Source organism: Bacillus zhangzhouensis (assembly GCF_000715205.1).
Taxonomy (GTDB): Bacteria; Bacillota; Bacilli; order Bacillales; family Bacillaceae; genus Bacillus; species Bacillus zhangzhouensis.
The window spans coordinates 56,710-114,380 of record NZ_JOTP01000008.1 but is presented as its reverse complement, the minus strand read 5'-3'; the positions used below and the strand labels follow the sequence as shown (position 1 = coordinate 114,380).

Annotated in this window: 54 protein-coding genes and 1 other annotated feature (2 of these 55 only partly in view); of the genes, 42 read left to right on the top strand and 12 right to left on the bottom strand. The window is 41.8% G+C overall.

What is annotated here, in order from left to right; genetic code table 11:
* From BA70_RS09115 to BA70_RS09085, 7 genes are all read right to left on the bottom strand, one after another.
* Positions 1-627, bottom strand: the 5' portion of a protein-coding gene (locus BA70_RS09115) for a response regulator transcription factor (protein ID WP_034321113.1). The gene continues 63 nt to the left of window position 1, outside the view; the window shows 627 of its 690 coding nt (coding positions 1-627); its start codon is at positions 625-627; its stop codon lies off the left edge, out of view.
* A 110-nt stretch (positions 628-737) separates the two neighbouring features.
* Positions 738-1,658, bottom strand: a complete 921-nt coding sequence (locus BA70_RS09110; RefSeq protein WP_034321026.1) for an iron-hydroxamate ABC transporter substrate-binding protein — start codon at positions 1,656-1,658, stop codon at positions 738-740.
* A 199-nt stretch (positions 1,659-1,857) separates the two neighbouring features.
* The gene (locus tag BA70_RS09105; protein WP_034321025.1) at positions 1,858-2,457 is read right to left on the bottom strand and encodes a response regulator transcription factor; all 600 of its coding nucleotides are present in this window, start codon (positions 2,455-2,457) and stop codon (positions 1,858-1,860) included.
* A complete protein-coding gene (locus BA70_RS09100) occupies positions 2,454-3,590 on the bottom strand; it encodes a sensor histidine kinase (RefSeq protein ID WP_034321022.1) in 1,137 nt (378 codons plus the stop codon). The genes BA70_RS09105 and BA70_RS09100 overlap by 4 nt, the downstream gene beginning before the upstream one ends.
* A 118-nt stretch (positions 3,591-3,708) precedes the next feature.
* Positions 3,709-4,758 carry a Delta(5) desaturase DesA gene (desA, locus tag BA70_RS09095; RefSeq protein WP_034321020.1) on the bottom strand — a complete coding sequence of 350 codons (1,050 nt, stop codon included), beginning with the start codon at positions 4,756-4,758 and terminating at the stop codon, positions 3,709-3,711.
* A gap of 189 nt (positions 4,759-4,947) precedes the next feature.
* On the bottom strand, positions 4,948-6,390 hold the full coding sequence (locus BA70_RS09090; protein ID WP_034321017.1) for a DEAD/DEAH box helicase: 1,443 nt from the start codon (positions 6,388-6,390) through the stop codon (positions 4,948-4,950).
* Positions 6,391-6,503: 113 nt separating this feature from the next.
* Entirely contained in the window at positions 6,504-7,307 is an 804-nt protein-coding gene (locus BA70_RS09085; RefSeq protein WP_034321014.1) for an NAD kinase, read from the bottom strand.
* A gap of 447 nt (positions 7,308-7,754) precedes the next feature.
* Here BA70_RS09085 and sppA point away from each other — a divergent pair, with 447 nt between their 5' ends.
* The 14 genes from sppA to BA70_RS09015 all read left to right on the top strand — a co-directional run bounded on the left by sppA (position 7,755) and on the right by BA70_RS09015 (position 21,344).
* Positions 7,755-8,756: a signal peptide peptidase SppA gene (gene sppA / locus BA70_RS09080; RefSeq protein WP_034321012.1), complete on the top strand. Its 1,002-nt coding sequence runs from the start codon at positions 7,755-7,757 to the stop codon at positions 8,754-8,756.
* A 14-nt stretch (positions 8,757-8,770) separates the two neighbouring features.
* A complete protein-coding gene (locus tag BA70_RS09075; RefSeq protein ID WP_034321009.1) occupies positions 8,771-9,295 on the top strand; it encodes an RDD family protein in 525 nt (174 codons plus the stop codon).
* Between the two features lie 64 nt (positions 9,296-9,359).
* Positions 9,360-10,103: a DUF2953 domain-containing protein gene (locus BA70_RS09070; RefSeq protein WP_051691133.1), complete on the top strand. Its 744-nt coding sequence runs from the start codon at positions 9,360-9,362 to the stop codon at positions 10,101-10,103.
* Between the two features lie 14 nt (positions 10,104-10,117).
* On the top strand, positions 10,118-10,570 hold the full coding sequence (gene ytfJ / locus BA70_RS09065) for a GerW family sporulation protein (protein ID WP_007501733.1): 453 nt from the start codon (positions 10,118-10,120) through the stop codon (positions 10,568-10,570).
* Between the two features lie 312 nt (positions 10,571-10,882).
* Positions 10,883-11,383 (top strand): thiol peroxidase, encoded by a 501-nt coding sequence (gene tpx, locus BA70_RS09060; protein ID WP_034321005.1) that lies wholly within the window; start codon positions 10,883-10,885, stop codon positions 11,381-11,383.
* An 88-nt stretch (positions 11,384-11,471) separates the two neighbouring features.
* Entirely contained in the window at positions 11,472-12,446 is a 975-nt protein-coding gene (locus tag BA70_RS09055; RefSeq protein ID WP_034321002.1) for a class I SAM-dependent methyltransferase, read from the top strand.
* Positions 12,447-12,676: 230 nt separating this feature from the next.
* A complete protein-coding gene (locus BA70_RS09050) occupies positions 12,677-13,861 on the top strand; it encodes an acetate kinase (RefSeq protein WP_034320999.1) in 1,185 nt (394 codons plus the stop codon).
* Positions 13,862-13,962: 101 nt separating this feature from the next.
* On the top strand, positions 13,963-14,478 hold the full coding sequence (locus BA70_RS09045) for a MogA/MoaB family molybdenum cofactor biosynthesis protein (RefSeq protein ID WP_034320996.1): 516 nt from the start codon (positions 13,963-13,965) through the stop codon (positions 14,476-14,478).
* A 173-nt stretch (positions 14,479-14,651) separates the two neighbouring features.
* On the top strand, positions 14,652-15,863 hold the full coding sequence (locus BA70_RS09040; protein ID WP_034320993.1) for an argininosuccinate synthase: 1,212 nt from the start codon (positions 14,652-14,654) through the stop codon (positions 15,861-15,863).
* A complete protein-coding gene (gene argH, locus BA70_RS09035) occupies positions 15,860-17,233 on the top strand; it encodes an argininosuccinate lyase (RefSeq protein WP_034320990.1) in 1,374 nt (457 codons plus the stop codon). The genes BA70_RS09040 and argH overlap by 4 nt, the downstream gene beginning before the upstream one ends.
* Before the next feature lie 126 nt (positions 17,234-17,359).
* Entirely contained in the window at positions 17,360-18,268 is a 909-nt protein-coding gene (locus tag BA70_RS09030; RefSeq protein WP_034321110.1) for a phosphotransferase, read from the top strand.
* A gap of 102 nt (positions 18,269-18,370) precedes the next feature.
* The gene (locus BA70_RS09025; protein ID WP_034320987.1) at positions 18,371-19,126 is read left to right on the top strand and encodes an SDR family oxidoreductase; all 756 of its coding nucleotides are present in this window, start codon (positions 18,371-18,373) and stop codon (positions 19,124-19,126) included.
* Positions 19,127-19,190: 64 nt separating this feature from the next.
* Entirely contained in the window at positions 19,191-19,874 is a 684-nt protein-coding gene (locus BA70_RS09020; RefSeq protein WP_034320985.1) for a metal-dependent hydrolase, read from the top strand.
* Between the two features lie 147 nt (positions 19,875-20,021).
* Positions 20,022-21,344 (top strand): CBS domain-containing protein, encoded by a 1,323-nt coding sequence (locus BA70_RS09015; RefSeq protein WP_034320983.1) that lies wholly within the window; start codon positions 20,022-20,024, stop codon positions 21,342-21,344.
* Between the two features lie 124 nt (positions 21,345-21,468).
* Here the strand turns inward: BA70_RS09015 and BA70_RS09010 are convergent, their stop codons facing one another.
* The gene (locus tag BA70_RS09010; RefSeq protein WP_003216665.1) at positions 21,469-21,771 is read right to left on the bottom strand and encodes a YtpI family protein; all 303 of its coding nucleotides are present in this window, start codon (positions 21,769-21,771) and stop codon (positions 21,469-21,471) included.
* 147 nt (positions 21,772-21,918) lie between these two features.
* Between BA70_RS09010 and BA70_RS09005 the strand changes: the two genes are divergently transcribed.
* On the top strand, positions 21,919-22,860 hold the full coding sequence (locus BA70_RS09005; protein WP_034320981.1) for a DHH family phosphoesterase: 942 nt from the start codon (positions 21,919-21,921) through the stop codon (positions 22,858-22,860).
* A gap of 51 nt (positions 22,861-22,911) precedes the next feature.
* Here BA70_RS09005 and BA70_RS09000 read toward each other — a convergent pair whose 3' ends face one another.
* The 3 genes from BA70_RS09000 to ytrH form a co-directional block, all read right to left on the bottom strand.
* The gene (locus tag BA70_RS09000; protein ID WP_008346082.1) at positions 22,912-23,097 is read right to left on the bottom strand and encodes a YtzJ family protein; all 186 of its coding nucleotides are present in this window, start codon (positions 23,095-23,097) and stop codon (positions 22,912-22,914) included.
* A gap of 109 nt (positions 23,098-23,206) precedes the next feature.
* Positions 23,207-23,710: a sporulation membrane protein YtrI gene (gene ytrI / locus BA70_RS08995; protein WP_034320978.1), complete on the bottom strand. Its 504-nt coding sequence runs from the start codon at positions 23,708-23,710 to the stop codon at positions 23,207-23,209.
* Positions 23,707-24,048, bottom strand: a complete 342-nt coding sequence (gene ytrH, locus BA70_RS08990; RefSeq protein ID WP_034320977.1) for a sporulation membrane protein YtrH — start codon at positions 24,046-24,048, stop codon at positions 23,707-23,709. The genes ytrI and ytrH overlap by 4 nt, the downstream gene beginning before the upstream one ends.
* A gap of 137 nt (positions 24,049-24,185) precedes the next feature.
* Here ytrH and dnaE point away from each other — a divergent pair, with 137 nt between their 5' ends.
* The 7 genes from dnaE (at position 24,186) to BA70_RS08955 (ending at position 34,612) form a co-directional block, all read left to right on the top strand.
* Entirely contained in the window at positions 24,186-27,521 is a 3,336-nt protein-coding gene (dnaE, locus tag BA70_RS08985; RefSeq protein WP_034320974.1) for a DNA polymerase III subunit alpha, read from the top strand.
* Positions 27,522-27,662: 141 nt separating this feature from the next.
* Positions 27,663-28,895 carry an NADP-dependent malic enzyme gene (gene ystJ, locus BA70_RS08980; RefSeq protein ID WP_034320971.1) on the top strand — a complete coding sequence of 411 codons (1,233 nt, stop codon included), beginning with the start codon at positions 27,663-27,665 and terminating at the stop codon, positions 28,893-28,895.
* 304 nt (positions 28,896-29,199) lie between these two features.
* Positions 29,200-30,075: an acetyl-CoA carboxylase, carboxyltransferase subunit beta gene (accD, locus tag BA70_RS08975; protein ID WP_034320969.1), complete on the top strand. Its 876-nt coding sequence runs from the start codon at positions 29,200-29,202 to the stop codon at positions 30,073-30,075.
* Complete coding sequence (gene accA / locus BA70_RS08970) at positions 30,060-31,037, top strand: acetyl-CoA carboxylase carboxyl transferase subunit alpha (RefSeq protein WP_034320966.1); 978 nt, start codon at positions 30,060-30,062, stop codon at positions 31,035-31,037. The genes accD and accA overlap by 16 nt, the downstream gene beginning before the upstream one ends.
* A gap of 341 nt (positions 31,038-31,378) precedes the next feature.
* On the top strand, positions 31,379-32,338 hold the full coding sequence (pfkA, locus tag BA70_RS08965; RefSeq protein WP_017358271.1) for a 6-phosphofructokinase: 960 nt from the start codon (positions 31,379-31,381) through the stop codon (positions 32,336-32,338).
* A 27-nt stretch (positions 32,339-32,365) separates the two neighbouring features.
* Positions 32,366-34,126, top strand: a complete 1,761-nt coding sequence (gene pyk, locus BA70_RS08960) for a pyruvate kinase (protein ID WP_034320963.1) — start codon at positions 32,366-32,368, stop codon at positions 34,124-34,126.
* A 99-nt stretch (positions 34,127-34,225) separates the two neighbouring features.
* The gene (locus tag BA70_RS08955; RefSeq protein WP_034320960.1) at positions 34,226-34,612 is read left to right on the top strand and encodes an FxsA family protein; all 387 of its coding nucleotides are present in this window, start codon (positions 34,226-34,228) and stop codon (positions 34,610-34,612) included.
* A gap of 24 nt (positions 34,613-34,636) precedes the next feature.
* On the opposite strand, the gene ytvI is transcribed toward BA70_RS08955, so the two are convergent.
* Positions 34,637-35,755: a sporulation integral membrane protein YtvI gene (ytvI, locus tag BA70_RS08950; protein WP_034320958.1), complete on the bottom strand. Its 1,119-nt coding sequence runs from the start codon at positions 35,753-35,755 to the stop codon at positions 34,637-34,639.
* A gap of 100 nt (positions 35,756-35,855) precedes the next feature.
* Between ytvI and BA70_RS08945 the strand changes: the two genes are divergently transcribed.
* The 20 genes from BA70_RS08945 to BA70_RS08850 all read left to right on the top strand — a co-directional run.
* A complete protein-coding gene (locus BA70_RS08945) occupies positions 35,856-36,320 on the top strand; it encodes a DUF441 domain-containing protein (RefSeq protein ID WP_034320955.1) in 465 nt (154 codons plus the stop codon).
* 375 nt (positions 36,321-36,695) lie between these two features.
* Positions 36,696-37,814 carry a citrate synthase gene (gene citZ, locus BA70_RS08940; RefSeq protein ID WP_008346063.1) on the top strand — a complete coding sequence of 373 codons (1,119 nt, stop codon included), beginning with the start codon at positions 36,696-36,698 and terminating at the stop codon, positions 37,812-37,814.
* A gap of 147 nt (positions 37,815-37,961) precedes the next feature.
* Entirely contained in the window at positions 37,962-39,233 is a 1,272-nt protein-coding gene (icd, locus tag BA70_RS08935) for an NADP-dependent isocitrate dehydrogenase (protein WP_034320952.1), read from the top strand.
* A gap of 34 nt (positions 39,234-39,267) precedes the next feature.
* A complete protein-coding gene (mdh, locus tag BA70_RS08930) occupies positions 39,268-40,206 on the top strand; it encodes a malate dehydrogenase (protein ID WP_034320949.1) in 939 nt (312 codons plus the stop codon).
* A gap of 188 nt (positions 40,207-40,394) precedes the next feature.
* Entirely contained in the window at positions 40,395-41,123 is a 729-nt protein-coding gene (locus BA70_RS08925; RefSeq protein WP_034320946.1) for a response regulator transcription factor, read from the top strand.
* A complete protein-coding gene (gene pnpS, locus BA70_RS08920) occupies positions 41,116-42,858 on the top strand; it encodes a two-component system histidine kinase PnpS (protein WP_034320943.1) in 1,743 nt (580 codons plus the stop codon). The genes BA70_RS08925 and pnpS overlap by 8 nt, the downstream gene beginning before the upstream one ends.
* Before the next feature lie 255 nt (positions 42,859-43,113).
* Positions 43,114-45,750, top strand: coding sequence for a DNA polymerase I (gene polA / locus BA70_RS08915; RefSeq protein WP_034320940.1), 2,637 nt, complete (start codon positions 43,114-43,116; stop codon positions 45,748-45,750).
* Positions 45,751-45,776: 26 nt separating this feature from the next.
* On the top strand, positions 45,777-46,610 hold the full coding sequence (mutM, locus tag BA70_RS08910) for a DNA-formamidopyrimidine glycosylase (RefSeq protein ID WP_034320937.1): 834 nt from the start codon (positions 45,777-45,779) through the stop codon (positions 46,608-46,610).
* 178 nt (positions 46,611-46,788) lie between these two features.
* Complete coding sequence (gene ytaF / locus BA70_RS08905; RefSeq protein ID WP_034320935.1) at positions 46,789-47,421, top strand: sporulation membrane protein YtaF; 633 nt, start codon at positions 46,789-46,791, stop codon at positions 47,419-47,421.
* A 13-nt stretch (positions 47,422-47,434) separates the two neighbouring features.
* On the top strand, positions 47,435-48,040 hold the full coding sequence (gene coaE / locus BA70_RS08900; RefSeq protein WP_034320932.1) for a dephospho-CoA kinase: 606 nt from the start codon (positions 47,435-47,437) through the stop codon (positions 48,038-48,040).
* A gap of 172 nt (positions 48,041-48,212) precedes the next feature.
* Positions 48,213-49,235 carry a glyceraldehyde-3-phosphate dehydrogenase gene (locus BA70_RS08895; protein WP_034320930.1) on the top strand — a complete coding sequence of 341 codons (1,023 nt, stop codon included), beginning with the start codon at positions 48,213-48,215 and terminating at the stop codon, positions 49,233-49,235.
* A gap of 235 nt (positions 49,236-49,470) precedes the next feature.
* Positions 49,471-49,851: an adenosylmethionine decarboxylase gene (speD, locus tag BA70_RS08890; protein ID WP_003216492.1), complete on the top strand. Its 381-nt coding sequence runs from the start codon at positions 49,471-49,473 to the stop codon at positions 49,849-49,851.
* 184 nt (positions 49,852-50,035) lie between these two features.
* The gene (locus BA70_RS08885; protein ID WP_034320928.1) at positions 50,036-50,419 is read left to right on the top strand and encodes a hypothetical protein; all 384 of its coding nucleotides are present in this window, start codon (positions 50,036-50,038) and stop codon (positions 50,417-50,419) included.
* A 4-nt stretch (positions 50,420-50,423) separates the two neighbouring features.
* Positions 50,424-50,882 carry a transcriptional regulator NrdR gene (gene nrdR / locus BA70_RS08880; RefSeq protein ID WP_034320926.1) on the top strand — a complete coding sequence of 153 codons (459 nt, stop codon included), beginning with the start codon at positions 50,424-50,426 and terminating at the stop codon, positions 50,880-50,882.
* Positions 50,883-50,982: 100 nt separating this feature from the next.
* Entirely contained in the window at positions 50,983-52,407 is a 1,425-nt protein-coding gene (dnaB, locus tag BA70_RS08875) for a replicative helicase loading/DNA remodeling protein DnaB (RefSeq protein WP_034320925.1), read from the top strand.
* Positions 52,408-52,424: 17 nt separating this feature from the next.
* Positions 52,425-53,354 carry a primosomal protein DnaI gene (gene dnaI / locus BA70_RS08870; protein ID WP_034320922.1) on the top strand — a complete coding sequence of 310 codons (930 nt, stop codon included), beginning with the start codon at positions 52,425-52,427 and terminating at the stop codon, positions 53,352-53,354.
* 33 nt (positions 53,355-53,387) lie between these two features.
* Positions 53,388-54,026, top strand: coding sequence for a TVP38/TMEM64 family protein (locus BA70_RS08865; RefSeq protein ID WP_034320919.1), 639 nt, complete (start codon positions 53,388-53,390; stop codon positions 54,024-54,026).
* 60 nt (positions 54,027-54,086) lie between these two features.
* Entirely contained in the window at positions 54,087-54,956 is an 870-nt protein-coding gene (gene ytxC, locus BA70_RS08860; protein WP_034320916.1) for a putative sporulation protein YtxC, read from the top strand.
* A 43-nt stretch (positions 54,957-54,999) separates the two neighbouring features.
* Positions 55,000-55,248 (top strand) — a binding site (T-box leader).
* A 45-nt stretch (positions 55,249-55,293) separates the two neighbouring features.
* Entirely contained in the window at positions 55,294-57,234 is a 1,941-nt protein-coding gene (thrS, locus tag BA70_RS08855) for a threonine--tRNA ligase (protein ID WP_034320913.1), read from the top strand.
* Between the two features lie 169 nt (positions 57,235-57,403).
* On the top strand, positions 57,404-57,671 hold the 5' portion of the coding sequence (locus tag BA70_RS08850) for a methyl-accepting chemotaxis protein (RefSeq protein ID WP_034320910.1). 653 nt of this gene lie beyond the right edge of the window; only the first 268 of its 921 coding nucleotides appear in the window; it begins with the start codon at positions 57,404-57,406; the stop codon falls past the right edge of the window.

Here is a 57,671-nt window from a genome sequence, read left to right as displayed (position 1 = left end):
AAGGGAGATCTCGTCTAGTTTTTTTCTTAGGCGATTGACGTTGACAGTCAGCGTATTATCACTCACAAACCGTTCGTCCTCCCATAACGCTTGTATGAGTGATTCCCGGCTGACGATATGATGTTTATGCTGAACCAATTCCTTGAGAATAAATAATTCATTTTTCGTTAATTCAACCTCACCATGTTCATTTGTCACGGTGTTTTTTTCTAGGTCAATGGTAGCGCCGCACCAAACCTTTAAGTTGACCGGCTCCGCATTATAATCATGTACGCGCCGAAGAACAGCACTGACTTTGGCGATAAGCACGTCAAAGTGAAAGGGCTTTTGCACAAAATCATCAGCACCGAGCTGCATCGACATGACCATATCAGCAGGGTGGTCTCGAGATGAGAGGAAGATGATCGGAACATTTGAATGATGGCGAATCATCCGGCACCAATGAAAGCCATCGTATTTCGGCAGCTGAATATCAATGATGACTAGATCAGGCTGAATGGAGGTGAATTCCTGCATGACCTGATGAAAATCGTGAATCCCATAGACCTCATAGGACCAGTTGACTAAACGTTCTTTGATTTCTTGGAAGAGGGTTGTATCGTCCTCAATCAGCAAAATTTTAAACAAAACCAGCACCACACTTTTTGAATTAGCTTGTATGTAATTGTAGCGGAAAAAAGGCGCTGCCGCTAGAAGTAGACAAGAAAAAAGCAAGGGAAGAGGTCCCTTGCTTCAGCTTATTTACCTAAAAAATGCTTTTTAAAGAATGATAGTTGATATTCAAGTGTGAGTGGATCATTAAAGTAAAATTCTTCAGCATTTGCTTCGAACACACGATGTTTTTTCACGGCAGGAATGGACTTGTAGATTTCACTGTTTTGATAGGAATTGTCCATTTCGCTGTTTTTGCTAATGATGATATAGTCTCCAGCAAATTCAGGGATGACCTCTTGCGAAACTGCATAGTAGCCAGCTTTTAATGCTTTTTCTTTCACTTTCTCAGGCATTTTCAGTTTCATTTCTTGATAGAGGATTTCTGTACCGCGACCCCATGCATCTCCAAACACATAAAGATCTTTTGTGCCGCTTTCAAACACAGAAACCGTCGCATCTTGACCGATTTTTGCTTTGATTTCTTTTCCAGCTTCAGCTGCGCGTTCTTTGAAATCTTTCACCCATGCTTTGGCTTCTTTTTCTTTGTTTAATACTTTTCCAATTTCAATGTGCTGTTGAAGGTAATCGACTTTGTTATACGTGAACAAGACTGTTGGTGCGATTTTTTTCAGTTTCTCTACATTTTTTGTATTGTTTAAGCCTATGATGACATCAGGCTTTAGCTTCATGATTTTTTCCACATTCTCATCCGATACTTCTTCCACATTTTTTAATTCCTTTTGGAAGCGTGGATTCTTTTTTGACCAAGAGTCAACGCCAACAAGGTTCACACCAAGTGACATGACATTGCCCGTGTAAGATCCGAGAACAACGACACGTTTTGGATGGGCTGGCAGCTTCACAGGGCCATTTTCAGATTGATATGTAATCTTGTCTGATGACGTTGATTGATTTCCTTTATTTGAGGAAGAGTTGCTGCTATTGCCACATGCGCTCAATACAAGTACAAAGATGAGCATCAGAGGGAACAATATTTTCTTCATGAATGTAGACTCCTTTGAAATCGGCACATATGCCGGATATTTGTTTGTATTAGTGATAATGATAATTATTATCACTCGGATATCATATCATAAGACTGCGGTCTGTTGTCAATTACATTTTGTCAGTTGCTGATAAAAAACAGAGGGAATTTTTTAGAAAGAAAAAAAGATCAAGGCACCGTATGACCTGATCTTTTTTTTATTTAAACCAGCCTTTTTCTTTAGAGCGTGTGATGGCCTCAATACGGTTTTTGACTTCTAGTTTATCTAAAATAATGGAAATGTAGTTACGGACAGTGCCGCTTTTAATGCTGAGTTCCTTTGCGATCTCTTTCGTGTTTTTGCCGTCTGCGACGAGTTCAAGGACGGATTTTTCTCGTTGGGTTAAAGGATTTTCGTCGCTATATAAGTCTTCCATCAATTCAGGGGCGTATACCTTTTTTCCTTTCATCACGCTGCGAATGGCACTTGCCAGATCTTCGCTTGGGCTGTCTTTCAGCATATAGCCGCTAACGCCAGCTTTCAACGCCCTTTGGAAATATCCAGAACGGGCAAAGGTCGTTAAAATGATGATTTTCACATCTGATTCCTTGAGTTCTTCGGCTGCATCCAGTCCAGATTTCCCTGGCATTTCAATATCCATTAAACAAATATCAACGGGGTGTTTTTTAGCAAAATCAATGGCGTCCTGGCCGTTTGTGCCTTTTCCAACAACCGTCATATCCTCTTCTAAATCAAGTAGTGAACCGAGTGCACCAAGCAGCATTTGCTGATCCTCTGCGATAAAAATGTTGATCATTTCATTCCCTCCTGTTCTTTTGCTGCTGAATCATTTGGAATGCTCATGATCAGCTTCGTCCCATCTTTTGTCTCAAGGTGAAGGCGTCCATTTGCAAATTCCAATCGTTCTCTAATCCCTAAAAGGCCATGTCCCTTCGTTTGAGAGGAGGGGGGATCTCCTTTAAATGTCCCATCATCTTCAACCGTGATGACTGCTTCTTTTGACTTTTGATGAATGGTTATTTTACAGACTGTGGCATCACTATGTTTGACGATATTGGTGACTGCTTCTTTGATACACATGCTCACAATGTTTTCGTTGAGAAGAGAGATGTGTTTCGGTGCTTCCTTTTCATCATAGATCAATTCTATCCCGGCCGCTTCGAGAATTTGCTCTATGTTCAACATTTCATCCTTGATCCGAATACCTTTCATGGAGGAAACAATTTTCCGCACTTCATTGAGAGACGTTCTGGCTGTTTGCTGGACGCTTTTCAGTTCGGCACGTGCCTGCTCTGGGTCTTTATAAACTAGTTTTCGGGCAAGATCACTCTTTAAACCGATGAGGGAAAGCTTTTGTCCAAGGGTATCATGCAGATCACGTGCAATGCGCTGCCTTTCTTCAATTTTTACAAGGTCAGCGATACGTTCATTGGCATCTTCTAATTTCTCTTCGAGCCGTTCACGTTCCTTCCTGCTTCGAATGCTGAGAGGGAGGAGAATGGCACTAATGAGTGTAATAAGAACCAAGGGAATTTGCGTGAGAAACCAGCCCTTTTTTAAGATCAGACTGAAGTTTACCGCAATGGCGGCGCTCCCGACATGAATATAGTATAAGATATAGAAAGGTACTTTTCTTTTAATATGCCCATTGAAATAGGCGATGCAAAAAGCGAAATAAATGTAGCTGTAGAGTATGACATAGCCAGTAGAAATCGCAATCAAGAGAAGGCCTAATACATATAAAGACCAGCCTTTTGCGATAAAGGCAAAACGATAGACAGCGAAAAAGACAACGTTCAAAATAATGCCGATCACAATGCCTAAAGTCGAAGGAGCCTTAATGATAAAATAAAAGGGAAGGATGAAAAAAATGGCCCATATATACGGGGATATCCCATGCAATTTTTGAATTTTAAGTTGTTTTTTCATCCGTGAATCACCTTTTCCATTTTTTCTTTCTTTTTCACTACTTTATCAAATTGAACACGTTATCGCATCCTGTAAATACCAACAAGCTCCTTCTATTGTAAGAAAGAGCTTGCGTCGTTTATGCATTCTTCTTGAGAATGTCTCCTTTGATGACAGGTGTACTTTTCGTCTGACGTGCTTCTTTAAAGGTAACGAATGCTTTCGTTTCTTCATCCCAAAGTCTAAATTTCATTGACTCGATGCTTGTTTTTAAAGTGATGGTTGGAACATTTTGAAGCGGCTCACTATGCTCATGAGCATGCTCCAAATGATAATTCGGTACCCTCGGACTTAAATGATGGACATGGTGATAACCGATATTGCCTGTTAACCATTGAAGGAGCTTTGGCAATTTGTAAAAAGAACTGCCTTCTACAGCTGCTTGCACATAATTCCAATTCTCATCTGCTTCAAAGTAAGAATCCTCAAACGTATGCTGCACATAAAACAGCCATACACCGATTGATCCAGAAATCAGAAAGATTGGACCTTGGACAAGTAACAAACCTTGCCAGCCAAAAAGGAGATAGGTCGCCCCTGCGAGCAAAACAATCGATATGTTTGTGAAATAGGTATTCCAGCGCTCTTTTTTACGAGCGTTTTTGACGTTGAAACGGTTTTGAAACAGGAAAACAAAGATCGGTCCTAAAATAAACATGACAAAAGGATTGCGATAAAATCTGTAGCGAAATTTCGTCCATGCAGATGCTTCTTGATATTCTTTGACTGTCAGGAGCCAAATGTCACCAGTACCTCGTTTGTCTAAATTACTGCTTGTGGCATGGTGAATCGAATGATCTCTTTGCCATTGAAGATAAGGGAAAAGGGTGAGTACACCTGTTATGAAACCAAACAGGTGATTCAGCGGTTTCTGTTTAAAAAAGGATTGGTGGCAGCAGTCGTGAAAAATAATAAAGACACGTACTAAAAAACCAGCTGCAATAACCGCAAAGAAGAGGGTTAAAAGGTAGGAGATGTTCAGGCTATAATAGGCAAGAAACCAAAGCCCCAAAAATGGAATAAATGTATTAAAGAGTTGCATGATACTTTTTTTTGAATCAGCACCAGAAAATTGACCTACTTGTTTTCTTAAAGTCGCTTGCTGCTGCGTGTTTGTTGAAGTTGTCATGAAAGTTCAAGTCCTTTCCGTTTCTTTCTACTTCAAAGTATAGAAGGAAAGGCGTCATGCTCATAGTAGCACCCATCATGTATTCAATATGACATTTGTCATGTTGATTGCAGGAAAGGCTGACGGTATCAAGGTTTGTAAGCTTATTTTATTTTAAATAAAAAAGTAAAGGCGATTAGCCTTCACTTTTTATGAACGTGCTTCATGAACTTTTAACTGCTTGCCTTTAATGGTTGTGTGGCGCATGGCATTCAGCACAAGAGGGCCTTTACCGTTTAAAATATCGACATATGTTTTTGTATCTTGAATGGTAATAATCCCAATGTCATCAAAGGCAACGCCTTCTATTTTGGCAATGGTCCCAACGAAATCAACAGCCCGCAGCTTCTTTTTCTTCCCGCCGTTAAAATAAAGCTTCATTATATCCTTTTCAACGCCTGCCTGTTTATTTTCCTTTTGAATCGGCGTTTCAATCTTTTCTTCAAAGCGTTCTACATGCTGCTCTGCGTCTTCCTTTGTTGGGTATGGCTGCGTCTTGAAATCAATACCTGCTTCCTGCTTTAATTCATCAATCAGAGGCTTTGCATTATTGGTCATAAACGCAATGGTTTTTCCGCTTTTCCCCGCTCTGCCTGTTCTTCCTGTTCGGTGAATATAGCGCTCTTTTTCATAGGGGAGGTCATAATGAATCACATGTGTCATATCACTGACATCAATGCCCCGGGCTGCTATATCGGTTGCGATCAAATAACGGAATTCGCCGTTTTTGAATTCATCCATAACAGCGAAGCGGTCTTCTTGTCTCATGCCTCCATGAATTTTGTCACAAGGCACATCCCATTCATCCAGCTTCATCGTGAGTTCATTCACTCGGTCCTGTGTATTACAGAAAATAATGCAGCTATCTGGATTTTCAATGACGATCGTACGCTGAAGAAGAGAGAATTTCGCTTCTTCTTCCGTTTCAATCACGGTGTGGGTGATTTGTGGTACAGACGTTTCCGCGCGTGCTATTTCAATTACTTTTGGTGATTGTAGAAACTGTTCACTTAATTTCTTCATCTCATCTGACATGGTCGCTGAAAAGAGCATTGACATGCGCTTTGGTGGCAGATACTGAATAATAGAAGAGACTTGATCAATAAATCCCATGTTCAGCATTTCATCCGCTTCATCTAACACGAAAAATTTAAGGTTTTCTAAGGAAAGAGTACCTTTCTCAAGGTGATCTAAGACTCGTCCTGGTGTTCCGCACACAATGTGGTTTTTTTGTGCAAGCTCTACTTTTTGAGCTTGGAAAGGGGCTTTTCCATAAATGGCTGCGGCTTTGATTCGTTTCAATCGTCCAAGGCTTGTGAGATCCTGTTTGACCTGCATGGCGAGTTCTCGCGTTGGAACGAGGATAAGGGCTTGAGGTTTATTTTCAGCCCAATCCACCATTTCACAAATCGGCAGACCGTAGGCTGCTGTCTTGCCGCTGCCTGTCTGAGATTTGACGATTAGATCCTGCTTTGAAAAAGCCACGGATAACGTTTCGTGCTGAACGGGTGTTGGTGTATGGAAGTGAAGCGCTTCTAACGCTTGTTTCAATTCATTGCTTAATGGATATTGATCAAAATGTTGTAATGGCATCGTGTTCTCCTTTTTCGTACATTCATACTTGTGACATCATACCATATCTTTTCAAAGACACCATGACCTTGAATGAAAAGACATAAAAAAAGCCCCATATAGGAGCTTTTTGATTAAAGGAATCTGCGTTTGACTTTTTCCCAGTATGAGTTGTCTTTTAATTTCACCGTTTTAATCACTTTTCCTGAAAGGCCGATGTCAATTTGTTTGACGTGTTTTGTGCCGAGCGCTTCATTATCTAGCCCGATAATTGGATGGTCGTTTCCGTCCTGCACGACCTTTAGCGTCAGCTTGCGGTCACTACTTAAAATGAAAGGAGCGCCAAGCGTACGGTACGAGTTGTTATTAAGCGATGCAAGCTCTGTCACTTGCATACAAGGGAGCATCGGATCAACCACGGCGCCGTTTACGGATTTATTGTAGGCCGTTGAGCCGGTTGGAGTGGAAATAATCATCCCGTCGCCTCTAAACGTTTCAAAGTGAAAATCATCTATATATACATCGATGACAAATGTTTTAATGATGCTAGAGCGGATCGACAGCTCGTTCAAGCAATGGAACTGGTTTGTACTGTCAACGCTTACATCGATGATCGGATATTTTCTCACTTCAATCTGTTCGGTGTTCATGGCATCAATCATTTTATCAAAATGTTCTATTGAAAAATCGCAGTATAAATGCGAATTCTCTGTTTTTGATACCCCTACATACAAGCAGTCATCACGGAAATTCGTTTTGCGGACTGCTTGAAGGAATGTGCCATCTCCGCCAATTGAAGCAATAATATGGGCATCTTCTGCACGCTTTACGACTTGAAAGCCTTGTTCAGTAGCGAGCTTCTCCAGAGAAGAAATGTGTCCATCCAATTCATGATCTTTTTTGTAAAAGAAAAATACATTGCGACGATTGTCTGTCATTGACGTTCTCCCCTTTGTTGTCAAAAATAGATTTCCAATATTAAAGGGCTTACATGTAAAACCCTTGCTCACATTTTACACTTTTTTCATATGAAAGTAAAAACATTAGAAAGACGCCAATTATGATAGGATTCGCTTTTTAGAAATGAGTCGATGTAAGTGATTTGAAATGGCTATCTTTGAGCATAATTGAATAGCTGTGTTCTAATGAAAGAATGGTTTGGGTGTTTTGTTGTGGTGAACCTCTAGACTATTAGGTGTAGGGAGAGGATAAAAAAACCAATTTCTCGTCATGAGCTTCTGATAGTAGACGATGTAAAGTTGATCGTCATTTAAGATAGGTGCTATCATATGTTGAAATGAAATGTAAAAAAACCACAATTCCTGTGAAACATTTCATGTGAATATTCGTATGAATGAAGTGAGACAAAAAAGGAGGAGAAAGAGATGAATGCGAAAAGATGGGTAGCCTTAATCATTGCACTCGGTGTTTTCGGATGTTCAATGGTGATCAGTGTCACGATGGCCTTGTTCGAAAACTTCAATGATAATAAAATGAGCTATCAATTCGGGGATGAAATAGAAGAGAAGGTACTAGAGGACGGAAGCGGTGCAGGTAAAATTGCTGTTCTTGAGATTAATGGAACCATTCAAGATAACGGGGGTGCATCAAGCCTTTTAGGCGGAGAAGCGTATGATCATCGTGCTTTCTTAAAAGAACTAGATAAAGCAAAAGAGGATGCCTCTGTAAAAGGTGTACTGCTGCGAGTGAACTCTCCTGGCGGTGGTGTCTATGAAAGTGCTGAAATACATAAAAAATTAGAAGAAGTGAAAAAAGCGAAGAAGCCGATTTACGTCTCCATGGGATCAATGGCAGCTTCTGGCGGTTATTATGTGTCGACACCAGCGAAGAAAATCTTTGCTTCACCTGAAACATTAACAGGTTCTCTAGGCGTGATCATGCAAAGTTTGAATTATTCAAAGCTGGCGGATAATTTAGGCATTAAATATGAAACGATTAAGAGCGGGAAATTCAAAGATATTATGTCTCCAAATCGTGATATGACAAAGGATGAGCGCGACATCATGCAAAGCATGGTCGACAACTCCTATGAAGGCTTTGTCAAAGTCATTTCTGAAGGACGCGGTATGTCTAAACAGGACGTCAAGAAAATTGCCGATGGCCGAGTATATGACGGAACACAGGCGAAGTCTAACGGGTTAGTGGATGAGCTTGGATACTATGAAGATGCACTAAAAGCGATGAAGAAAAATGAAAAAGGCTTAAAAGGGGCAAAAGTCATCAGCTATTCTCAAAGCTTTGGCTGGAACTCTCTCCTCAATATGAGTGCAAGCAAGCTCTTTAAAAGCGAAATTGATTTTCTGAATTTAAAAGAAACACTGGCTGGCTCAAACGGGTCTAAACCGATGTATCTCTATTCAAAATAAAGGAGGGATCATAGATGGATTCTACATTCGATGAAGTAAGCGAAAGCCGCAGCCAGCAGGAAGAATTGAAGCCCTCCTTTGCGAAGCGCGCTTCAATTGAAGCGCAGGCCTTTGCAGGTTTTTGGATTAGATTTTGGGCGTTTATCCTTGATTGGCTCGTCGTTTGGGGTGTTAACCATTTGACGGTTTCTCCAATCTTTAGTCTGTTTGGCTGGTCAAAAGGAGGCGGATGGTTTTCTCCATTTTCCGTCACAACGACGATTGTTTTCCTCCTTTATTTCGCCATCATGACGAAAATCTTTCATCAAACACTCGGCAAGATGGTGTTTGGGATCAAAGTGGTCTCCCTTCAGCCTGAGAAGCAACTGACATGGGATGTCATTTTCTTTAGAGAAATTGTGGGACGATATATTAATACGCTTTTTGTTCTCTATGCTGTTGTTGGGTTCTCACCGAAAAAGCAAGGGGTTCACGACTACTTTGCTGATACGGTGGTTGTCCATGAACATCTATATGAAAAAACAGAATCAAACATATAATTCAGAGAGAGTTTGGCCGGGTACCGGTCAAACTCTTTTTTGATGATTGGGTATAAAATCCAGAATGAGAGCCATAATCGTAGGGGAAGCATCATTTGTTACGGAGGAAGTGAGCACAGTGCTTTACGTTTGGATCGCAGCTTTTTTGTTTCTTGTGATCTTATTGGTCTTCATGAAAGTGACCATTTCATTGGAGTATTCACATGCAAATGACAATGACCACATTGCGCTGAAGGTCATTACCTTATATGGAATGGTGAGACTCAAAAAAGAGATTCCGATGGTGAGAGTGAATCCGGAAGATCAAACGATTGATATTCGTGAAAAGAAAATGGCTAGCTCCAAAACGCCTAGTCACGAAAAAGAATCCATGCATAAAAAAGTGGGAAAACGTGATGTGAAGGAAATCCTTCATCAAATGGAACGTATTACAAAAGAGATAGTCGATCTAAACCGGATCATACGCAAGTTCTTCATTCACATCAAAATTGTATCGTTTCACTGGTCGACATGGATCGGCTTTCATGACGCGGCTTTAACTGGTGTAGCCGCCGGCGGCGTGTGGTCAGTCAAAGGAGCACTGCTTGCTTTTATGCAGGAGCATCTCACCTTTAAGCATAAACCGGTATATGAAGTCATTCCTGCCTTTCAGCACAATGTGTCACAGACCCAATTTACATGTATAGCTTATTTTCGTATTGGACATGCTATGCTTGCAGCCATTCGATTACTTGTCCATTGGTTAAAAGGAAGAAAGGCGAGAAAAAGTGCCTCTCTTCAAGCAACGAAGAATGAATCATCTGTTTAAGGAGGAACCCGAAAATGGCAGATCATCCAATCCAAGGTCTGATGAAGACAGCGATGGAAAACTTAAAAGAAATGATAGATGTGAATACGATCATCGGCGATCCAGTCGAAACCCCTGACGGCAGTGTCATTCTCACTGTGTCAAAGGTCGGTTTTGGATTTGCAGCCGGCGGCAGTGAATTTAACGGGAATCAAAAGAAAGAAAAACGTTCTGATGAACAAGAACGAAAAGAACCGAGACTCCCATTTGGCGGCGGAAGCGGCGGCGGGGTATCCATTACACCAATAGCCTTCTTAATTGTGGGAACAAACGGAGTTCGAATGCTTCATTTGGATGAACATACACATCTGCTTGATAAAATATTGGATTCTGCTCCTCAAGCAATTGAACGTCTTCAGCACATGTTTAAGAAAGATGAACGGGAGCACCGCCACAAAGAACGAAAACTAGATGACATAGACCTTTAAAAAGTTAGCTGCGCTGCAGTTAACTTCAGCGTGTAGACAAACCCTCGCATTCGTTGTCAGTCCTGCGCGCCGGTGCTCACGAATGTCAAATTCGCTCCGCTCCGATGCTCGTCCTTCCTAGACTTCAAAGGTTTTCTATCACGCTGAAAAGAAGACAAAGGGCTAAAATAAAGATCATTTTAGCCCTTTGTCAACAATCTGAAGTTAGCTGCGCTGCAGCTAACTTTTTTTTCAAAATGGACGATTAGGCTTTGCAGTTTTTTGCTTTCTCTACTATGATAGAACCATACATTTGATAAGGGAGGAATTGTTTTGGCATCGATCACATTTAAAGGGAGTTCTGTCACGCTTGTAGGAAATGAAGTGAAAGTAGGCGAGCAGGCTCCTGATTTTACGGTATTAACGAACTCACTAGGGGAAGTTTCACTTTCAGATTTAACAGGAAAAGTGACGATCATCTCAGTGATTCCTTCTATTGATACAGGTGTGTGTGACGCACAAACAAGACGTTTCAATGAAGAGGCAGCCGGTTTAGGTCCGGTCAATATCTATACAATTAGTGCAGACCTTCCATTTGCACAAGCACGCTGGTGCGGGGCAAACGGAATTGAAAATGTCGAAACATTATCTGATCACAGAGATATGTCATTTGGTGAAGCATTCGGTGTATATATGAAAGAATTGCGTCTATTGGCGCGCGCAGTCTTCGTATTAGACCCGAGCGGAAAAGTGGTCTACACTGAATACGTAAGCGAAGCAACGAATCATCCAAATTATGAAAAAGCCATTGAAGCTGCAAAATCACTGTTATAAAAGCAGCATCGACAAGAGCTCCGGCTTCATACTGGGGCTCTTTTCAATGAGAACATATAGCTTTTAACAAAGCGAGGAGAGAAAAGCATTGCAGAAAGATCAAGTAAGTACGATTTTTGAGCTGCTCGATACAGCTTCTATTCGATTAAAAAAAGACCAAAGCATTTCCTATATTGAAGCATTGGCAGAAGCAGGAGAAGGCTTTTTCCAGGCAAATGATCGCAACGGTTTACTGAAGGACTTAATAGAGAAAGCCGATTTTGCCTCTTATGATCATGAGCAGATTCGTAAAGCGTTTCAGCTCGCCGTATTGAAAGGACAAAAGGATATTTCCCATCCAAACCGTCAAATGACGCCAGATACGATTGGACTGTTTGTCAGCTATTTGGTCAATAAATTTTTAGAAGGACAAAAAGAGCTTGTTGTCTTTGACCCAGCAGCGGGAACAGGAAACTTACTGCTTGCTGTCTTAAACAATCTCACTGCAGAAACAAAGCGCGGGTTTGCCTCTGAAATTGATGATGTGCTGATTAAAATTGCTTGGGCACAGGCGAATTTAGAAGAAAAAGAAGTGGAGCTTTTCCATCAGGACAGCCTTGATCCGCTGCTCATCTCACCGGCAGATGTCACGGTATGCAGCCTTCCAGTCGGCTATTACCCAAATGATGAGCGTGCAGCCGACTATGAATTAAAGGCAAAAGAAGGACATGCCTTTGCGCATTATTTATTCATTGAACAAAGCCTTCGTTACACGAAAGAAGGCGGCTTCCTATTCTTCATCATTCCAAACGATTTGTTTGAAGGAAAAGAAAGTGTGCAATTAAAGGATTTCATCAAAGATCATGCTTATATGAATGCTTTAATTCAGCTGCCAGTCTCCATGTTCAAAGACAAAAAGCACGCCAAAAGCTTATTTGTGATGCAAAAGAAAAAAGAGGGGCTGGAAGCACCAAAACGGATGCTGTTTGCCAATCTGCCATCTTTCTCACAGAAGGAAGCAATGGTTGGCGTAATGAGAAAATTAGATCAGTGGTTTATAGAAGAAAAAGAAACGAAAGAATAGCCAGAGTGATTTCTGGCTATTTTACTATTCAGAAAATATCGACTTATTGATGTAAGCGATAACAGTTCGATGGTGCACTTGAAATGCAAAGTTTTCAATGTTTAAATGAAAAAGTCAGATATTTTTCGGACTTATCGTTAAACTATAAAAGACCCATTCAAACAGGTTGAATATAGCACCGGAAAAAACGTGAAACCCTATATAACAACTGAGTAAAAGGAGCGACAAGAATGTCCAAAATTATTGCAATCAACGCAGGAAGCTCATCTCTTAAATTCCAATTGTTCAACATGCCAGAAGAAACCGTTTTAACGAAAGGTCTTGTTGAAAGAATCGGAATGGACAACAGTATCTTTACGATTTCTGTAGATGGAGAAAAGAAAACAGAAATCACGGATATTCCAGATCACGCAGTAGCGGTGAAAATGCTGCTTGAAAAACTAACTGAATTCAACATCATTAAAGACTTTAGTGAAATTGATGGCGTAGGACATCGTGTGGTTCACGGTGGAGAAAAGTTCAGCGACTCTGTTCTATTAACAGATGAAGTGATCAATGAGATTGATCAGCTTTCAGAGCTTGCACCACTGCACAACCCTGCAAACGTTGTAGGAATCAAAGCATTCAAACAAATTCTGCCTGACGTACCAGCGATTGCTGTGTTCGATACAGCGTTCCACCAAACAATGCCAGAGCAGTCTTACCTATACAGCCTTCCGTACGACTACTACAAAAACTTTGGTATTCGTAAATACGGATTCCACGGGACAAGCCATAAGTTCGTCACAGAGCGTGCATCAGAGCTATTAGGCCGTCCTCTTGAAGAGCTTCGTTTGATTTCTTGTCACCTTGGAAATGGTGCGAGTATCGCAGCAGTAGAAGGCGGAAAATCAATTGATACATCAATGGGCTTCACACCACTTGCTGGTGTTGCGATGGGTACACGTTCAGGTAACATTGACCCTGCCCTCATTCCATTTATTATGGAGAAAACAGGACATACTGCTGAAGAAGTTCTTTCTACTTTGAATAAGAAGAGTGGTCTTTTAGGTGTGTCTGGTCTTTCAAGTGACCTTCGTGATATCGAAGAAGCAACAGAAGAAGGAAACGACCGTGCAGAAGTAGCTCTTGATATTTTTGCTAGCCGTATTCATAAATACATCGGTTCTTATGCAGCGAGAATGAATGGCGTAGATGCGATCATCTTCACAGCTGGAATCGGCGAAAACAGTTCAGAAGTGAGAGCACGTGTCCTTCGTGGTCTAGAATTCATGGGCGTATATTGGGATCCATCTCTTAACAACATGAGAGGCGAAGAAGCATTCATCAGCTACCCGCACTCTCCTGTTAAAGTCATCGTGATTCCAACGAACGAAGAAGTGATGATTGCAAGAGACGTTATGCGCTTAGCGTAAATGATTGAGAAGCTCTTTTCCTTATGGGAAAAGAGCTTTTTTCTATTGAAAGCAGCATGCTATAATTTGTCCAATACGAAGCGAAAGGGAGCGTGCGTTAGATGAGCGTTACAGAACATAAACGTGAGGCGAAAGCGAGGCTTCATGTAAAAGTCATTACAGTCAGTGATACAAGGACGAAAGAAACGGATAAAAGCGGCCGTCTCATGATTGATTTGCTCAAAGAACAGGGACATCTCATTCTTGCATACGATATTGTAAAAGATGACATTGGAGCGATTCAAGACGCTGTGCTAGAAGGAACAAGTGAACCGAAGATTGATGCCGTCTTGTTAAATGGAGGGACAGGTATTGCCGTAAGGGATGTCACCATTGAATCCATCACCCCTCTTTTCTCAAAAGAGCTGCCTGGCTTTGGTGAAATCTTTCGCATGCTCAGCTATACAGAAGACATCGGTTCTGCTGCTATCTTGTCTAGAGCAACGGCTGGGGTCGTTAACCAAAAAGCGGTCTTTGCCACACCAGGCTCTACCGGAGCAGTTCGTTTAGCCATGACAAAACTCATTATTCCGGAGCTACCTCACGTCTTGCGTGAGCTTGAAAAGGATCAAAAATAGCCCAAAATGACTCTGCCAAGAAAATTTGGCAGAGTTTTTTTCATAAAGGGGTTGAAAAAACAATTTTTCCTTGTTACAGTGTATACATACTAAATGCATGTTTATAAATTAAAACTTATTTTTATGCAAAAAACATTCACAGAATCAAAACAAGTGAGAGGAGCTTTTCAATCATGTCACAAAATAAAAAAGTCGTATTAGCATATTCCGGAGGCCTTGATACCTCTGTTGCAGTTAAATGGTTACAAGAGCAAGGATACGAAGTCGTTGCTTGCTGCCTGGACGTAGGTGAAGGAAAGGACTTAGCATTCGTTCAGCAAAAAGCACTTCAAGTCGGAGCAGTTCAATCCTACATGATCGACGCAAAAGAAGAATTTGCTGAAGAATTTGCACTGACTGCATTACAAGCACACACAATGTATGAAGGAAAATACCCGCTTGTGTCTGCACTATCTCGTCCACTGATTGCAAAAAAATTAGTCGAAGTAGCAGAGGCAGAAAATGCAGTAGCAGTAGCTCACGGATGTACAGGAAAAGGGAACGACCAAGTTCGTTTTGAAGTATCCATTAAAGCATTGAATCCAGATCTAGAAGTTCTTGCACCAGTACGTGAATGGAAATGGTCTCGTGATGAAGAGATTGACTATGCACAAAAGCATGGTATTCCAATTCCAATTAACTTAGACAGCCCATATTCAATCGACCAAAACCTTTGGGGCAGAAGTAACGAATGCGGCATCTTAGAAGATCCTTGGGCTGCGCCGCCAGAAGGTGCGTACGATCTGACAAATCCACTTGAAAAAACACCTGACACACCTGAGATCATTGAAATCACGTTTGAAAAAGGAAAACCAACCGCGATTGACGGTATCCAGTATTCTTTATCTGATCTGATCCTTCATTTAAATGAAGTCGCTGGACACCATGGCGTTGGCAGAATCGATCACGTTGAAAACCGCCTTGTTGGGATCAAATCTCGTGAAGTGTACGAGTGCCCAGGTGCTATCACACTTTTAAAAGCGCATAAAGAGCTGGAAGACTTAACGCTTGTCAAAGAAGTCGCTCACTTTAAGCCAATCGTTGAACAAAAAATGGCTGAATTAATATACAACGGCTTATGGTTCTCACCACTTAAAGAAGCACTAGACGCATTCTTACAAGAAACACAAAAGAACGTAACAGGTGTTGTACGTGTGAAACTATTTAAAGGCCATGCGATTATAGAAGGACGTAAATCACCATATTCACTTTATGATGAAAATCTAGCGACTTACACAAAAGCAGATGAATTCGATCATGATGCAGCTGTAGGATTTATTAACCTTTGGGGTTTACCAACAAAAGTAAACAGTATCGTGAACAAAAAGGAGCAGGTTAAGGCATGAAAAAGCTTTGGGGAGGCCGATTTCAAAAAACACCAGAAAAATGGGTCGATGAGTTTGGTGCATCCATTCATTTCGACAAACAATTAGTCAAAGAAGATCTGACCGGCTCCCTTGCTCATGCAAGTATGCTGAATAAATGCGGTATCCTCCAAGATGAGGAGGCCGCTGCCATCAAAGATGGACTGAATACGCTCATGAAAAAGGCAGAGGCGGATGAACTGGATTTCTCAGTGGATTATGAGGACATTCATTTAAACCTTGAAAAAATGCTCATTGATGAGATTGGGCCGCTTGGCGGCAAATTGCACACAGCGAGAAGCCGGAATGATCAGGTCGCAACAGATATGCATTTATATTTGAATAACCAAGTAGAGCATATCATTGAGCTGATCTCTTCTTTTCAAAAGGTGCTTGTAGAGAAAGCAGAACAGCACGTTGAAACGATCTTTCCAGGATATACGCACTTACAGCGTGCACAGCCTATTTCCTTTGCCCATCATATGCTCGCTTACTTTTGGATGCTTGAGCGTGACAAAGCGCGCTTTCAAGATTCTTTGAAGCGGATTAACGTCTCTCCACTTGGATGCGGGGCGTTAGCAGGAACGACATTCCCAATTGATCGTGAATATACAGCAGAGCTGCTTGGCTTTGATCATATTTACGAGAACAGCCTTGATGGCGTGAGTGATCGTGACTTCATTTTAGAGTTCTTGTCTAATAGCAGCCTTGTCATGATGCACCTCTCGCGTCTTTGTGAGGAAATCATTTTATGGTGCTCTCAAGAATTCAAATTCATTGAACTTGATGACACATACGCAACAGGCAGTAGCATGATGCCGCAAAAGAAAAACCCGGATATGGCTGAATTGATCCGCGGGAAAACAGGCCGTGTGTACGGCAACCTGATGGGGCTTCTCACCATTATGAAAGGCTTGCCGCTTACGTATAACAAAGACCTGCAAGAAGATAAGGAAGGCATGTTTGATACAGTCAAAACCATCGCTGGTAGCCTGCAAATCTTCACAGGTATGATTCAAACGATGACAGTGAACGAAGATGTCATGAAAAAAGCAACAAAAGAAGACTTCTCAAATGCGACAGAAGTGGCAGACTACCTTGCCAAAAAAGGAATGCCATTCCGTGAAGCACACGAAATCGTTGGAAAGCTTGTGTATACGTGCATTCAAAAAGGCATCTATCTAAGTGACCTTCCTTTCGAAACATTCACAGAAGCAAGCGGTCTCTTTGAACAAGACATTTACACTGTTCTTGATCCGTATGTCGCTGTTGAAAAAAGAACAAGTGCAGGGGGAACTGGATTCAAACAAATCCAGCTTGCTTTAGAAAAGGCAAAATCCTGCCTAGCATAACTTACCAAAACCATTCGTATGATACGGATGGTTTTTTGCTGTTTTTCAAAAAGGAGATTTATCCTCCTTGGAGAACATGAAAGCATATGTTGTTTTAAGAAGTAGAAGGGGGATAGGGGATTGACGGTGAGACAAAAGCTAGAGACTTTGTTTGATCAACCCATCGTATCGATCAAAACGCTTGGTGAACAATATGACGGACGAACCAATGATGTATGGCTTGTCTCGTTACAGGATGAGACAGAATATGTTGTTCGGTCACGAAGAACGAACAGGAATGAAAGTGAATTTACGGCAGGGATCAGTTTGATTTATGGAGTCGATGCACATGCAGTTCAAGATCATATCGATCAAATCAATCGACGCCTGTCTCAAACGAAATCTTTTCACATTCCTGCCGTTATTCGCCAAGTGCAAATATCGGGAAGGAATTATACTGTGATGGAAAAAGTAGAGGGGACGTCAATCACAACTTTAAAGGGAAGAACACCAGCATTTTATGAGGATTACGGGAGAAAGCTGGCACGTTTCCATGCATACCAAACTCACTTTTTTGGTGCGGTATACGGTGGAAAGCGGCACGATTTGAAGAATTTTAATCAACAGTTAAAAAAGGCTGTTCACCATCTCACAAGTCACTATTATGTTAATCAGCCTGAAATTGTACGCTATGAGAAGATTGTACAACAAAAACTGGAAGAGCTCAGTCTGCCTGAATCATCCAGTCTCATATTAATTGATTTAGATGCGACTCAATACATCGAGAGAGATGGAAAAGTCATGTGTCTTGTTGATACGGAATATGTGGTGTTTGGACCGGCGGAATTTGATTTCATTGCATTAGAGTATCTTTTGACGAAAGAAGCGGCACATTTTGTTCAACGAGGCTATGAAGATATACGGCCGCTCCCCAAGCAGCTTCACGAGGTGCGGGAATGCTACCGTTTTGTTTCATTCCTCCTTGATATTCATGGCTCGTGGGATGTACAAAAGTGGATGAATCACCCTGTATTTTTCCATTCACAATATGAATAGCAGACAAAGGGTTCAGAAGTGCGTCCAGTGCTGGTTTATAGTAAAGTAAAGATAGTATGAGAAACACATGAACTTGCAACCTTTGCTTTAGGAGGAGATTGTGTGCGACACGCATTAATAACAGCGGGTTCTAAAGGACTTGGCAGGAAAGTCACCGAGTCTTTACTGAATATGGGGTATTCTGTGACAGTGAATTATCGAAGTGATGATGAAGCTGTCCGGCAGATGAAAGAAGAATTGCAGGAATACGAAGAAAAGCTTCAATTTGTCCAAGGTGATGTGACAAACAAAGAAGATTTAAAAAACATGGTGGAGCTGGCAGTTGAGCGATTTGGGCGGATTGATGCCTTGATCAATAATGCTGGACCTTATATTTTTGAACGAAAGAAACTCGCGGATTACTCCGAAGATGAATGGTATCAAATGATGGAAGGCAACCTATCCGCAGTGTTCCATTTGTTCCGAATGGTCATCCCCATGATGAGAAAACAAGGCTTTGGCCGCATTATCACGTACGGCTTCCAAGGGGCAGATCATGCACCAGGCTGGATGCACAGGTCAGCCTTCGGAGCGGCAAAAGTAGGTCTGGCGTCATTGACGAAAACCATTGCCATTGAAGAAGCTGAAAATGGCATCACGGCCAATATGGTTTGTCCAGGCAAAATCGTCGGAGACATGAAAGAATCCACGATCGAGGAAGCACGTCAGATCAGAGACGATGAAACACCAATAGGCCGGTCTGGTACCGGAGAGGATATAGGGCGCATCATCTCATTTTTATGTGATGATCGATCAGACCTCATTACAGGGACTGTCATTGAAGCGACAGGTGGACTTAACGTGATTCATAGGCATTAAGTTTTTTAGCTTTTTATACAGGGAATAGATGATATGAGATCAAAATTGAGAGGTGGATTACTACATGAAAGCTACATATCATGGACATTCAGTCGTACACATTGAAACAAACGGATATCATATTTGGATTGATCCATTTTTAAATGGGAATAAGCATACAGATATTAAACCACAGGATGTCAAAGCAGATGTGATTTTGCTCACTCACGGACATGGAGATCACGTCGGTGACACCATTGAAATCGCTAAAAACAATGACGCGATCGTTATCGCGCCATTCGAACTTGCCACTTATTTAAGCTGGCAAGGGGTGAAAACGCACCCGCTTTCTATTGGAGGCGGACGTGAGTTTGAATTTGGTAAAGTGAAGCTCACGCAAGCGTTCCACGGTTCAGCTGTCATTGATGAAGAGGCACAGACGATTACATATACTGGCATGCCATCAGGTATTTTATTTACCGCAGAGGGGAAAACAATTTATCATGCAGGAGACACTGCACTCTTTTCAGATATGAAGCTAATCGGTGAACTAAATCATATTGACCTTGCATTCCTTCCAATCGGTGATAACTTCACCATGGGTCCAGACGATGCAAGAATTGCAGCAGAATGGCTTCGTGCAAAGCAGGTCGTTCCGATTCACTACAGTACGTTCCCGCCAATTGAGCAAGATCCGCATGCATTTGCAGACAGCCTGCACGGCGGCGTAGGTCATGTGTTGGACAGCGGAGAGTCCATCGACATTTGATAAGCATGAACAAAAGCTGGCATACAAATGCTGGCTTTTTTGTTTGCCTGGATCGTACTGAAGTAAAAGACAAATTGCTATTAAAAGCCTCCTGCCTTTATAATGAAACATAGATGAAAACGCTGAAAACAAAAAGGGTGAACGGGATTGGCGACAAAGCATGAGCAAATTTTATCGTATATTGATTCATTAGATGTCGGAGAGAAAATTTCTGTCCGGCGCATAGCGAAAGAAATGAAAGTGAGTGAAGGCACCGCTTACAGGGCCATTAAAGATGCTGAAAATAAAGGATTCGTCAGTACCATTGAACGAGTCGGAACCATTCGAATTGAACAGAAGAAAAAAGAAAATATTGAAAAACTGACATATGCGGAAGTTGTCAATGTCATTGATGGACAGGTGCTTGGAGGACGAGCCGGCTTACATAAAACCTTAAACAAATTTGTCATCGGGGCGATGGAGCTGGATGCGATGATGCGATATACGGCAGCTGGAAACCTGTTGATCGTCGGAAACCGGATCAATGCCCACAGGCAAGCATTAGAGGCAGGAGCGGCTGTGCTGGTCACAGGCGGATTCTCAACAGATGAACAAATCATTCAGCTCGCAGATGAGCTTGAGCTGCCAATATTATCGACAAGCTACGATACATTTACTGTAGCGGCTCTCATTAACAGGGCTATTTATGACCAATTAATTAAAAAAGAGATTGTGCTTGTGGAAGATATTTTAACGCCGATTGAACGGACCGTATATTTATCACCAGAAGATAAACTTGAGAAATGGTATGAGAAGAATTACGAAACAGGGCACGGCCGTTTCCCGGTAGCAGATGATCAAATGAAGATTCACGGCATTCTCACCTCAAAGGATATTGCAGGTCATGACCGCTCTACACCGATTGAAAAGGTGATGACGAAAAATCCACTGACGGTCATTGGCAAAACATCTGTTGCCTCTGCTGCACAAATGATGGTGTGGGAAGGCATTGAGGTGCTGCCAGTTGTAGATGATCATGCGAAGCTGATTGGGATGATTAGCCGTCAGGATGTGCTCAAGGCGCTGCAAATGATCCAAAAGCAGCCGCAGGTCGGAGAAAAACTGGATGACGTTGTGTCGAGAGGATTTAAAGAGACCGATACAGAAAAACCGAAAGCAGATGCGGTTTATCAATATGAGGTCACACCACAAATGACAAACCAGCTTGGCAATATTTCATATGGTGTGTTTACACAAATTTTAATCGAATCAGCCAACCGCTTCTTGAAATCTCATAAAAAAGGCGAGCTGATTGTCGAAAGTCTCTCTGTCTATTTCTTAAAACCGGTTCAAATGGAATCTACGATACAGATCAAGCCGAATATTTTAGAAGTAGGGCGCAAGTTTGGAAAGCTGGAGGTTGAGGTGTACCACCAATCAAATATCGTAGGGAAAGCGATGCTGATGGTACAGCTGATGGAGAGAGGCTAAATGAGAAAAAAGGGCGAAATGACTTCGCCCTTCCCAGCATGTAGACAAACCCTCGCATCCGATATCAATCCTGTGCTCGTCTTTCCTAGACTTCAAGGGTTTTCTATCATACTGTAACCTCTTATTACGCGTGATCTTTTTCGCCTTCCTTTAAAAAGAGCGGAAGATAATGCTTGTAGGCTTTATACCCAGCCCACGTACTGCCGATACCGACTGCAACAAAAATAAACCCAATGACAAATGCGAGTGACGAGCGGTTTAAAAATAATTGATTCACACCGAAGAGCAGGACAAAGCATCCAAGTGCCATACTGGATTTGGCAGACCAGAATTTCTTCTCGACTGGCCGATTCGTACGGACATTCTTTGCTTTGTAGTATAAATAAAACATGGCAGAACAAATAATAAACACAATCAAAACAAGCATGTGCCAAGCCCCCATTGTAAGTGGTTACAACCCTATTTTAAACGTAAATAGGCTTGCTTACTAGAATAAATTGTCTATTCCTCACTTTTCCGTCAGGATAGATTATGATTTAATAATAAAAAGAGTATCGCATGAGAAGGAGTTTTTATGAAAAAAGAACTGATTAGAACCATATCATTATATGACACCATTATCATTCATAGACATGTAAGACCCGATCCTGACGCGTATGGATCGCAGTGCGGCCTTACGGAAATCTTGCGTGCCACGTATCCAGAAAAAAATATTTATGCGACTGGAACCCCGGAGCCATCCCTTTCATTTTTATATGAACTCGATGAGGTGCCGGACGAAGTGTATAAAGGTGCCCTTGTCATTGTCTGCGATACAGCCAATCAGGCAAGAATTGATGATCAGCGCTATTCTATGGGCGGTAAGCTGATGAAAATTGATCATCATCCAAATGAAGATCCTTATGGTGACTTGCTTTGGGTTGATACAGAGGCAAGCTCTGTGAGTGAGATGATTTATGAGCTGTATTTAGAGGGGAAAGAAGAAGGATATCAGCTGAATACAAAGGCGGCTGAACTGATTTATGCCGGCATTGTAGGAGACACAGGCCGCTTCCTTTTCCCAAACACTACGAAAAAGACACTCAAATATGCAGGGGAACTCATCGAATATCCGTTTTCATCATCAGACCTTTTCAATCAATTGTATGAGACGGATTTGAATGTCGTGAAATTAAATGGCTATATTTTTCAACATATCTCTTTGTCAGAGAATGGGGTAGCATCTGTTTTTATTAAGCGTGACATTTTGGAGTCGTTCCAAACAACGGCGCAGCAAGCCTCGCAGCTTGTTGGGACACTTGGAAATATTGCAGGAATTAAGGCTTGGGTCTTTTTTGTGGAAGAAAACGATCAGATTCGTGTCAGATTCCGCTCTAAAGGCGTCGTCATTAACACCATTGCTAAAAAATATCATGGCGGCGGTCACCCGCTTGCAGCCGGTGCGTCCATTTATGATTGGGCCGTGGCAGATGAGATTTTGCGTGATTTAGAAGAAGTATGTAAATCATCATCGTGAGAGAGGGAGGCTTCAAGTTCCCTCTCTCTTTTTTGATGTTGGAGAAAAGGGTTACTTAGATACAGGGATAAACCAGCAGCCGATGTCCGTTGAATCTTCATAGGCTTGGAGATTTTGATGTTTTAATTCTTTTTTAATTAAATGAGCCATCATTTCTGTCTCAGCATAAGCACACATGCCGTCTTTGATCCGGCTTGCTTTGTCTCGTGCCATTTGACGATAGCTATAAACCTCCATTGTCCTCACCTCTTTCTATTTAGGATATCGTTCTTCTTTTAGTGTATAAAAATGAAGAGTAAAAAGCGATCATTGAGGGCAGAAATTCATAAAAATTCCACATGATCATTTATTCAGCAAATGAAATACGCACTTCAAGTGAAAGTTTCGTATAAATCGTCAGCTCTGTCACTTTGGCGCGGTATGCCTTTTCCCGAATCATATATTCTTTATTTTCCACCGTTCGTTTTAATAATTCCTTTGTTTTATAGACACTTTCAATATCCTTTGTGATGACTTCTGAAATGTCCTCTTTGACCTGATCTTCAAACTTTAGCGTATCCGGCTCTGGGATTTTATATTGCTCACGATTCACGAGATGAACATCTATGCTTTGGATCAGCAGCCGCTGCTTATTATCCTCATTTAACTTATGCAAATCTTCCCGATAGAGTGTGATTTGTTCTTTCAGACTGTCCATATGGTGTTGCTGGCTTCTGAGCAGCGTCACCTGCTTTTCCTGAAAGGTTCCATATGTAAAGAGGAAAATCAGCCAGCTGATAATCGCGCCGAACATCATTCCAGCAAAAAAACGCTGCCAGCCTGGGCGTTTATACAGCTCCGGCACTCTCATGATGACACATGCTCCTGAGTGAGCCACGTAATAATGAGATATCCCGTTTGTGCACCGCCCATGGCAGAGATAATTAATAAGATTTGTTTGAAAATATCACGCGTGTTTCCTTCGAAAATGCCTCTTTCAAAGCTATAGACCGCATCAAATGTTCCACCGATTGCGGCGACAAGCGCCCAAATTTTTAAACGGTTGGCAAGACTTGAAATAATTGATAGAGGCGGCTGACCAGATAAATACGCACCTACACCGCCTATAATGGCACCACCTAAAATCACCCCAAGTGCGATAAAGTAACAGCTAATAAAGTTCGGAATAAAGGCTTCCTTCACATCCATTTTTTCCACCTCACTCTATTCAATATATGGTGTGCTCTGGACAAGTATGAACGGATGGAAAAGAAAGAACATTTGTTTCTCATCGCATCGCGTTTTATAATGAAAGAATGACTTTAGACGAAAGGAGTGGATTAAGCATGTCTTATGTTCATCTTCAGGTCCACAGTGGATACAGCTTGTTAAGCAGTGCAGCTAAAGTAAGGGAGCTCGTGCTGAAAGCAAAAGAACTTGGCTACAAAGCGCTCGCTCTGACCGATGACCATGTGATGTATGGAACGGTTGAATTTTATAAGGAATGTAAAAAACATGGCATCAAGCCGGTCATCGGTTTAACAGCTTCTGTCTTCATAGATGAACAAGAGACAGAGGCTTATCCCTTGGTACTCCTTGCAAAAAACAATGAAGGCTATCAAAATCTGATCAAAATTAGCAGTGTGCTGAAATCAAAATCAAAAGCTGGCCTGAAAGAAAAATGGCTGAAAAGTTATCATCATGGGCTTATTGCCATAACGCCAGGCACATCTGGCTATATTGAAACGCTGCTGAAGCATGATCAGTTAGAAGAAGCGCGCAATGCGGCAAGCCATTTGAAACGTATTTTTGGCGAGGGACATGTGTACATTGCGGTTCAGCCATTCCAGCAAGACGAGTCGCTTGCCGGAAAGCTGCGGGACGTCTCAAAAAGTGCGGATATTCCACTTGTCGCAACGGGGGATGTTCATTACATCAACCGAGAGGACAAAACGGCGTATACATGTTTAAAGGCCATAAAGGCGGGACAGCAGCTTTCAGATATAGAGGAAGACCGAGGAGAAAAGCATTTCAGATCCATCGAAGAAATGATGAATTGGTATGGGGATGATCCTGAACTGCTGACAAGAACAGTTGAGATCGCAGACCGCTGTGAAGTAGATTTAAATCTTGGACAGACAAAATTGCCATCCTATCCAACTCCTGATCAATCAACAGCCGATCAGTTTTTACGCAGAGTGTGCGCGGAAGGCATGAAACAAAGAAAGATCGCTTCAAATGAAACATATGCCAAAAGGCTTGAGTATGAGCTAAGCATTATCCAAAAAATGAATTTCAGTGACTATTTTCTTATTGTATGGGATTTTATGAAGTATGCGCATGACAACGGCATTGTCACAGGTCCAGGACGGGGATCAGCAGCAGGCTCACTTGTTGCCTATGTTCTGTTTATTACAGATGTCGATCCGATTCGTCACGGGCTTTTATTTGAGCGTTTTTTAAATCCTGAGCGTATTAGCATGCCGGATATTGATATTGATTTTCCTGACACGAGAAGAGATGAAATGATTTCTTATGTAAAAGACAAATACGGGGATATGCATGTGGCTCAAATTGTCACGTTTGGCACACTTGCCGCAAAGGCTGCCTTAAGGGATGTCGGACGTGTGATGGGGATTGACTCAAAGGCAGCGGACCGTCTTGCAAAGCTCGTCCCATCAAAGCCAGGGACGACGCTGAAAGAAGCGGTGGCCGCATCTCCTGAATTAAAAACGCTTCTCCAGCAATCTGAAGAGCTTCGAACGGTCTTCCAAACAGCTTTAAAGGTAGAAGGCTTGCCAAGACACACGTCGACACATGCAGCCGGCGTTGTGTTAAGCGAAGAGCCGCTGACGCAGGTCGTTCCGATCCAAGACGGCCATGATGGTGTGTATTTAACGCAGTATGCCATGAATTATTTAGAAGATCTCGGACTTTTAAAGATGGATTTCTTAGGATTAAGAAACTTAACGTTAATCGAATCCATTAAAAACCAGATTGAAAGACAGGAAAACGTCCACATTAACTTTAGTGACATTTCGTATCAAGACCCAAAAACGTTTGAATTGTTATCAGCGGGAGATACAACAGGGATTTTCCAGCTGGAATCACAGGGGATGCGCCAGGTGCTAAGACGGCTGAAACCTTCTAGTCTAGAAGACATCGTGGCAGTCAATGCCCTTTACCGGCCAGGTCCAATGGAGAATATCCCGCTCTTTATCGACCGAAAGCACGGCAGGGTCAAGGTCTCTTACCCGCATCCAGATTTGTATGACATTTTAAAGGACACATACGGGGTCATCGTGTACCAAGAACAAATCATGCTGATTGCAGCGAAGATGGCAGGCTTTCAGCTAGGAGAGGCTGATCTATTAAGAAGGGCCGTTTCAAAGAAGGATAAAAAGGTCCTTGATGAGCAGCGAAGCCATTTTGTTGAAGGATGCCTAAAAAAGGAGTATCCTGTTAACATTGCAAATGACGTTTATGACTTAATCGTCAAATTTGCAAACTATGGTTTTAATAGAAGCCATGCTGTTGCATATAGCATGATCGGCTTTCAGCTTGCTTATTTAAAAGCGCATTATCCGTTATATTTTATGTGCGGACTTTTAACTAGTGTGATTGGAAATGAAGACAAAGTCGCTCAATATTTCTATGAGGCAAAGGAAAAAGGGATCTCTGTGTTGAAGCCTTCTATTAATAAGAGTGAATTTCCATTTACGGTTGAAAAAGGGGAGATCCGCTACAGCTTAAGAGCGATCAAAAATGTCGGAGTGTCAGCTGTAAAGGATATATACAGAGCAAGACAGGAAAAGCCGTTTGAAGATTTATTTGATTTTTGCGCAAGGGTATCACCAAAGAGTGTAAACCGAAAAACGATTGAAGCGCTCATTTTCTCAGGGGCGATGGATGAGTTTTATCCAAATCGTGCTTCGCTTTTAGCATCTATAGATATTGCGTTAGACCACGTGTCATTTTTAACGCCTGAGGATCAGCTAGACTTTCTTGGGGATACAACCTTCTCCATTAAGCCAAAATATGCTGAGATAGACGAAATGCCGCTTGTCGACCTTTTGCAATTTGAAAAAGAGGCACTTGGGTTATATTTATCAAATCACCCAGTACAAGCGTATCGAGATCGCTTAAGAGAGAATGATGCAGTGGAAATCATCAGACTATCTTCCTATATAAAGCGAAAGATCTCAATGGGTGGCCTTTTGACAAAAGTGAAATCGATTCGGACAAAAAATGGACAATCGATGGCATTTGTTACATTTGGGGATGAAACGGGAGAAATGGAAGGTGTCGTCTTTCCAGAGCAATTTAGAAAGCTGTCCCCCTTACTTGAGGAGGGCGCCATGCTTTATGTTGAAGGCAGAATAGATGTCAGAAATGACAGCAGTCAAATCATCGTGCAAGAAGCAGTTCTACTTGAAGAGATGGGCACGAAAAGAAAAGAGTCTGTCTACATTCGGGTGAAAGAAGAAAACCATACGCAGGAGCTGCTTGAGCAAGTAAAACGAGTGATCTCTTTGCACAGCGGAGAAGCAGATGTCTACTTGTATTATGAAAAGCAAAAGAAGACGATGAGACTTCCAGATGCATACAAAGTTCATGCAGATCATGCCGTGATCTTCCAGTTAAAAGAGCTGCTCGGTGAACAAAACGTTGTGATTAAATGATGACAAATCGCTTGAATGTGTTTTACAAAATCATCTATTGTGTTATCATTTTAAAGATTCTGTGTATTTAAAACTGCCAGTATGTGCTTATCAACTTAGCAATTCATTAAATCATTTTCCACTTGAAGGAGTGTTCATCACATGTCATTAAGAGAAGAAGCATTACATATGCACAAAGAGAATCAAGGCAAACTCGAATCAAAATCAAAAGTACAAGTGAAAAATGCGAAAGACTTAAGCTTGGCTTACTCACCTGGTGTTGCAGAACCATGTAAAGAGATTTATGACGACACAAGCAAAGTGTATGATTATACAATGAAAGGCAATATGGTCGCTGTTGTCACAGACGGAAGCGCTGTTTTAGGGCTTGGAAATATCGGTGCGGAAGCATCTCTTCCAGTCATGGAAGGTAAAGCTGTATTATTCAAAAGCTTTGCAGGCGTAGATGCTTTCCCAATCGCACTTGCGACAAACGATGTAGACAAAATCGTTGAAACAGTGAAGCTTCTAGAGCCGACTTTTGGCGGTGTCAACCTGGAAGATATTGCAGCTCCTAACTGCTTCATCATTGAAGAGCGTTTGAAAAAAGAGACAAACATTCCAGTTTTCCACGATGATCAACATGGAACAGCGATTGTAACAGTAGCAGGACTTGTCAATGCCCTTAAACTGTCTGGAAAATCAATGTCTTCAATCAAAGTTGTTGCAAACGGCGCTGGCGCAGCGGGAATTGCGATTATCAAACTTCTCTATCATTTCGGTGTACGTGATATCATTATGTGTGATACAAAAGGCGCTATTTACGAAGGCCGTCCAAACGGTATGAATTCAGTGAAAAACGAAGTAGCTAAATTCACGAACCAAGACCGTAAAGAAGGTTCTTTAGAAGAAGTGATTGAAGGCGCAGATGTCTTCATCGGGGTATCAGCAGCAGGTGCTTTAACAAAAGAAATGGTTGGAAAAATGGCAAAAGATCCTGTGATCTTCGCAATGGCTAATCCAAATCCAGAGATCATGCCAGAAGATGCACATGCAGCAGGTGCAAGTGTTGTAGGAACTGGCCGTTCTGACTTCCCAAACCAAGTAAACAACGTACTTGCATTCCCGGGCATCTTCCGCGGAGCACTAGATGTGCGCGCAACACACATTAACGAAGAAATGAAAATTGCAGCTGTTGAAGCCATTGCTTCTCTTGTTTCAGATGAAGAATTGACAGCTGAATACGTTATTCCTGCACCATTTGATGCACGCGTAGCACCAGCAGTAGCAAAAGCGGTGGCAAAAGCAGCAATGGAAACCGGTGTTGCAAGAATCAAAGTCGACCCAGAAACTGTTGCAGAAAAAACAAGAAAATTAACGATTATCGGCGAATAATCAACTGAAAAGTGTGCACGTTCTTTCTGAAATTGGAGGAAAGGCGTGCACCATTTTCTCTCTGACGCGAAAATTTTTTCATCTGGAATGAGATTTTTTTTGTAGACGTTCACAATTCAAATATATCAACTGCTCAGCGCCCCAAACACATACTCATTTCTCATCAATTCCCCACTGAAAAAATGGAATGAAGGATGACAGCGTTTGACAAAAAAAGTACAATAGTTTCGGTACAGTTATGACATGTCCTATAATAGTGGATGTGCGTGTAAAGAAAAAACCCTTCAAAAAGGGAGGTAGTCATTTGTCAATCAAGAACATTTTCAGTAAAAAGAAAAAATATGCATCTGTACCCTCTGAACAGGCAAGTCAAGATGTGCCTGAAGGCATCATGACCAAATGTCCGCAATGTAAAAAAATAATGCTCACCAAAGAACTAGATAAAAACTTACGTGTTTGTATGAATTGTGGCAGACATTTGCAAATGAATGCAAAACAGCGTATTAAAAGCCTTGTAGACGAAGGAACATTTGAAGAATTTAACGGGCATCTCATTTCTACAAACCCGCTCGGTTTCCCAGGCTACGAAGAAAAGCTTGAGAAAGACAGAGAAAAAACATCTTTGAATGAAGCCATTGTCACAGGTAAAGGTGAAATTGAAGGCCAAAGTGCTGTGATTGCTGTCATGGATGCCACGTTCCGTATGGGCAGCATGGGAACGGTCGTTGGTGAAAAAATTACACTGGCTATCGAGAAAGCAAAAGCGGACAAGGTACCATTTATTATCTTTACTGCATCTGGCGGAGCGAGAATGCAAGAGGGAATTCTCAGTCTCATGCAGATGGCAAAAACAAGTGCAGCATTAAAGATGTTCAGTGAGGACCAAGGTTTGATTATCTCTGTGATGACCAATCCGACAACTGGCGGTGTATCAGCTAGTTTTGCGTCTCTCGGTGATTACAACTTTGCAGAACCAGGTGCATTAATTGGTTTTGCAGGCCGCAGAATCATTGAACAAACCATTCGTGAAGACTTGCCAGAGGACTTCCAAACGGCTGAATTTTTAATGAAGCATGGTCAATTGGATGCTGTCATTCACCGTGCAGAGATGAAAGAAAAACTGGGTCAAATCTTAGCATTACACAGCACAGGAGGTGAACGAGAGTGGCTGGAGAACTAGAATTTGAAAAACCTGTCATCGAACTTAGAGCGAAAATTGATGAATTGAAAAAGTTCACACAAAACTCAGAGATGGATTTAAGTGCGGAAATTGAGCGTCTTGAAACACGTCTGAGTAAGCTTGAAGCAGACATTTATACAAATTTAAAGCCGTGGGACAGAGTGCAAATTGCTCGTCATGCGATGCGTCCAACAACTCTCGATTACATTCAAGAGCTGTTTGACAACTTTTTTGAATGTCATGGTGATCGTTTCTATGGCGATGATGAAGCCATTGTTGGAGGAATCGCCACGTTTAAAGGGCTTCCTGTCACAGTCATTGGACATCAGCGCGGAAAAGACACAAAAGAAAACTTGCGCCGTAATTTCGGAATGCCTCATCCAGAAGGTTACCGTAAAGCGCTGCGCTTGATGAAACAAGCAGATAAATTTAATCGCCCCATCATTTGCTTTATTGATACAAAAGGAGCTTATCCTGGTAAAGCAGCTGAAGAACGCGGGCAAAGTGAAGCAATTGCGAAAAACCTATTCGAAATGGCAGGACTTCGTGTACCGGTTGTCTGCATTGTCATTGGAGAAGGCGGAAGTGGCGGAGCACTAGGCTTAGGCGTAGGAAACCACCTATTCATGCTAGAGAACTCAACGTATTCAGTGATTTCACCTGAAGGTGCAGCAGCACTGCTCTGGAAGGACTCATCACTTGCTAAAAAGGCTGCAGAAACAATGAAAATTACCGCTCCAGACCTAAAAGAATTAGATATTATAGATGATGTTATTAAAGAAGTGCAAGGTGGAGCACATCGAGACGTGAAACAACAAGCAGCCTACATGGATCAAACATTAAAACAGTCACTTACATCTTTGCTCAAATTATCGCCAGAAGAATTAGTCGAACAAAGATATCAAAAATACAAAGCAATTGGCAAAGTGTCGATTGAAAATCAATATATTGGGGTAAACTAAATAAACGTACAGCCTTTTTGGCTGGCGTTTATTTTTTTCATCTTTTTTCATGAAAACCTTCCTGATGTAAGCGCTATTTGAAAATAATTTTCTTTTGTTTTCATAAAATTTGAAACGTCTGAAAACCCTGACATGATAAGGTTTAGCGCGCTTAGACTTACAGGTTTTTGAGAGATGTGCTTTCATGACTTTCTTAACTTTTGTTTAAAAACGGTTTATTTAATTGTATAATAAGTACGGTTTTAGAAATTCGTATTGAAAACATCCGGTTTTGCTCATGATTGTTTTCAAGCAGTGGAAATGGTATGTTTAATTCATATATGGTCTCTGAGGTGAAAAAGATGAAGCGTATAGGAGTTTTAACGAGCGGTGGGGATTCCCCAGGAATGAATGCAGCTGTGCGCGCAGTTGTAAGAAAAGCAATTTACCATAATGTTGAAGTTTACGGTATTTATAATGGATATTCAGGTCTAATTAACGGTAAAATTGAGAAACTAGAAATAGGTTCAGTAGGCGATATTATTCATCGTGGAGGAACAAAACTTTACACGGCAAGATGCCCTGAATTCAAGACAGTTGAAGGTCGCGAAAAAGGGATTGAAAACTTAAAAAAATTCGGTATTGAAGGACTTGTTGTCATCGGTGGAGATGGCTCATTCATGGGAGCGAAGAAATTAACAGAGCTCGGTTTTCCATGTGTAGGTGTCCCTGGCACGATTGACAACGATATTCCAGGTACTGATTTCACTATTGGCTTTGACACAGCACTTAATACAGTCATTGATGCCATTGATAAAATTCGTGATACAGCCACATCTCATGAACGTACATACGTAGTGGAAGTAATGGGAAGACATGCTGGTGATATTGCTCTATGGTCAGGTCTTGCGGGCGGAGCCGAATCCATTTTGATTCCTGAAGCAGACTATGACATGGACGAAATTATTGCCAGATTGAGAAGAGGTCATGAGCGCGGCAAGAAGCACAGTATCATCATCGTAGCAGAAGGCGTAGGCAGCGGTGTTGAATTTGGTAAGCGAATTGAAGAGGAGACAAGCCTTGAAACACGTGTATCTGTCTTAGGACATATTCAGCGCGGAGGTTCTCCAAGTGCGTTTGACCGGGTGCTGGCAAGCCGTTTAGGAGCATATGCAGTAGAACTTCTTCTTGAAGGAAGAGGCGGACGCTGTGTGGGCATTCAAAGCAATGAACTCGTTCATCACGATATTTTAGACATCTTAGATAAAAAACATACAGTCGATCAAAATATGTACCGACTTTCACAAGAGCTCTCTATATAAAACGAGAAGACCTTAGGAGGAACAGTAATGAGAAAGACAAAAATCGTTTGTACAATCGGTCCAGCAAGTGAAAGCATTGAAACGCTGACTGAATTGATTGAAGCAGGAATGAATGTAGCCAGACTTAACTTCTCTCATGGAGATTTTGAAGAGCATGGTGCACGCATCGAAAACATTCGTAAAGCAGGTAAAACTTTAGGCAAGGACATTGCGATCCTTCTTGATACAAAAGGTCCAGAGATCCGTACACGTACAGTTGAAAACGGCTCGATTGAGCTAGTAGCTGGTTCTGATCTCATCGTGAGTATGGAAGACATTGTAGGGAATACGGAAAGAATTAGTGTGACATACGAAGATTTAATTCATGATATAGAAGTGGGCTCAACCATTCTATTAGATGATGGTCTCATTGGTTTAGAGGTCAAAGAACTCAACAAGGACCGCAAAGAAATCGTCACGAAAGTTATGAATACTGGCACGCTCAAAAACAAAAAAGGCGTAAACGTACCAGGTGTGAGTGTAAACCTGCCAGGTATTACAGAAAAAGATGCCAATGATATTCTGTTCGGAATTGAACAAGGCGTCGATTTCATCGCAGCTTCTTTTGTAAGACGAGCTTCTGATGTTCTTGAAATTCGTGAGCTTCTTGAGAAAAATAATGCGGCTGACATTCAAATCATTCCTAAGATTGAAAACCAAGAGGGCGTTGATAACATCGATGAGATCCTTGAGGTATCAGACGGTCTGATGGTTGCACGTGGAGACCTTGGTGTAGAGATCCCAGCAGAAGAAGTACCGCTTGTTCAAAAAATGCTGATCAAAAAATGTAACCGTTTAGGCAAGCCAGTCATCACAGCTACTCAAATGCTTGACAGCATGCAGCGTAACCCGCGTCCAACTCGTGCGGAAGCAAGTGACGTGGCAAATGCTATTTTTGACGGCACAGATGCGATTATGCTTTCTGGCGAAACAGCAGCAGGGACATACCCAGTTGAAGCTGTGCAAACGATGCATAACATTGCATCACGTTCAGAGGAAGCACTAAACTATAAAGCGATTCTTTCTCGCAGAAGCGAAGAAGTAGAAGTCAGTATTACAGATGCCATCGGTCAATCTGTTGCGCATACAGCCATGAAGCTTGATGTGGCAGCGATTGTGACACCTACTGAAAGTGGTCATACAGCGAGAATGATTTCAAAATATAGACCAAAAGCACCAATCGTAGCGGTAACAGCAAACGAATCAGTGGCTAGAAAGCTATCTCTTGTATTCGGCGTATTTGCTAAGAGTGGATCAAATACGAACTCTACAGATGAAATGCTTGAGAATGCAGTAGAGAAGTCAATTGAAACTGGCTATGTAAGACATGGCGACTTGATTGTGATTACAGCAGGTGTGCCAGTTGGTGAAGCAGGTACAACGAACTTAATGAAAGTATATGTTGTCGGTGACATCATTGCGAAGGGTCAAGGAATTGGCCGTAAATCTGCATTTGGACCGGTTGTCATTGCACAAAGCGGAAAAGAAGCAGACGAAAAAATGTACGATGGTGCAATTCTTGTAGCGAACTGCACAGACCGTGATATGATGGGCGCTTTAGAGAAAGCATCTGCTCTTATCACAGAAGAAGGCGGTTTAACAAGCCATGCAGCAGTCGTCGGACTCAGCCTTGGCATTCCAGTGATTGTTGGTCTTGACAGCGCAACAACACTTCTAAAAGAAGGCGAAGAGATTACAGTAGATCCAGCACGCGGAGCGATCTACAAAGGCCGTGCAAGCGTCCTTTAAATCACACACGAGGGGAGTTGTCTGACTCCTCTCTTTTTTTATGTTACACTAAAAAAAGTAAACAGCTTTCGATGAAAGATACCCCATGAGGTGATATGGTTGAAATATTTTCTACTATTATTGATTCTGTTCCCTGCAGTGGAAATTAGTTTGTTTTTAATCTCAAGTAAAATTATTGGCATTTTACCAACGATGCTCATCATCGTGCTCACGAGTGCACTAGGTGCTTATTTTGCGAGAAAGCAAGGAATTGAAGCATTTCAAAAAGTGCAGCGAGATTTACAATATGGCAAGATGCCAGGGTCAACCATTGTAGATGGCTTTTGCATTCTCATTGGCGGTTTGCTGCTGCTCATTCCAGGCTTTTTATCGGATCTCATTGGAGCCTTGCTGCTCATTCCGATGACGAGAAAACGAATCAAGCCGCTCTTTGAACGCTGGCTTAGAAACTTGTCAAACCGGAAACGCTATACCATTATTCGCTAAAGAGACCTTCAGATGAGGTCTCTTTTACTTTTGCATGCCATACCTAATGTACTGATAGATTTCCCTAAAAACACCTGCATTACGAAATGCCTGCCATACGACAAGAGAAGCAGGACCAAGGGCAAGTCCGAGAAAACCAAACCATTTTAAACCGACAAATAGCGCCACAAGGGTTGCTAAAGGATTAAGCCCAATGGATTTACTTAAGACTTTCGGCTCTGATACTTGTCTTTGAATTAACACGACAATATACAAAATGCCCAGTCCGATGGCAAGTGAAAGATTGCCTGTCATGGCGGAGTAAATAATCCAAGGGAGAAAAACAGTTCCGCTACCGATGTAAGGAAGTAAATCAACAAGCCCAATACATAATGCGATGACAAGGGCATGATCGACCTTTAAGATGATCAGCCCAATGAGCACGATGCCGATGGTCATGGCAACAAGCAGAAGCTGAGCTTTCATAAAGCCAGTAATCGCTTTTTTGATTTCAGATAAAATGGCGCGTGTATGCTGCATCCACTTTGCGGGAAAGATACGTGAACCATATTTTTTTAAAGTAAACCAATCTTTTGTGATAAAAAAAGTCGCGAGTGCGGAAAATAAAAGCGTTGCTGCTACATCAGGCAAAAGACCCAAAAAAGCTGGAATGAGTTCGAGTGTTTTTGAAAGAAAAGTCCCGATTTTCGCGGCTGCTTCGTCGCCAAGTGCTTGAATTTGTCCCAAAATCGATTCCTTTTGTCCTGCTTGAAGCGTATTAAATTGGGCAGTCAAATCATGATATAAAGGCAAAATTTTATTTGTGAAAAACTGTTCCACAATACTGATCATTTGATCAAGGTGACCAGGCAATACCTTTGCTAAATAAGCACTTCCTGAAATGATTTCCGCTACTAAAAGCGTCATTAAGCCGGCAGCAGCCACTAAAAAGAGCAATAGAACAATAACTACGACAAACCCTCTTGGCATCCCGGTGATCCCTTCTATTTTGCAGACGGCAGGATGAATCAAACAGGACACAACAAGTGCGATCCAAAAAGGATATAAAAACGGAAAAGACTGATATAAAAAGACAACCGCAAACACGGCAATGCTGATCATCATCAAACTTCGCAGAAAAATAGCCACATAGGTGTGATTCACAAAATCCCCTCCAAAAAACAAGCATGTCCGATACTTCATTTTATTCAAAAAGATTAGTAATATGAAAAGGTCGCAATAAAAAGAAAGGAAGGGGCGGCGTATGTTTACTCAAGCAAATTTATTTTTGGTTCTTTTACTCGTTATTGCACTTATTGCGAAGAACAATTCGTTAATTTTAGCGGTTTCTGTGCTGATTGGGATTAAGCTCATTGGCCTGGATCAAAAAATTTTCCCGGTTCTGCAATCTAAAGGCATCAATTGGGGGGTTACCGTCATTACAATTGCTGTGCTTGTGCCGATCGCAACAGGTGACATTGGATTTAAGCAGCTTGGAGAAGCGGTGAAATCTTCCTATGCTTGGATTGCACTTGGAGCGGGTATATTAGTAGCACTTATTGCAAAAAACGGCATTGTACTACTCGAAAATGATCCGCATATTACGGCAGCGCTTGTGTTCGGCACGATTTTGGCCGTCAGTTTATTTAAAGGTGTGGCTGTTGGCCCGCTGATCGGTGCAGGAATTGCCTATTTGGCGATGCAAGCTGTGAAATTTTTCAGCGGATGAAAAGAGAGTGGCTCATGCCACTTTCTTTTTTATTTTTTTCTTGCGTGAGCTTTTGCAATAAAACATAATTAAATATATTAAAAGAAGCAAAATCCCTTTATTCCATGCCCTACACGGAAGGCTGGAAAAAAATTTATCAAAAAAAATTATAGTTAAACATTTAACAAATGTCTGATTATTGTTTATAATGGGAATAGGCTTAATTTTGAACTCATTGATCACACAAGAGATATGAGGCTAAAAGCGCTCTAACCGTATAGGTAAATGTAAGCATTTTCTTTTCTGAACCTGCCACCATATTCGGATTGGATAGCGCTTTCAAAAAGCGAGAATTCTGCAACGAAGGGGAATCTTTTTAAAAAGGGGAGATTGAACATGACAGCAACAAGAGGTCTAGAAGGTATTGTGGCAACAACTTCATCCGTAAGCTCAATTATTGATGATACTCTTACTTACGTAGGGTACAATATCGATGATTTAACTGAAAAAGCTACATTCGAAGAAATTGTCTACCTGTTATGGCACTTAAAGCTGCCGAATGAGCAGGAGTTGAGTGAATTAAAACAGCAGCTCAATGAAAATGCTCACATTCCGCAAGAAATCATTGAGCACTTTAAATCTTATTCGCTGGATGGGGTTCATCCAATGTCTGCGATTCGTACAGCGGTATCCTTGCTAGGTTTACTCGATGACGAATCAGAGATTATGGACAAAGAAGCGAATTACAGAAAAGCCATTCGATTACAGGCGAAAATTTCTGGTCTTGTCGCTGCGTTCTCACGCATTCGAAAGGGGCTTGAGCCTGTACAGCCAAAAGAAGAATACAGCTATGCTGCGAACTTCTTGTATATGCTAAACGGCGAAGAACCATCTCCAGTAGAAATTGAGGCAATTGATAAGGCACTCATTCTACATGCAGATCATGAATTAAATGCGTCGACATTTACAGCACGTGTATGTGTTGCTACACTATCAGATATCTACTCTGGTGTAACAGCAGCCATCGGCGCGCTTAAAGGGCCGCTTCATGGAGGCGCCAATGAAGGTGTTATGAAGATGCTTTCAGAAATTGGCGAGGTCGAAAACGTAGATTCCTATATTCATGGTAAGCTAGAGAAGAAAGAAAAAATTATGGGCTTTGGCCACCGTGTATACCGCCAAGGTGACCCGCGTGCAAAGCATCTAAAAGAAATGAGCCAGCGTTTAACAAACCTCACTGGCGAGCCGAAATGGTATGAAATGTCTGTTCGCGCAGAGGAAATCGTGACATCAGAGAAAAATCTTCCACCGAATGTTGATTTTTATTCTGCATCTGTATATCACAGTCTTGGTATTGATCATGACTTGTTTACACCAATTTTCGTGATCAGCCGATTCTCTGGATGGATTGCTCACATTTTAGAGCAATATGACAACAACCGTCTTATCCGTCCAAGAGCTGACTACATTGGACCTGATCTTCAAACGTTTGTTCCGATCAGTGAAAGAGACTAATGTTTATAGAATAAGCGGAGGCTGATCCAAATAAACCAATCAGCCTCCACATCAACAAAAAACGAATCATGTGAAAAACTTCTTCGCTTGCAGACATCAAGCCAAGAAGTTTCAAATATTCACTACATAACCTGGGAGGTAATATCATTGTCACAAGGCGAAAAAATTACAGTTACTGGCGGCGTATTGAATGTACCAAATAATCCAATTATCCCGTTTATTGAAGGGGACGGAATCGGTCCTGACATTTGGAAAGCAGCATCAAGAGTTCTTGAAGCAGCTGTAGAAAAAGCATATAAAGGTGAAAAGCAAATCACTTGGAAAGAAGTATATGCAGGTGAAAAAGCTTACAATAAAACTGGAGAGTGGCTTCCTGAGCAAACGCTTGAAGACATTCGTGAATACTTAATTGCCATTAAAGGACCACTTACAACACCAATTGGTGGAGGAATCCGTTCATTAAACGTGGCACTTAGACAAGAGCTTGATTTATTCACATGCTTACGTCCAGTTCGCTGGTTCCAAGGCGTACCATCTCCTGTGAAACGTCCAGAAGACACAGACATGGTCATCTTCCGTGAGAACACTGAAGATATCTATGCAGGAATCGAGTATGCAAAAGGATCAGACGAAGTGAAGAAGTTAATCGACTTCTTGAAAAACGAATTAGGTGTGAACAAAATCCGTTTCCCAGAAACTTCAGGTATCGGGATCAAGCCAGTTTCTGAAGAAGGAACATCTCGTCTTGTCAGAGCAGCCATCCAATATGCAATTGACCAAGGCCGTAAATCTGTGACGCTTGTTCACAAAGGAAACATCATGAAATTTACAGAAGGTGCCTTCAAAAACTGGGGCTACGAAGTGGCTGAAAAAGAGTTTGGTGACAAAGTCTTTACATGGGCACAATATGATCGTATTGTAGAAAAAGATGGAAAAGATGCGGCAAACAAAGCGCAAAGTGAAGCAGAAGCTGCTGGCAAAATCATTGTCAAAGACAGCATTGCAGATATTTTCCTTCAACAAATCCTAACTCGTCCAGCTGAGTTTGATGTTGTTGCAACAATGAACTTGAATGGAGACTACATCTCTGATGCACTTGCAGCACAAGTTGGTGGAATTGGTATCGCACCAGGTGCGAACATCAACTACGAAACAGGACACGCTATTTTTGAAGCGACTCACGGAACAGCTCCGAAATATGCTGGTCTTGATAAAGTGAACCCATCTTCTGTTCTACTATCAGGCGTGCTTTTACTTGAGCACCTTGGCTGGCAGGAAGCAGCGGATCTAGTGATTCAATCTGTTGAAAAAACAATCGAATCAAAAGTCGTCACATACGATTTTGCTAGATTAATGGATGGCGCAACAGAAGTGAAATGTTCTGAGTTTGCTGACGAGCTCATCAAAAACTTGTCTTGATTCTTAAACTTTAAAGTTAAAGGGGAAAAAGGAAATGGCAAACAAGCGTAAAAAAGTATCTGTCATCGGTGCAGGCTTTACTGGAGCAACTACAGCATTTCTAACGGCTCAAAAAGAATTAGCGGATGTCGTATTAGTCGATATTCCTCAGCTTGAGAACCCAACAAAAGGGAAAGCACTTGATATGCTGGAAGCTAGCCCTGTTCAAGGCTTCGATGCGAACATTACAGGAACTTCTAACTACGAAGATACAGCCGGTTCAGATGTCGTGGTCATTACGGCAGGAATTGCAAGAAAGCCGGGAATGAGCCGTGACGACCTCGTGTCAACAAATGAAAAAATCATGCGCAGTGTGACACGCGAAATTGTTAAATATTCTCCAGAAGCGATCATTGTTGTCTTAACAAACCCTGTTGATGCAATGACATATGCAGTTTATAAAGAATCAGGATTACCAAAAGAAAAAGTCATTGGACAATCGGGCATTCTTGATACAGCACGTTTCCGTACGTTCGTTGCTCAAGAATTAAATCTATCTGTCAAAGATGTGACGGGCTTTGTACTTGGTGGACATGGCGATGACATGGTTCCGCTTGTTCGCTACTCTTATGCAGGTGGTATTCCGCTTGAAACATTGATTCCAAAAGATCGAATTGATGCGATTGTTGAAAGAACAAGAAAAGGCGGCGGCGAAATCGTCAACCTATTAGGTAACGGTAGTGCGTATTATGCTCCTGCTGCTTCACTAGTTGAAATGGTTGAGGCGATCTTAAAAGATCAGCGCCGCGTCATGCCAACGATTGCATACCTTGAAGGTGAATATGGCTACGAAGGCATTTACCTTGGTGTTCCAACAATCGTAGGTGGAAACGGCCTTGAGCAGATCATTGAGCTTGAGCTGACAGAAGAAGAAAGAAGTCAGCTTGACCGTTCTGTTGAATCTGTTAAGAACGTCATGAAAGTATTGTCTTAATATGAATCAAAAAGAAGGCTTCTCTTAATAGGGGGGCTTCTTTTTGTTTACAAAACAAAACTTGTCGAAATTTTAAATTGTCCTCTTGTTAAGCTTTCGTTAAAATGAAAGAGAAAGCATGACTTCTCGCTTTTCACATAAGATACAAAAAACCGGATGCTGGGGAAATCACTAATTGGAGGCACAACATGAATAAAAAAATATTAGTTGTGGATGATGAAGAATCGATTGTAACACTTCTAAGCTATAACCTTGAAAGGGCGGGCTATGATGTCGTCACAGCAAGAGATGGGGAAGAAGCGCTTGAGAAAGCAGCAAGTGAACAGCCTGATCTCATTGTATTAGATTTAATGCTTCCGAAGATGGACGGCATTGAAGTGTGCAAACAACTGAGAATTCAAAAAATGATGTTCCCTATTTTAATGCTGACAGCAAAGGACGATGAATTTGATAAGGTGCTCGGCCTTGAACTTGGAGCCGATGATTACATGACAAAGCCATTTAGTCCTAGAGAAGTTGGTGCTCGAGTAAAAGCCATTTTAAGACGAGCGCAGCAATCTCAGCCTGTCCCTTCACAAGAGGAGAAGGAAGAGATCATTGCGGACCAAATCAAAATTGGTGAACTCCGCATTTTACCTGAACATTACGAAGTCTATTTCCAAGAAGAACGTCTAGAGCTCACGCCAAAGGAATTTGAACTGCTGCTTTATTTGGCCAAGCATAAAGGCCGTGTTCTCACGCGTGATCTATTGTTAAGTGCCGTTTGGAATTATGACTTTGCAGGAGATACACGTATTGTGGATGTTCATATCAGCCACTTGCGAGACAAAATTGAAAAAAATACGAAAAAACCAACATATATTAAAACCATTCGCGGCTTAGGCTACAAATTGGAGGAGCCAAAGCCAAATGAGTAAAATTAGGACCCGCCTGTTTTCGGGGCTCATCTTTCTCCTTTTTATTGTGTTTGTTGCACTTGGCCTTTTCCTGGATCACATGTTTCATGTTTTCTATGAAACAAAATTAACGGAACGAATGGAAAAGGAATCAAGCTTTCTCCTTTCTTCAATGAATGGTGAGGATCTGAAGGCGAAGCAAAACAAGGAGATTCTCAAACAGGCAAAGCAGCATCTTGATATGAATGCGTCGATTGTGGACCTGAAGGGGAATATCATACATACAACGGGTCAAGCAGAACAAAGAGCCATCATCCAAAACACGCTGAAAAATGAACGCCTCCAAACAAAAGGAGCGGTCATTGATGATGAGAAGGATGCGCTATTTCATTATGCAGTCCCTATCATGAAACAAAACGAACCAGCGGGATATTTATTTCTCCATGCTTCATACCAGCCTTTAAATGAAATTGACGGCCAGCTGTGGCTTGCATTAGCCTTTTGTCTTGGCTCGGCTATCATTATCATCGTCTTCTTTGGCTACCGCATGTCGATGAAGTATGTGAAGCCGATTGATTATGCGACAAAGGTAGCCAAACAGCTTGAACGCGGGAACTATGATACCCATAACTATGAAGAGTTGATCATAGAAACAAGTGAGCTCAATACATCGATGAAGCGCCTGGCAGAAAGCCTTCAAGAAATGACAAGCGCTGGTGAAATGCAGCGAGATCGCCTGCAAACGGTCATTGAAAACATCGGAGCGGGCATTATTTTGATTGATAAAATGGGTTATATCAACCTGGTCAATCGAACTTTCCGCAAGCAATTTAAGGTGCAAAAACATATTTACATGCACAAGCTGTACCATGAAGCCTTCACACATGAAGAGATTATTGAGCTAATTGACGAAATTTTTATGACAGAAACCAAGGTGCGGAAGTTTTTACGTCTAGCCGTTGAGATCGAACGACGTTACTTCCAAGTCGATGGCGTCCCAATCTTAAGTACAGACGATGAATGGAAAGGGATTGTCCTTGTGTTCCATGATGTGACAGAAACAAAGCAGCTAGAACAGATGCGAAAAGATTTTGTCGCCAACGTCTCCCATGAATTAAAGACACCGATTACGTCGATTAAAGGGTTTTCCGAAACCCTTCTTGATGGAGCGATTGATGACAAAGAAGCGCTGACGGAATTCCTTTCGATCATCTTAAAAGAAAGTATCCGTTTAGAAACACTCATTCAAGACTTACTTGATCTGTCTAAAATTGAACAACAACAGTTTAAGCTGAACATACAAGAAGCCAATGCGACAGAAATCATTCAGGAGATTGAAGTGCTATTAAAACAAAAGGCCGCAGAGAAAGGCATTCAATTACTAGTGCGTGTCCCGAAAGAACCGGTCTATGTCATGGCTGACCCGCTGAGATTAAAGCAAATCTTTCTCAATCTCGTGAACAATGCGCTCACCTATACACCGGAGGGAGGAAGTGTCACAATCTCGGCAAGACCGCGGAAAGGCAGTTATGAATTTGATGTAGCAGATACAGGAATCGGCATGAAAAAAAGGGAGATTCCAAGAATATTTGAGAGATTTTATCGAATTGATAGAGATAGGAGTAGAAATTCAGGCGGTACAGGGCTTGGGCTTGCCATTGTCAAACACCTTGTCGAAGCGCATGAAGGGACGATTTCCGTCCACAGCAAACAAGGCAAAGGGACGACTTTTACGGTGAGTCTGAAATCGAAATAGAGAAAAAGGAAAGTCGCGTTAAAATTTACATGATCTTTACAATGAATTCATGTTTTGTTAATCAATCATTGGTAGGATGAATAGGAACCCCTTCATCCAAGGAGCCAATTTTGGAAGGACGAAAACACTTGTTGTTTTCGTCCCTTTTTTTATGCAGGCTCGTCTATTTTCTTTTCAAAATAAACTTTGATAAAATGAACATACAATGTGTGAAAGAGACGGCTGAGATGGCTCAGTCGATGGAGGATTAAAAACATGACAGACAAAAAGAAATTAGTACTAGTGGATGGAAACAGTCTCGCTTATCGAGCCTTTTTTGCTTTGCCGCTATTATCCAATGATAAAGGCGTACATACAAATGCCATTTATGGCTTTGCGATGATCCTAATGAAGATGCTGGAGGACGAGAAGCCAACCCATATGCTCGTCGCTTTTGATGCGGGGAAAACAACGTTCCGCCACGAGACATTTAAAGAATATAAAGGTGGAAGACAAAAAACGCCGCCAGAGCTATCAGAACAAATGCCGTTCATTCGTGAACTATTAGATGCCTATCACGTGAAAAGGTACGAGCTTCCTCAATATGAGGCAGATGATATTATCGGTACATTAGCTGTGGAGGCAGAAAAAGACGGCTTTGAAGTCAAAATCTTCTCAGGAGATAAAGATTTAACGCAGCTTTCAACTGATCATACGACGGTGGCTATTACGAAAAAAGGCATCACAGAAGTAGAATACTACACTCCGGCTCATATTGAAGAAAAATATGGCCTGCGCCCAGATCAAATCATCGATATGAAAGGGCTAATGGGAGATTCCTCAGATAATATCCCAGGGGTGCCTGGTGTGGGTGAAAAAACAGCGATTAAATTGTTAAAGCAGTTTGAAACGGTTGAAAACTTGCTTGAACATATTGACGAGGTCAGTGGCAAAAAGCTAAAAGAAAAGCTTGAAGAATATAAAGAACAAGCGGTGATGAGTAAAAAGCTGGCGACAATTCATATAGAAGCACCACTTGATGTGTCGAGCAAAGATCTCGCTTATAAAGGACCTCATATGGATCAAGTGATTTCCCTTTATAAAGAGCTAGGCTTTCAAACGCTGCTAGAGCGTCTAGGAGAAGCACCAGAAACAGAACAGGTCGAAGTAGAAGCGTTAGAAGTGAAAAAGATGACAGATGTAACAGATGATATGCTGACAGATCATGCTGCGCTTGTGGTAGAACAGCTAGGAGATAATTATCACGAAGCGGAATTGATCGGTTTTGCAATCCATAATGAAAACGGTGCGTTTTTTATCACAAAAGAAAATGCACTTGCATCAGAAGCGTTTAAACAATGGGCACAGGATGAAACGAAGAAAAAATGGGTCTTTGATTCAAAAAGAGCAGTTGTCGCCCTCAGATGGCATGATGTTGATCTAAAAGGTGTCGATTACGATGTCTTGCTCGCTTCATATGTCGTCAACCCGCAGAAATCATACGAGGACGTAGCTAGTGTAGCAAAGGAGTATGGTCTGAATATTGCCCTTTCTGATGAAAAAGTGTACGGAAAAGGAGCAAAGCAGGCAATTCCACCTGAAGATGAGCTAAAAGATCATCTTGGACGGAAAGCAGCGGCGATCTCTGCCTTGCATGATCTAACACTTGAAGCGTTAGAAAAAAATGATCAGCATGAACTGTATGAAGATTTAGAGCTGCCGCTTGCGCTCATCTTGGGTGAAATGGAATCTCTTGGGGTAAAGGTGGATATTGAGCGCCTAGAGAAGATGCGTGAAGAATTGACGGAAAAGCTCAATGAATATGAAGAAACCATTCACCGCTTAGCGGGAGAAACGTTTAACATCAATTCTCCTAAACAGCTTGGTGTGATTTTATTTGAAAAATTAGGTCTGCCAATTATGAAGAAGACCAAAACAGGCTACTCCACGTCTGCGGATGTTCTTGAAAAACTTGAAGACAAGCACGAAATTATTCGGTCGATTCTGCATTACCGCCAAATTGGAAAGCTGCAATCTACCTATGTCGAAGGCTTAATGAAAGTAACGCGCAAGGATACCCATAAAGTTCATACAAGATTTAATCAGGCGCTCACGCAAACAGGAAGGCTAAGCTCAACGGATCCAAACCTTCAAAATATCCCGATTCGTTTAGAGGAAGGCCGGAAGATTCGTCAAGCGTTCGTTCCATCAAAAGAAGGGTGGCTCATGTTTGCAGCTGACTATTCTCAAATCGAGCTGCGTGTGCTTGCTCATATTTCTCAAGATGAGAACTTGATCGAAGCCTTTACGCAAGATATGGATATTCATACAAAAACAGCAATGGATGTGTTCCATGTATCAAAAGAAGAAGTAACTTCCTCTATGAGAAGACAGGCCAAGGCTGTGAACTTCGGAATCGTTTACGGAATTAGTGACTATGGACTTTCTCAAAACCTTGGGATTACAAGAAAAGAAGCAGCGGCATTTATTGAACGCTATTTAACAAGCTTTAAAGGCGTGAAAACATATATGGAAGAGATCGTGCAGGAAGCAAAACAAAAAGGCTACGTCACGACACTTCTTAAACGCAGACGATATATCCCGGATATCACAAGCCGTAATTTTAATATCAAAAGCTTTGCAGAAAGAACGGCGATGAACACACCGATTCAAGGCAGTGCCGCAGATATTATTAAAAAAGCAATGATTGATATGGCGCGAAAGCTAAAAGAAGAGAACTTGCAGGCAAATCTTTTATTGCAGGTACACGATGAACTGATCTTCGAAGCGCCGAAAGAAGAAATCGCCATACTAGAAAAAATTGTCCCTGAAGTCATGGAAAACGCACTTCAGCTTGATGTGCCGCTAAAAGTTGATTTTGCTTCAGGCCCATCTTGGTACGATGCAAAATAAATAGAGAGAGAAAAGGAGCGAGGAGCATGCCGGAATTACCAGAAGTCGAAACCGTCCGGCGCACTCTTAAGCGGTTAGTCAAAGGAAAAACGATTGAAACGGTCGATATCAAATGGCCAAACATCATCAAACGTCCTGGGGAACCGGAAGAGTTCGCAAGAAGGATGGTAGGAGAAACCATACAAACCATTGAAAGAAGAGGGAAGTTCTTACTCTTTCATTTAGACCACTACGTGATGGTCTCCCATTTAAGGATGGAAGGAAAATACCGCGTACATGAAGCAGATGAGCCTTATGATAAACACGTACACGTCGTCTTTACGTTTACAGATGGTACCGAGCTTCGGTACCATGATGTGCGTAAATTTGGCACAATGCATCTATTTCAGCCAGGTGAAGAGGAAAAAGAACTCCCGCTCTCACAGCTTGGATATGAACCTTTTTCTGAACAGTTCACTCCGGAGTATTTATGGGAGCAATTGAAAAAAACATCCCGCGTGGTCAAAACAGCGTTACTCGATCAAAAGATTGTCGTGGGACTTGGTAATATTTATGTGGATGAAGTCCTTTTTAAATCAGGGGTTCATCCAGAAACAAAAGCAAATCAGCTAAGCCTGGAATCTTCCAAAGTGCTTCACAAACATATTATTGACACTCTTCAAGTGGCGGTAGATGCGGGAGGAAGCACGATTCGTTCATATATTAATTCACAAGGAGATATTGGAACATTTCAATTGCAGCTTCTTGTATATGACCGGCGGGGAGAGCCTTGCCAAACATGCGGAAGTATCATTGAGAAAACGGTTGTTGGAGGGCGAGGTACTCATTTTTGTGTGACCTGCCAAAAACGTCCTCAATAAAGGTCAGCCATCAGCATGCTTCCTTTTTGCTATGCATACGATAAAAAACATTCATTTTTCAGCAAGGTGTAGACTGACACACAGCCCACCTGCTCTTCATATAGTGAAGAAGAGTCTTAGGACGGCCGCCCAGAGACTCTTGATCATCGTTGCATGAACAGAAAGGAAGAGTTCAGGTATGATTTCGTTTTCGCTTCTGTTTTTAGCTATTGCAGTCAGTATCGACAGCTTTTCTGTGGGCTTTACGTATGGTCTTCGCAAAATGAGGATTCCATTTAAAGCCATTGTCATAATTGCATGCTGTTCAGGGATTGTGCTGCTCATTTCCATGCTAATTGGCAGCCTGCTTACGACATTCCTCCCTGTCTCAGTGACAGATAAACTTGGTGGAGGTATTTTGATTGCCATTGGACTTTGGGTTTTGTATCAATTTTACAAACCAACGAAAGAGCGTGACTTGCTCCTTCATGAAAAAACGTTGCTTAATGTAGAAGTGCAATCTCTTGGGCTTGTCATCCAAATTTTGCGAAAGCCTACAAGTGCAGATATTGACCGATCTGGGACGATCAATGGAATGGAAGCAGTGCTTCTTGGGATTGCTTTATCCATCGATGCATTTGGTGCAGGGATTGGTGCAGCGATTCTAGGGTTTTCTCCAATTGTGATGAGTATCACGGTAGCAGTGATGAGTTCACTCTTTGTGTGTATCGGGCTGCGCTCCGGACATTACTTGGCAAATTGGCGCTGGATTGATAAGCTCGCATGCTTACCAGGGCTTTTGCTCATTTTAATTGGGGTTTGGAAGCTGTAAAGGAGGAAATCAATTGACGCTCGTCATTGGATTAACAGGCGGGATTGCTAGTGGAAAAAGCACAGTCTCGCAGATGATAAAAGAGCAGGGCATCCGGGTGGTGGATGCAGATGTCATCGCAAAAGAAGCCGTTGCTAAAGGAACACCAGCTCTTCGTCAAATCGTTCAAACTTTCGGTGAGGATGTCCTCCTGCCAAATGGAGAATTGAACCGGCAGCAGCTGGGAGCGCTCATTTTTTCTGAAGAAGAGAAAAGAAAGCAGCTCAATGCCATCGTTCATCCTGAGGTTAGAAAGGAAATGCTCAAGCAGCGAGATGAAGGGATCAATCACCAAGAAACATTCGTTGTGCTTGATATCCCGCTTTTATTCGAGAGTCAGCTGGAGAGTCTCGTCGACCGTATCATTGTCGTATATACAACGCCTGAATTGCAGCTATCGCGGCTCATGAGTCGAAACGACCTCAGCGAGGAAGAAGCGCTGAATCGTATTCATTCTCAGCAGCCTCTTGAGGAGAAATGTCAAAAAGCAGACCGCGTGATAGAAAACACAAAAGATCTCGCTTTTATGAGAAAACAATTGCAGAACATATTAAACGAATGGGAACATACAGATAAGTAAGAGTACATACACGTACTCTTCTTTTTTTATGCTTTTTTCTTATTTCCTTTGAAAAGAACAGCCCTTTTTAGAAAATATACGTTTATATACTGGCAATTACATTCTAATGTGATATACTAATTTCATAAATAAATTTATTGAGTATAACACATAATAGAGGAGTGACCTGTTCATGAAGGTAAAAGCAGCGATCAATGGGTTTGGCAGAATTGGACGCATGGTCTTCAGAAAAGCAATGCTTGACGATCAAATTCAAATTGTAGCGGTTAACGCAAGCTATCCTGCCGAAACGCTAGCACATTTAATTAAATATGATACAAATCATGGACGTTACGAATGCGATGTGACAGCAGAAGATGACGCTTTGATTGTGAATGGAAAAACAGTACTTTTGCTCAATAACAGAGACCCAAAGCAGCTTCCATGGGGAGAGCTTGGGATTGATATCGTCATAGAAGCAACGGGTAAATTTAATTCAAAAGATCAAGCGATGAGCCATATAGATGCCGGAGCGAAAAAAGTCGTTTTAACAGCTCCAGGTAAAAATGAAGACATTACGATTGTGATGGGTGTCAATGAGGATGATCTTGATCCTGAAAAGCACGTCATTATTTCAAACGCTTCTTGTACAACAAACTGCTTAGCTCCAGTTGTCAAGCTGTTAGATGATGAATTTGGCATCGACAATGGCTTAATGACAACGGTTCATGCTTATACAAATGATCAAAAAAATATCGACAACCCGCATAAGGATCTGCGCCGGGCAAGAGCGTGTGCCCAGTCCATCATTCCAACTACGACGGGTGCCGCTAAAGCGCTTTCTTTAGTGCTGCCTCATATGAAAGGGAAATTGCATGGGCTTGCGCTTCGCGTACCAGTCTCAAATGTGTCGATGGTTGATCTTGTGGTCGACTTGAAAAAAGATGTGACAGTAGAAGAGGTAAATGCTGCCTTCTCAAATGCATCAAAAACATCTCTTGCCGGCATTTTAGATTACACGGATGAACCGCTTGTCTCCACTGACTTTAACACAAATCCATATTCAGCTGTCGTTGATGGACTCACAACGATGGTGATGGAAGATAGAAAAGTAAAAGTCCTTGCATGGTATGACAATGAATGGGGCTATTCATGCAGAGTGGTGGATCTTGTGAAGTTTGTTGGCTCAAAGATGAAAGAGCTTTCTGCTGTTTGAAATGAAGAAGACGAACGTCCCTTTTCAAGAAATGAGAGAAAATCCCACTAAAAACACAGCTTGCAAAATGGGTCTAAACAAAGTATACTATTTTTCGTGAACTTCTTGTTCGCAGACTCATTCGGGTATACTTAAAGGGTTAGGACCTCTTAGGACTAACTTTCCCCCGTGGTATATGTCCGGTCCGGCTGCTTAGAACTTCACTCTTTCATTCTTGTTTAAAGGGGGGTCCATGATGGAAACAATCGGACGTCACGTTATCTCCGAGCTATGGGGATGCGACTGTGATAAACTGAACGACATGGATTTTATTGAAAAAACGTTTGTAAATGCAGCTTTGAAATCAGGAGCTGAGGTAAGAGAGGTTGCTTTTCACAAATTTGCACCTCAAGGAGTAAGTGGAGTTGTCATTATTTCTGAATCTCATCTGACAATTCACAGCTTTCCTGAACATGGTTATGCGAGCATAGATGTCTATACTTGCGGCGACCTAGATCCGAATATCGCAGCAGATCATATCGGAGATGAACTAGGTGCTGAAACAAGAGAGAACATCGAAATTCCTCGAGGCATGGGACCTGTACAAGTGAAACAGGCACAAGCCAAAGCACTGTAAACATAAAAAAGATTGCAATGGGAGCTGGCCAAAAGCATTGAATGCCTTTGTGTTATGCTCCTTTTTATATTTGTTTCATATACAACATCGAACATTCCCTAACTTGTCTTTACTTTTGTTCTAGGAAAACAAAGGTTTTTTTTATAAAATAAAGAAGAGGCTTAAAGGCAAAGGGGATATGTGTATGACTTTAGGACAAAAGTTCAAACGGTTGATTTCAAACTATACGGAAACATCTGACCATCATCCGGTGTCAGAGCTGAAAAGCCGTTACTACAAATCGACAAATGTACAAGTTTTTCAAGCGGTGGAAGCCCTTCTTTCAAACGATTTCTATCAAGTGACATCTGTTTCAGCAGAACGAGGTGAAATCAGCGCAAACATACGAATGCCGAAAAAAGCCTTTCTCGTGGCGACTGTCATTTCAATTCGTCCTTTTGAAACAGCTGTCGATTTTAACGTGACAACAGAAACGGCCCTGCCAACAGATTTTGGCTACAGTCAAAAGACCGTTTTGTCCCTTTATGAAGAACTAGACAAACAACTTCCAAGAATAGATCGGAGCTGATGAAATGAAATGTCCCACATGTCAGCACCTTGGCACAAGGGTGCTTGATTCAAGACCAGTAGATGAAGGGAAAGCCATCCGTCGTAGAAGAGAGTGCGAAAGCTGCCAATATCGCTTTACGACGTTTGAAAAATTAGAAGAATTACCGCTTATTGTAGTGAAAAAAGAAGGTATACGAGAAGAATTCAGCCGGGAAAAGATGCTGAGGGGACTCATCAAAGCGTGTGAAAAGCGTCCTGTCGCTTTAAAACAGCTGGAAGATGTCTGCTTTAACATCGAAAAAGAATTGCGTAATCAAGGCATGTCAGAAGTGAAAAGTGAGCTTGTCGGTGAAATGGTGATGGACGAGCTGGCGAAAATTGATGAAGTGTCTTACGTCAGGTTTGCTTCGGTTTACCGGCAGTTTAAAGACATCAATGTATTTATTGACGAATTAAAAGATTTATTAAAGAAAGAACGTTAAAAAAGAGCTGAAGATTCTTCATGCTCTTTTTCCTGCGTAAAGCGTAAAACGCAAAAAGAGTGTACAATGGAAACAATCGTATTCAGGGGAGGATCAGCATATGACAGAGCATTGGAAGGAAGTGCTAGCCGTCGATCCGTATGTCGTCAAAAGCGCTTCATTGCTCGGTGACATCGATAGACAGCTCATCACTCTTTTATATCAGCCGCTAATTGGCATGTCCGCTTTCAGCTTATACATGACGTTGTGGGGAGAGCTAGAACAAAATCGTATGTGGGGAAAGCCCGCACCTCATCGGCAGCTCATGGTCATGCTGCAAACGAATTTAAATGATATTTTTGAGGAACGTTTAAAACTTGAAGCGATCGGCTTACTCCGCACATATGAACAGGAAACGGAAGAGGGTAGACTGTTTACATATGAGCTCGTGCCGCCGCTAAGGCCTGATGAGTTTTTCCAAGACGGTATGCTGAATGTTCTTTTGTACCATCGTGTAGAAAAAGCAAAATATATGCAGCTTCGTGATTATTTCTCTTATCCAGGTGTCCCTGCAGAAGCGAAGAACATTTCACGTTCGTTTGAAGAAGTCTTTCACGTATTGCAACCAGGCGAACGCAAGATGACAGAAGAAATCAATCAGGCGTCATCGCTTGACCAGGGCTATGAATATGTGACGGTTGGATCTAGTCAGCCGGCGCCGCTCTCAGACGAATCTTTTGATTTTGATCTGTTGTTAGCGGGCATGTCTGACATGATGATTCCAAGAAAGGCTTTGACAAAGCAGGTGAAAGAGACGATTAAGAAGTTAGCTGTTGTATACGGCATCACCCCGCTGCAAATGCAAAATATTGTAGCTGGCGCCTGTGGCTCGGATCAAATGATCTCGACAGAAGAGCTAAGAAAAGCAGCAAGAGACTGGTATCAAATTGAATACAGAGGCGAACAGCCGAAACTGATTGATCAAAAACAGCCAAGACATTTACGTCACGATGCCTCAAAGCCGCCGACGGCAGATACACCTGATGCCAAATTGATTGAAAAGCTAGACCATATTTCGCCCAGGGAGCTTCTAAAAGATATGGCAGATGGCATTGAGCCAACGTATGCCGACTTAAGAATTGTCGAAGATATCATGCTCGAGCAGCAGCTAGAGCCAGGTGTCATGAATGTTCTGATCTACTATACATTGCTGAAAACAGATATGAAGCTGTCCAAAACGTATATGCAAAAAATCGCCGCCCATTGGGTGAGAAAGAAAATCAAAACCGTTGCGGCTGCGATGAAAATGGCCAAAGAAGAGAACAGGCAAATGACAGAATGGGCGCAGCAGAAAAAGCAGCGAAGCACATATGGATCAGGAAAAGTCGTCCGCGAGGAAAAACTGCCTGACTGGATGAAAGAAACTGAAACGAAAGATCAGCCGGCAAAAGAACAAGCGGACAATCTGTCTACAGAGGATCTTGAACGAGAAAAAGAAAAACTGTTAGATCAGTTTAAAAATATGAAAAAGTACAATGCACATTAATGTGAGGTGAGATGAAGATGAAACCGATTGGTCGTTCATTTGAACAGCTAAAGGGACGAGTAGATTTTCGCGTGAGATACAATCAGATCAAAGAAAGTGTGTTAGCTGATGAAGATGTAAAAGCCTTTTTAAAGGAGCATCAAGAAGAGATACAAGAAGACATGATTAATCGCAGCTTGAATCGGCTCTTTGAATATGTTCAGCAATCGAAGGGTTGCTCTTACTGCTTAGAGGAAGAGAACGTAAATGCCATTTTAGATGGGTATCATCCGAAGCTTGTGATCAAAGGTCAGAGTATTGATATTGAATATTCCCCTTGTCCAGTCAAGTTGCGCCTCGATAGACAGAAAAAACAGCAAGAGCTCATGAAAAGCATGTACATTCCGCAGAATGTTCTTCAAGCGACGTTCGCTGATCTGACCGTCACGGGAAGACAAGAAGTCATCCAAAAAGTAGGCCAATTCCTGCAAAGCTATGATGAGACTGGTAAAGGAAAAGGCTTGTATTTACACGGAAAGTTTGGGGTAGGCAAAACGTTTATTCTAGCAGCGATTGCGCAGCAGCTAGCGGAAAAAGAATACCCATCTCTCCTTGTATACGTGCCTGAATTTGTGAGAGAGCTAAAAAATTCGTTAGCCGATCATACACTGGAAGAGAAACTGAATATGGTCAAATCAACGCCTATCTTAATGCTTGATGATATTGGGGCAGAGTCGATGACAAGTTGGGTACGAGATGAACTGCTAGGAACGATCTTACAGTATCGTATGGCTGAACAGCTACCGACTTTCTTCTCTTCTAATTTCTCACCGAGTGAACTAAAGCATCACTTTACGTACTCGCAGCGCGGAGAAAAAGAAGAGGTCAAAGCAGCTCGTTTAATGGAACGGATTATCTATTTAGCAGAGCCAGTCATGCTTGAAGGAGAAAATCGCCGTCATTTATAAAAGCGTACGTCACATGAAGGAGGAGCGGATGAGATGAACAAAAGAAAATGGCTGCTTTTTCTCGTGATTGGCATTCTCGTTGCTACGCTATGGTGGCTGAATAAACATCATCTTCAGCTGGCGCCGAAAGATGTGAAGAATTGGATACTTCAATTTGGGATGCTGGCTCCCTTTGTTTTTCTTTTCTTATCACTTTTTCGTCCGTTTGTCCTTGTCCCGCTTACTGTATTCTCGCTAGCAGCAGGTTTGGCATTCGGCAGTGTCCTTGGGACCATTTATGCCCTCGTCGGTGCTACAGCTGGCGCAACAGGCTCTTTTTGGCTTACTTCAACCTTCCGTTCAAAGAAGAATGAAACGAATGCAAGCAGCCGGAAGCTGAAAGCGGTGACGTCCCGGATTCAGGAGCATGGGTTTCTTTATATTTTGTTATTGCGTATTGCGCCTATTCATTTTGATTTTGTCAGCTATGCGGCAGCAGCCTCACATGCTCAATATCGTGCATTTGCGGCGGCGACCTTTATAGGCTTAATACCGGGTACGGTTGCGTTAAATGTCCTCGGGTCAAGCTTTGTTAGCGGCAATTATGCCGCCTTAGCAATTGTTTGTTTGATATATTTGATCTTTATCTCAGTTCCACTGATTTTAAAAAGAAAGATGCCTGATTTATTTTAGGCGTCTATTTTTTATGTTCTCCCCATATATATGTAACAGATGTCGTTAGGGGGGACAAACATGCTTGAAATAATCTTTGAAGATGAATATGATACCGCCGCTTTTTTACATCTTGCTGAACACTTGGACAGTCGGCATCACATGTCAATTCAACAAGGGAAAGACCGACTTCTCATAGAGGCGAAGGAATCAGATGAATCACTTGAGCACTTCGTGCGGCCATTACTGGTTCACTTTTTTTTGGAATGCAAAGAAAATGAGCGCATGCGCAGCATCCTTGAAAACACATACTTATTTAAAGATCCTGAAGAGCAGCACCAAATTCTTTCAATCGCCCATAGCATCATGAAAGGGGATATAGATGATATTCCCGGGATTCATCAAGATCCACCAAGAGAAGCCCTGTTAAAAAAGGAGCTTGAGACGATCTCTTTACAGCAAGGTATTTTTTCAATTGGTTCATTTATGACATTTAGGCTATCAGAGTATGATCGAAGGCTGAAGAATTATGTTGAAGTGTCCATTGAAGAATACAAAATGGAACAAGAATATCAAAACTTTATTCAATCACTTCGAGACTATGTGATGGCAAGAAAGCCCAAGCTTGAAAAAGTACATGTTGTGCATCAGGATCGCCTGGTGATTTGGGAATTTCGCTACGCTTCTGAGCGTGATCAAAAACAATACATAGACAGACAGTTTGTAAGAGAGCATCCAATGTATATTGATTCGCAGCTGATTGCACCGCTTGTTTCCATTGCTCCGCAAAAGATTGACCTGTTTACAAATGACACAGGTCACTCGATGGTGCAAACCATTCAAAATATTTTTCAAGAAAGGGTCGAGGTGTTCCCACCTCATTCGTTTAATGAACAAAATGTTCAATTTGTTCATGATCATTTGGAAAAGAAAAGTGAAAAGCTTTCTTGATTTTCACGAAAAAACGTTTTATAATACGGTGTAACTTCATACAGAGACCGTATTGATAAGGACATGAACAAATGAACACCCGCTTAAAGAGAGGGAAGCCGCGGCTGAAAGCTTCCTAGCAGAGGACCATTTGCTTTACCACCTTTGAACATCAGCTGTGAACTTGTTTAGTAATAGCTGACGGGAATTCCCGTTATCGAACCACAAGCCGTATTTGCTTATGAAAAAGCAAGCTGCAAATACGGGAAAAAGGGTGGAACCACGATTCCGTTTATTCAACCTCGTCCCTTTCCAGGGGGCGGGGTTTTTATATTGCCAAAAAAAGGAGTGACCAGAGATGTCAGAACAAATTCAACTTACATTTCCAGATGGAGCAGTCAAGGAGTTTGACAAAACAGCAACAACAGAAGACATCGCGGCATCAATTAGCCCGGGCCTAAAGAAAAAAGCACTTGCCGGTAAATTGAACGGCAAAGAAATAGATCTGCGTACGCCGCTATTAGAAAGTGGAACAATCGAGATCATCACAGATAAAAGTGATGAAGCACTCGATATTATGCGCCACAGCACAGCGCATTTACTAGCGCAGGCGATTAAACGTATTTATGGAAAAGAGCATCACGTCCAGTTTGGCGTAGGTCCTGTGATCGAAAATGGGTTCTACTACGATGTTGACATCGATGTTGCCATTACACCTGAAGACTTATCAAAGATTGAAAAAGAAATGAAAAAAATCATTAACAGTAATCTGCCGATTGAGCGCATTGAAGTATCAAGAGAAGAAGCGAAAAAACGCTTTGAAGCGATTGGTGATGAATTGAAGCTTGAGCTATTAGAGGCGATTCCAGAAGGCGAAGCTGTCACGATTTATGAGCAGGGTGAATTCTTTGACCTGTGCCGCGGGATTCACTTGCCGTCTACAGGGAAAATCAAAGAGTTCAAGCTGTTAAGCCTTGCAGGTGCATACTGGAGAGGCGACAGCAACAATCAAATGCTTCAGCGTATTTATGGGACTGCTTTCTTCAATAAAGAAGATTTAAACGAACACTTACGCCTGCTTGAAGAAGCAAAAGAACGCGATCACCGTAAACTTGGAAAAGAGCTGAAACTGTTTGCCAACTCTCAAAAGGTTGGTCAAGGTCTTCCGCTTTGGCTGCCAAAAGGGGCAACGATCCGCCGCGTGATTGAGCGTTACATTGTCGATAAAGAAGTGCGTCTTGGTTATGAGCATGTGTATACACCAGTTCTTGCGAATGTAGAATTGTATAAAACATCAGGCCACTGGGCGCATTATCAAGAAGATATGTTCCCAGTGATGGAAATGGACAACGAAGATCTTGTCCTTCGTCCAATGAACTGTCCGCACCATATGATGATTTACAAAAATGAACCGCATAGCTATCGTGAATTGCCAATTCGTATTGCAGAGCTTGGTACAATGCATCGCTATGAAATGTCGGGTGCCTTATCTGGCCTGCAACGTGTTCGCGGCATGACATTAAACGATGCACATATCTTTGTTCGTCCAGATCAAATCAAAGACGAGTTCATTCGTACAGTTCGCTTAATTGAAGAAGTGTACCAAGACTTCGGATTAAATGACTACACATTCCGACTATCTTACCGTGATCCAGAGGATACAGAGAAGTATTTCGACGATGATGCGATGTGGAATAAAGCACAGTCGATGCTGAAAGATGCAATGGACGAGCTTGGTCATGACTACTATGAAGCAGAAGGCGAAGCGGCATTTTATGGACCGAAGCTTGACGTACAAGTGAAGACAGCTCTTGGAAAAGAAGAGACGCTGTCCACTGTGCAGCTTGACTTCTTACTTCCAGAGCGCTTCGATCTCACATATATCGGAGAAGATGGAAAGCACCATCGTCCAGTCGTTATTCATAGAGGGGTCGTCTCTACAATGGAGCGCTTCGTTGCCTTCTTAATTGAAGAATACAAAGGAGCCCTTCCAACATGGCTGGCACCTGTACAATTCCAAATCATCCCGGTTTCACCATCTGTTCATCTAGACTATGCGAAAAAAGTGCAAGAACGCTTGCAGCTTGAAGGCTTACGTGTAGAGCTTGATAGCCGTGATGAGAAAATTGGGTACAAAATTAGAGAAGCGCAAATGCAAAAGATTCCGTACATGCTAGTCGTTGGGGATCAAGAAGCAGAAAATGGCGCTGTTAATGTAAGAAAATACGGTGAACAAGATTCAGAAACAATGGATCTTGAAGCTTTTGTGAAACATGCAGTAGCAGAAGCGAAAAAATAATTATTTTATTTAAGCAGCCAGTGATCTCACCCTTGAGATCACTGGCTTTTTCTTTAGGGAAAAAATTCTCCACTGGTGATCCCATTTCTTGAATGATACGTTTAGATAGTACGAAAGTATGGGTAAGTATGTACTATTAGTTAGAGACAAATTGGGGGAATGAAAAGCGATGATTCAAACAACAAACACTGTATCATCACAAGTATTGGAGCAATCAGCTGTTCTTCGTGCATTGGAGGACTCACTTGCAATGATTGAATTTGATGTCACAGGTGAAGTGCTGTGGGTCAACGAAATTTTTGCAAAAGCTATGAGATATTCTAAGGAAGAGATGGTCGGTCTAAAGCATAGACAGTTTTGCCCACCGCATATTGCAGAACACGCCAGCTATCAAATGTTTTGGAAGCGTTTGAAGGAGGGGCAAATCTTTCAGGAAA

Excerpts from the sequence above, each read along its gene's own strand:
- BA70_RS09110 (WP_034321026.1), bottom strand. The coding sequence starts at position 1,658 with ATGAAGAAAATATTGTTCCCTCTGATGCTCATCTTTGTACTTGTATTG.
- BA70_RS09105 (WP_034321025.1), bottom strand. The coding sequence starts at position 2,457 with ATGATCAACATTTTTATCGCAGAGGATCAGCAAATGCTGCTTGGTGCA.
- BA70_RS09100 (WP_034321022.1), bottom strand. The coding sequence starts at position 3,590 with ATGAAAAAACAACTTAAAATTCAAAAATTGCATGGGATATCCCCGTAT.
- desA (WP_034321020.1), bottom strand. The coding sequence starts at position 4,758 with ATGACAACTTCAACAAACACGCAGCAGCAAGCGACTTTAAGAAAACAA.
- BA70_RS09090 (WP_034321017.1), bottom strand. The coding sequence starts at position 6,390 with ATGCCATTACAACATTTTGATCAATATCCATTAAGCAATGAATTGAAA.
- BA70_RS09085 (WP_034321014.1), bottom strand. The coding sequence starts at position 7,307 with ATGACAGACAATCGTCGCAATGTATTTTTCTTTTACAAAAAAGATCAT.
- sppA (WP_034321012.1), top strand. The coding sequence starts at position 7,755 with ATGAATGCGAAAAGATGGGTAGCCTTAATCATTGCACTCGGTGTTTTC.
- BA70_RS09075 (WP_034321009.1), top strand. The coding sequence starts at position 8,771 with ATGGATTCTACATTCGATGAAGTAAGCGAAAGCCGCAGCCAGCAGGAA.
- BA70_RS09070 (WP_051691133.1), top strand. The coding sequence starts at position 9,360 with ATGAGAGCCATAATCGTAGGGGAAGCATCATTTGTTACGGAGGAAGTG.
- ytfJ (WP_007501733.1), top strand. The coding sequence starts at position 10,118 with ATGGCAGATCATCCAATCCAAGGTCTGATGAAGACAGCGATGGAAAAC.
- BA70_RS09050 (WP_034320999.1), top strand. The coding sequence starts at position 12,677 with ATGTCCAAAATTATTGCAATCAACGCAGGAAGCTCATCTCTTAAATTC.
- BA70_RS09045 (WP_034320996.1), top strand. The coding sequence starts at position 13,963 with ATGAGCGTTACAGAACATAAACGTGAGGCGAAAGCGAGGCTTCATGTA.
- BA70_RS09040 (WP_034320993.1), top strand. The coding sequence starts at position 14,652 with ATGTCACAAAATAAAAAAGTCGTATTAGCATATTCCGGAGGCCTTGAT.
- argH (WP_034320990.1), top strand. The coding sequence starts at position 15,860 with ATGAAAAAGCTTTGGGGAGGCCGATTTCAAAAAACACCAGAAAAATGG.
- BA70_RS09020 (WP_034320985.1), top strand. The coding sequence starts at position 19,191 with ATGAAAGCTACATATCATGGACATTCAGTCGTACACATTGAAACAAAC.
- BA70_RS09010 (WP_003216665.1), bottom strand. The coding sequence starts at position 21,771 with ATGCTTGTTTTGATTGTGTTTATTATTTGTTCTGCCATGTTTTATTTA.
- BA70_RS09005 (WP_034320981.1), top strand. The coding sequence starts at position 21,919 with ATGAAAAAAGAACTGATTAGAACCATATCATTATATGACACCATTATC.
- BA70_RS09000 (WP_008346082.1), bottom strand. The coding sequence starts at position 23,097 with ATGGAGGTTTATAGCTATCGTCAAATGGCACGAGACAAAGCAAGCCGG.
- ytrI (WP_034320978.1), bottom strand. The coding sequence starts at position 23,710 with ATGAGAGTGCCGGAGCTGTATAAACGCCCAGGCTGGCAGCGTTTTTTT.
- ytrH (WP_034320977.1), bottom strand. The coding sequence starts at position 24,048 with ATGGATGTGAAGGAAGCCTTTATTCCGAACTTTATTAGCTGTTACTTT.
- dnaE (WP_034320974.1), top strand. The coding sequence starts at position 24,186 with ATGTCTTATGTTCATCTTCAGGTCCACAGTGGATACAGCTTGTTAAGC.
- ystJ (WP_034320971.1), top strand. The coding sequence starts at position 27,663 with ATGTCATTAAGAGAAGAAGCATTACATATGCACAAAGAGAATCAAGGC.
- pfkA (WP_017358271.1), top strand. The coding sequence starts at position 31,379 with ATGAAGCGTATAGGAGTTTTAACGAGCGGTGGGGATTCCCCAGGAATG.
- pyk (WP_034320963.1), top strand. The coding sequence starts at position 32,366 with ATGAGAAAGACAAAAATCGTTTGTACAATCGGTCCAGCAAGTGAAAGC.
- BA70_RS08945 (WP_034320955.1), top strand. The coding sequence starts at position 35,856 with ATGTTTACTCAAGCAAATTTATTTTTGGTTCTTTTACTCGTTATTGCA.
- citZ (WP_008346063.1), top strand. The coding sequence starts at position 36,696 with ATGACAGCAACAAGAGGTCTAGAAGGTATTGTGGCAACAACTTCATCC.
- mdh (WP_034320949.1), top strand. The coding sequence starts at position 39,268 with ATGGCAAACAAGCGTAAAAAAGTATCTGTCATCGGTGCAGGCTTTACT.
- BA70_RS08925 (WP_034320946.1), top strand. The coding sequence starts at position 40,395 with ATGAATAAAAAAATATTAGTTGTGGATGATGAAGAATCGATTGTAACA.
- pnpS (WP_034320943.1), top strand. The coding sequence starts at position 41,116 with ATGAGTAAAATTAGGACCCGCCTGTTTTCGGGGCTCATCTTTCTCCTT.
- polA (WP_034320940.1), top strand. The coding sequence starts at position 43,114 with ATGACAGACAAAAAGAAATTAGTACTAGTGGATGGAAACAGTCTCGCT.
- mutM (WP_034320937.1), top strand. The coding sequence starts at position 45,777 with ATGCCGGAATTACCAGAAGTCGAAACCGTCCGGCGCACTCTTAAGCGG.
- ytaF (WP_034320935.1), top strand. The coding sequence starts at position 46,789 with ATGATTTCGTTTTCGCTTCTGTTTTTAGCTATTGCAGTCAGTATCGAC.
- BA70_RS08895 (WP_034320930.1), top strand. The coding sequence starts at position 48,213 with ATGAAGGTAAAAGCAGCGATCAATGGGTTTGGCAGAATTGGACGCATG.
- speD (WP_003216492.1), top strand. The coding sequence starts at position 49,471 with ATGGAAACAATCGGACGTCACGTTATCTCCGAGCTATGGGGATGCGAC.
- BA70_RS08885 (WP_034320928.1), top strand. The coding sequence starts at position 50,036 with ATGACTTTAGGACAAAAGTTCAAACGGTTGATTTCAAACTATACGGAA.
- nrdR (WP_034320926.1), top strand. The coding sequence starts at position 50,424 with ATGAAATGTCCCACATGTCAGCACCTTGGCACAAGGGTGCTTGATTCA.
- dnaB (WP_034320925.1), top strand. The coding sequence starts at position 50,983 with ATGACAGAGCATTGGAAGGAAGTGCTAGCCGTCGATCCGTATGTCGTC.
- dnaI (WP_034320922.1), top strand. The coding sequence starts at position 52,425 with ATGAAACCGATTGGTCGTTCATTTGAACAGCTAAAGGGACGAGTAGAT.
- BA70_RS08865 (WP_034320919.1), top strand. The coding sequence starts at position 53,388 with ATGAACAAAAGAAAATGGCTGCTTTTTCTCGTGATTGGCATTCTCGTT.
- ytxC (WP_034320916.1), top strand. The coding sequence starts at position 54,087 with ATGCTTGAAATAATCTTTGAAGATGAATATGATACCGCCGCTTTTTTA.
- thrS (WP_034320913.1), top strand. The coding sequence starts at position 55,294 with ATGTCAGAACAAATTCAACTTACATTTCCAGATGGAGCAGTCAAGGAG.